The 52,828-nt window shown below is 67.2% G+C and carries 42 protein-coding genes, 1 tRNA gene and 2 pseudogenes; 38 read left to right on the top strand and 7 right to left on the bottom strand.

Features of this window, described 5'->3' with window-relative positions; all coding sequences use genetic code 11:
• Positions 1-119 precede the first annotated feature (119 nt).
• From ACPXCG_RS00225 to ACPXCG_RS00210, 4 genes are all read right to left on the bottom strand, one after another.
• Entirely contained in the window at positions 120-3,920 is a 3,801-nt protein-coding gene (locus ACPXCG_RS00225) for a multifunctional oxoglutarate decarboxylase/oxoglutarate dehydrogenase thiamine pyrophosphate-binding subunit/dihydrolipoyllysine-residue succinyltransferase subunit (protein WP_425787977.1), read from the bottom strand.
• Positions 3,921-4,108: 188 nt separating this feature from the next.
• The gene (locus ACPXCG_RS00220; RefSeq protein WP_425787975.1) at positions 4,109-7,960 is read right to left on the bottom strand and encodes an ABC transporter ATP-binding protein; all 3,852 of its coding nucleotides are present in this window, start codon (positions 7,958-7,960) and stop codon (positions 4,109-4,111) included.
• Positions 7,957-8,730 carry a hypothetical protein gene (locus ACPXCG_RS00215; protein WP_425787973.1) on the bottom strand — a complete coding sequence of 258 codons (774 nt, stop codon included), beginning with the start codon at positions 8,728-8,730 and terminating at the stop codon, positions 7,957-7,959. Before ACPXCG_RS00215 ends, ACPXCG_RS00220 begins: the two co-directional genes overlap by 4 nt.
• Entirely contained in the window at positions 8,723-9,769 is a 1,047-nt protein-coding gene (locus tag ACPXCG_RS00210) for a glutathione S-transferase family protein (protein WP_425787971.1), read from the bottom strand. The genes ACPXCG_RS00215 and ACPXCG_RS00210 overlap by 8 nt, the downstream gene beginning before the upstream one ends.
• A gap of 99 nt (positions 9,770-9,868) precedes the next feature.
• Here ACPXCG_RS00210 and ACPXCG_RS00205 point away from each other — a divergent pair, with 99 nt between their 5' ends.
• The 13 genes from ACPXCG_RS00205 to rho all read left to right on the top strand — a co-directional run bounded on the left by ACPXCG_RS00205 (position 9,869) and on the right by rho (position 26,930).
• Positions 9,869-10,513: a PadR family transcriptional regulator gene (locus ACPXCG_RS00205; protein WP_425787969.1), complete on the top strand. Its 645-nt coding sequence runs from the start codon at positions 9,869-9,871 to the stop codon at positions 10,511-10,513.
• The gene (locus ACPXCG_RS00200) at positions 10,510-12,030 is read left to right on the top strand and encodes an MFS transporter (RefSeq protein WP_425787967.1); all 1,521 of its coding nucleotides are present in this window, start codon (positions 10,510-10,512) and stop codon (positions 12,028-12,030) included. The genes ACPXCG_RS00205 and ACPXCG_RS00200 overlap by 4 nt, the downstream gene beginning before the upstream one ends.
• 114 nt (positions 12,031-12,144) lie before the next feature.
• Positions 12,145-13,344, top strand: a complete 1,200-nt coding sequence (locus ACPXCG_RS00195) for an exonuclease SbcCD subunit D (RefSeq protein ID WP_425787965.1) — start codon at positions 12,145-12,147, stop codon at positions 13,342-13,344.
• Positions 13,341-16,310 carry an AAA family ATPase gene (locus ACPXCG_RS00190; protein WP_425787963.1) on the top strand — a complete coding sequence of 990 codons (2,970 nt, stop codon included), beginning with the start codon at positions 13,341-13,343 and terminating at the stop codon, positions 16,308-16,310. The genes ACPXCG_RS00195 and ACPXCG_RS00190 overlap by 4 nt, the downstream gene beginning before the upstream one ends.
• A gap of 55 nt (positions 16,311-16,365) precedes the next feature.
• Positions 16,366-16,438: transfer RNA gene (locus ACPXCG_RS00185), tRNA-Arg, on the top strand.
• A 148-nt stretch (positions 16,439-16,586) separates the two neighbouring features.
• A complete protein-coding gene (locus tag ACPXCG_RS00180) occupies positions 16,587-17,570 on the top strand; it encodes a hypothetical protein (protein WP_425787961.1) in 984 nt (327 codons plus the stop codon).
• Complete coding sequence (locus tag ACPXCG_RS00175) at positions 17,555-17,995, top strand: hypothetical protein (protein ID WP_425787959.1); 441 nt, start codon at positions 17,555-17,557, stop codon at positions 17,993-17,995. The genes ACPXCG_RS00180 and ACPXCG_RS00175 overlap by 16 nt, the downstream gene beginning before the upstream one ends.
• A gap of 11 nt (positions 17,996-18,006) precedes the next feature.
• On the top strand, positions 18,007-19,659 hold the full coding sequence (gene argS, locus ACPXCG_RS00170; RefSeq protein ID WP_425787957.1) for an arginine--tRNA ligase: 1,653 nt from the start codon (positions 18,007-18,009) through the stop codon (positions 19,657-19,659).
• Positions 19,656-21,077 carry a diaminopimelate decarboxylase gene (gene lysA / locus ACPXCG_RS00165; protein WP_425787955.1) on the top strand — a complete coding sequence of 474 codons (1,422 nt, stop codon included), beginning with the start codon at positions 19,656-19,658 and terminating at the stop codon, positions 21,075-21,077. Before argS ends, lysA begins: the two co-directional genes overlap by 4 nt.
• Positions 21,074-22,408: a homoserine dehydrogenase gene (locus ACPXCG_RS00160; RefSeq protein ID WP_425787953.1), complete on the top strand. Its 1,335-nt coding sequence runs from the start codon at positions 21,074-21,076 to the stop codon at positions 22,406-22,408. The genes lysA and ACPXCG_RS00160 overlap by 4 nt, the downstream gene beginning before the upstream one ends.
• Positions 22,401-23,480, top strand: a complete 1,080-nt coding sequence (gene thrC / locus ACPXCG_RS00155; RefSeq protein ID WP_425787951.1) for a threonine synthase — start codon at positions 22,401-22,403, stop codon at positions 23,478-23,480. The genes ACPXCG_RS00160 and thrC overlap by 8 nt, the downstream gene beginning before the upstream one ends.
• The gene (gene thrB / locus ACPXCG_RS00150; RefSeq protein ID WP_425787949.1) at positions 23,461-24,492 is read left to right on the top strand and encodes a homoserine kinase; all 1,032 of its coding nucleotides are present in this window, start codon (positions 23,461-23,463) and stop codon (positions 24,490-24,492) included. The genes thrC and thrB overlap by 20 nt, the downstream gene beginning before the upstream one ends.
• A gap of 356 nt (positions 24,493-24,848) precedes the next feature.
• Positions 24,849-26,930, top strand: a complete 2,082-nt coding sequence (gene rho, locus ACPXCG_RS00145) for a transcription termination factor Rho (protein WP_425787947.1) — start codon at positions 24,849-24,851, stop codon at positions 26,928-26,930.
• 90 nt (positions 26,931-27,020) lie between these two features.
• On the opposite strand, the gene ACPXCG_RS00140 is transcribed toward rho, so the two are convergent.
• Positions 27,021-27,473 (bottom strand): class I SAM-dependent methyltransferase, encoded by a 453-nt coding sequence (locus ACPXCG_RS00140; protein WP_425787945.1) that lies wholly within the window; start codon positions 27,471-27,473, stop codon positions 27,021-27,023.
• A gap of 27 nt (positions 27,474-27,500) precedes the next feature.
• Between ACPXCG_RS00140 and ACPXCG_RS00135 the strand changes: the two genes are divergently transcribed.
• On the top strand, positions 27,501-27,794 hold the full coding sequence (locus ACPXCG_RS00135; RefSeq protein WP_425787943.1) for a hypothetical protein: 294 nt from the start codon (positions 27,501-27,503) through the stop codon (positions 27,792-27,794).
• 17 nt (positions 27,795-27,811) lie between these two features.
• Here ACPXCG_RS00135 and ACPXCG_RS00130 read toward each other — a convergent pair whose 3' ends face one another.
• Both ACPXCG_RS00130 and ACPXCG_RS00125 read right to left on the bottom strand, forming a co-directional pair.
• On the bottom strand, positions 27,812-28,840 hold the full coding sequence (locus ACPXCG_RS00130; RefSeq protein WP_425787941.1) for a heme transporter: 1,029 nt from the start codon (positions 28,838-28,840) through the stop codon (positions 27,812-27,814).
• A gap of 59 nt (positions 28,841-28,899) precedes the next feature.
• Positions 28,900-30,758, bottom strand: a pseudogene (locus ACPXCG_RS00125) (diflavin oxidoreductase).
• Between the two features lie 817 nt (positions 30,759-31,575).
• Between ACPXCG_RS00125 and rpmE the strand changes: the two are divergent.
• The 24 genes and pseudogenes from rpmE to ACPXCG_RS00005 all read left to right on the top strand — a co-directional run.
• A complete protein-coding gene (gene rpmE / locus ACPXCG_RS00120; protein ID WP_124707574.1) occupies positions 31,576-31,803 on the top strand; it encodes a 50S ribosomal protein L31 in 228 nt (75 codons plus the stop codon).
• A gap of 124 nt (positions 31,804-31,927) precedes the next feature.
• Entirely contained in the window at positions 31,928-33,004 is a 1,077-nt protein-coding gene (gene prfA, locus ACPXCG_RS00115) for a peptide chain release factor 1 (RefSeq protein ID WP_425787939.1), read from the top strand.
• 4 nt (positions 33,005-33,008) lie between these two features.
• Entirely contained in the window at positions 33,009-33,911 is a 903-nt protein-coding gene (gene prmC, locus ACPXCG_RS00110) for a peptide chain release factor N(5)-glutamine methyltransferase (protein ID WP_425787937.1), read from the top strand.
• A gap of 47 nt (positions 33,912-33,958) precedes the next feature.
• A complete protein-coding gene (locus ACPXCG_RS00105) occupies positions 33,959-34,615 on the top strand; it encodes an L-threonylcarbamoyladenylate synthase (RefSeq protein ID WP_425787935.1) in 657 nt (218 codons plus the stop codon).
• A 2-nt stretch (positions 34,616-34,617) separates the two neighbouring features.
• The gene (gene glyA / locus ACPXCG_RS00100; protein WP_425787933.1) at positions 34,618-35,835 is read left to right on the top strand and encodes a serine hydroxymethyltransferase; all 1,218 of its coding nucleotides are present in this window, start codon (positions 34,618-34,620) and stop codon (positions 35,833-35,835) included.
• Positions 35,836-35,893: 58 nt separating this feature from the next.
• Positions 35,894-37,141 (top strand): glycosyltransferase family 4 protein, encoded by a 1,248-nt coding sequence (locus tag ACPXCG_RS00095; RefSeq protein WP_425790398.1) that lies wholly within the window; start codon positions 35,894-35,896, stop codon positions 37,139-37,141.
• 305 nt (positions 37,142-37,446) lie between these two features.
• The gene (locus ACPXCG_RS00090) at positions 37,447-37,860 is read left to right on the top strand and encodes an ATP synthase subunit I (RefSeq protein ID WP_425787931.1); all 414 of its coding nucleotides are present in this window, start codon (positions 37,447-37,449) and stop codon (positions 37,858-37,860) included.
• On the top strand, positions 37,857-38,618 hold the full coding sequence (gene atpB, locus ACPXCG_RS00085) for a F0F1 ATP synthase subunit A (protein WP_425787929.1): 762 nt from the start codon (positions 37,857-37,859) through the stop codon (positions 38,616-38,618). The genes ACPXCG_RS00090 and atpB overlap by 4 nt, the downstream gene beginning before the upstream one ends.
• Before the next feature lie 85 nt (positions 38,619-38,703).
• A complete protein-coding gene (locus tag ACPXCG_RS00080; RefSeq protein WP_161059527.1) occupies positions 38,704-38,961 on the top strand; it encodes a F0F1 ATP synthase subunit C in 258 nt (85 codons plus the stop codon).
• 49 nt (positions 38,962-39,010) lie between these two features.
• Positions 39,011-39,484: a F0F1 ATP synthase subunit B gene (locus tag ACPXCG_RS00075; protein ID WP_425787927.1), complete on the top strand. Its 474-nt coding sequence runs from the start codon at positions 39,011-39,013 to the stop codon at positions 39,482-39,484.
• Entirely contained in the window at positions 39,485-40,834 is a 1,350-nt protein-coding gene (locus ACPXCG_RS00070; RefSeq protein WP_425787925.1) for a F0F1 ATP synthase subunit B/delta, read from the top strand.
• 70 nt (positions 40,835-40,904) lie between these two features.
• Positions 40,905-42,536, top strand: coding sequence for a F0F1 ATP synthase subunit alpha (atpA, locus tag ACPXCG_RS00065; RefSeq protein WP_425787923.1), 1,632 nt, complete (start codon positions 40,905-40,907; stop codon positions 42,534-42,536).
• Positions 42,537-42,578: 42 nt separating this feature from the next.
• Complete coding sequence (locus ACPXCG_RS00060; protein WP_425787921.1) at positions 42,579-43,511, top strand: F0F1 ATP synthase subunit gamma; 933 nt, start codon at positions 42,579-42,581, stop codon at positions 43,509-43,511.
• Positions 43,512-43,559: 48 nt separating this feature from the next.
• The gene (gene atpD / locus ACPXCG_RS00055; protein WP_425787919.1) at positions 43,560-45,008 is read left to right on the top strand and encodes a F0F1 ATP synthase subunit beta; all 1,449 of its coding nucleotides are present in this window, start codon (positions 43,560-43,562) and stop codon (positions 45,006-45,008) included.
• Positions 45,009-45,017: 9 nt separating this feature from the next.
• Positions 45,018-45,398, top strand: coding sequence for a F0F1 ATP synthase subunit epsilon (locus ACPXCG_RS00050; protein ID WP_425787917.1), 381 nt, complete (start codon positions 45,018-45,020; stop codon positions 45,396-45,398).
• Positions 45,399-45,654: 256 nt separating this feature from the next.
• Positions 45,655-46,098, top strand: a complete 444-nt coding sequence (locus tag ACPXCG_RS00045) for a DUF2550 domain-containing protein (protein WP_425787915.1) — start codon at positions 45,655-45,657, stop codon at positions 46,096-46,098.
• Positions 46,099-46,150: 52 nt separating this feature from the next.
• Positions 46,151-46,798, top strand: coding sequence for a cob(I)yrinic acid a,c-diamide adenosyltransferase (locus tag ACPXCG_RS00040; RefSeq protein WP_425787913.1), 648 nt, complete (start codon positions 46,151-46,153; stop codon positions 46,796-46,798).
• Between the two features lie 9 nt (positions 46,799-46,807).
• Positions 46,808-48,064: a UDP-N-acetylglucosamine 1-carboxyvinyltransferase gene (gene murA / locus ACPXCG_RS00035; RefSeq protein WP_425787911.1), complete on the top strand. Its 1,257-nt coding sequence runs from the start codon at positions 46,808-46,810 to the stop codon at positions 48,062-48,064.
• A gap of 6 nt (positions 48,065-48,070) precedes the next feature.
• On the top strand, positions 48,071-48,409 hold the full coding sequence (locus tag ACPXCG_RS00030; protein WP_425790396.1) for an ArsR/SmtB family transcription factor: 339 nt from the start codon (positions 48,071-48,073) through the stop codon (positions 48,407-48,409).
• A 91-nt stretch (positions 48,410-48,500) separates the two neighbouring features.
• Positions 48,501-49,235 (top strand): energy-coupling factor ABC transporter permease, encoded by a 735-nt coding sequence (locus ACPXCG_RS00025; protein WP_425787909.1) that lies wholly within the window; start codon positions 48,501-48,503, stop codon positions 49,233-49,235.
• Positions 49,232-49,630, top strand: a complete 399-nt coding sequence (locus ACPXCG_RS00020; protein ID WP_425787907.1) for a PDGLE domain-containing protein — start codon at positions 49,232-49,234, stop codon at positions 49,628-49,630. The genes ACPXCG_RS00025 and ACPXCG_RS00020 overlap by 4 nt, the downstream gene beginning before the upstream one ends.
• A gap of 5 nt (positions 49,631-49,635) precedes the next feature.
• Entirely contained in the window at positions 49,636-50,412 is a 777-nt protein-coding gene (cbiQ, locus tag ACPXCG_RS00015; RefSeq protein WP_425787905.1) for a cobalt ECF transporter T component CbiQ, read from the top strand.
• Positions 50,413-50,468: 56 nt separating this feature from the next.
• Positions 50,469-51,272, top strand: a complete 804-nt coding sequence (locus ACPXCG_RS00010) for an energy-coupling factor ABC transporter ATP-binding protein (protein WP_425787903.1) — start codon at positions 50,469-50,471, stop codon at positions 51,270-51,272.
• Positions 51,273-51,423: 151 nt separating this feature from the next.
• Positions 51,424-51,690: pseudogene (locus ACPXCG_RS00005) on the top strand (LuxR C-terminal-related transcriptional regulator); the annotation flags it as partial.
• Positions 51,691-52,828: the final 1,138 nt, after the last annotated feature.

Below are 52,828 nucleotides of genomic sequence, written 5' to 3'. Positions count from 1 at the left end.
CGGCGCCCAGGAGGTGGCGGAGGGCTCACCCGCCTGGGGTCTGGGGTTACTGGGGGGGCCGGCCCCACAAATAAATGGGGGGGGGGGGCCGGGCCCCCCCCCACACTCGAGATGTCAGATCAGCCGAACGCCTCGTCGAGGATCTCCTGCTGCTCGACGGCGTGCACCTTGCTCGACCCCGACGACGGCGCCGACATCGGGCGACGTGAGGCGCGGCGCAGACCTTTGAGCAGGTCGGGCAGCATCTCGGGCAGCCACAGACCGAGGAACGGCCACGGACCCTGGTTGGCCGGCTCCTCCTGCACCCACACGAAGTCGTCGGCATTGCCGTACTGCTCGAGAGTGTTGCGGAGACGACGATGCGGCACCGGGTAGAGCTGCTCGATGCGGACCACCGCGATGTCGTCACGCTCTTCCTTGTCGCGGCGTGCGGCGATCTCGTAGTAGAGCTTGCCGCTCACCAGCAGGACACGCTTGACCTTGTCGCGATCGCCGTCGCCCGAGATGAACTTCGGGTCGTCGATGACCGAGCGGAACTTGTCGTCGGTGAACTCCTCGATCGGGCTGACCGCTCGCTTGTTGCGCAGCATCGACTTCGGCGTGAACACCACCAGTGGGCGGCTGATGCCGTCGAGGACGTGTCGGCGCAGGAGGTGGAAGTAGCTCGCCGGGGTCGACGGCAGCGCAACGGTCATCGAACCTTCGGCGCACAGCTGCAGGAAGCGCTCGATACGACCGGAGGTGTGGTCGGGACCCTGGCCCTCGTGACCGTGGGGGAGCAGCAGCACGACGTCGGACAGCTGTCCCCACTTCGCCTCACCGGACGAGATGAACTCGTCGATGATGGACTGGGCGCCGTTGACGAAGTCGCCGAACTGCGCCTCCCACATCACCAGCGCGTCGGGGTTGCCGACCGAGTAGCCGTACTCGAAGCCGACCACCGCGAACTCCGACAGCGGAGAGTCGTACGCCATGAATCGGCCGCCGTTGTCCTCACTGTCCTCGCCGTTCACCGGTTTGAGGTGATTGAGCGGGGTGTACTCGGTGCCGCTGTCACGATCGATGAGCACCGAGTGGCGCTGGGTGAACGTGCCGCGGCGTGAGTCCTGCCCGGACAGGCGGACGGTGCGCCCCTCGAGGACGAGCGAGCCGAATGCCAGGAGCTCGGCGAAGGCCCAGTCGACACCGCCGTGGCGCGACATCTCATGGCGACGCTCGAGCACCGGCTTCACCCGCGGGTGCGGCGTGAAGCCTTCGGGCACATTGAGGAACGCGTCGCCGATGCTCGCGAGCACCTCCTTGTCGACCGCCGTCACCAGCTTGGTCGGCAGCGTCTGGTCGGCCAAGATCGACGGACTCGGCTCGGCGTGATACTTCTCGAGCTCCTTGACCTCGTTGAACACCCGCTCCAGCTGGCCCTGGTAGTCACGCAGCGCATCCTCGGCCTCCTTGGTCGAGATGTCACCACGACCGATCAGGGCCTCGGTGTAGCTCTTGCGGACGCCGCGCTTGGTGTCGATCACCTCGTACATGGCCGGCTGCGTCATCGACGGGTCGTCACCCTCGTTGTGGCCGCGACGACGGAAGCAGACGAGGTCGATCACGACGTCCTTGCCGAAGGCCTGCCGGTAGTCGACGGCCATCTTCCCGACCCACACGCACGCCTCGGGATCGTCGCCGTTGACGTGGAAGATCGGCGCGCCGATCATCTTCGCGACGTCGGTGCAGTACTCGGTCGATCGGGAATGCTCCGGGGCGGTGGTGAATCCGACCTGGTTGTTCACCACGATGTGGATGGTGCCGCCGGTGCGGTAGCCGGGGAGCATCGCCATGTTCAGCGTCTCGGCGACCACGCCCTGGCCGGCGAAGGCCGCGTCACCGTGCAGCATCAGCGGCAGAATCGGGAACGAGTCGTCGTCGCCGAGGAGGTCTTGCTTGGCGCGGACGAGGCCTTCCAGAACCGGGTCGACGGCCTCGAGGTGGCTCGGGTTGGCGGTCAGCGACACGTTGATCTCGTTGTCGCCGAACATCTGGTAGTACTTGCCCTCGGCGCCGAGGTGGTACTTCACGTCGCCGGAACCGTGTGCCTGCGACGGGTTCAGGTTGCCCTCGAACTCGGTGAAGATCTTGGAATAGGGCTTGCCGACGATGTTGGCGAGGACATTCAGGCGACCGCGGTGGGGCATGCCGACGACGACCTCTTCGAGGCTGTGCTCGGCGCCCTGATCGATCACCGCATCCATCATCGGGATGACCGCTTCGGCGCCTTCGAGCGAGAAGCGTTTCTGCCCGACGTACTTGGTCTGCAGGAAGGTCTCGAACGCCTCGGCCGCATTGAGCTTGGACAGAATGTATTTCTGCTCGGCGACCGGCGGCTTGACGTGCTTGACCTCGACGCGCTCCTGCACCCAGCGCTGCTGCTCGGGCTCGAGGATGTGGGTGTATTCGACGCCGACATGTCGGCAATACGCGTCGCGCAAGATCGACAACACGTCGCGCAGCTTCATCTTCTCCTGGCCGTGGAATCCGCCGACGGTGAAGGAGCGATCGAGATCCCAGAGGGTCAGGCCGTAGGTGAGCACGTTGAGGTCGGGATGGCTCGCTCGCGCGTCACTGTCGAGCATCAGCGGATCGATGTCGGCCATCAGATGCCCGCGACTGCGGTATGCGGCAATGATTTCCAGCACCCGGGTGCTCTTGTCGACGAGCCCCGCAGGGATGTCGCGACGCCACCGGACCGGCTCGTACGGGATGTGGAACGCGGTGAAGATCTCGTCGTAGAACGCATCGTCGAGGAGTAGTTCGTGGATGGTCCGCAGGAAGTCGCCCGACTCCGCACCCTGGATGATCCGGTGGTCGTAGGTCGACGTCAGCGTCATCAGCTTGCCGACACCGAGTTCGGCGATCTGCTCGTCGCTGGCGCCCTGGAACTCGGCGGGGTACTCCATCGCGCCTGCGCCGATGATCGCGCCCTGGCCCTTCATCAGGCGCGGCACCGAGTGGACCGTGCCGATCGTCCCGGGGTTGGTCAGCGAGACGGTCACGCCCGCGAAATCGTCGCCGGTGAGCTTGCCGTCACGCGCACGGCGCACGATATCCTGGTAGGCGCTGTAGAACTCGGCGAAACCCATTGTCTCGCAACCCTTGATGGCCGCGACCACCAGTGTGCGGTTACCGTCCTTGCCGACCAGATCGATGGCCAGACCGAGGTTGGTGTGGGCCGGGGTGACGACGTTGGGTTTGCCTTCGACCTCGGCGAAGTGGCGGTTCATGTTCGGGAACGCCTTGATCGCCTGGACGATCGCGTAGCCGAGGATGTGGGTGAAGCTGATCTTGCCGCCGCGGGTACGGGCGAGGTGGTTGTTGATGACGATGCGGTTGTCGATCATCAGCTTCGCCGGGATGGCGCGCACGCTCGTGGCGGTCGGCACGTTGAGCGAGGCGGCCATGTTCTTGGCGATCGCGGCCGCGGGGCCGCGCAGGACCTTGTTCTCGTCTTCCGGTGGCGTCGACGCGGACGCGCCCACCGGGCTCTTGGCCCGGTTGTGGGACCGGGATGAGCCGTCGCGGCTGGCGGTGCTCTGGCCGGACGCGGCCTTGGTCGCGGTCGATTCCCGTGCGGGTCCGGACTTACGGGCCGGAGTGCTGGCAGTAGGTTGCTGGTCGAGCGTCACCTGCTTGCTCTGCGAGCTCGAGGTCTTCGTGGTGGTCGCGGGCGCCGCGGCCTTCGGTGAGGTGGCCGCGGCGGGGGCACTGCCACCAGGCGTCGCAGTACCGCTGTCGCGGGCGGCGGAATCGCCGTTGCCGCCGGCGGTCGCGCTCGTCTCGGCGTCGCCGTTCACGCTCGGGTCGTAGTTGGCGAGGAACTCGTGCCAGCTCGGGTCAACTGACGTGGGGTCCTTCTTGTACTGCTGGTACATTTCCTCGACCAGCCACGTATTTTGTCCGAAATCTGAAATCGAACTGCTCACAGCGGTATCTCGCCTCAATTCCCTCTGGTGTCGGGTCGCTTGTCACCGAGAAAGTCCCTTGTGGAGACTATCGGCAAACCACCTGCCGATGGTACGCGTGCGCAATACACGACGTGCGGTGGACCTCACTGTCCGACTCACCTGAGCTGCTGGTCACCAGCGGTGGCGATACCGTCCGCGTCGGGAGCGACACCAGCATCCCAGAACGCGCGGTACCTCTGACCCAACGCAAGCAGCTCGGTATGAGTTCCCCGCTCGACGATCCGGCCCTGATCGACCACTGCGATCGTGTCGGCGCGGGCCGCCGTGGCGAGCCGGTGCGCGACGATCACCGACGTCCGGCGGTGCGTGAGTGCCTCGCCTGCGGCGAGCACGAGCGCCTCGGTGGCCTGGTCCAGTGTGGCGGTCGCCTCGTCGAGCAGCAGCAGATCGGGTTCCACGAGTTCGGCGCGGGCCAGCGCGATCAGCTGCCGCTGTCCCGACGACAGCCCCTGGCCTCGCTCGCCGATCGGGTGATTCATCCGACCGGGTAACCCCGCGATCATCGCGGCGGCACCGACGGAGTGGGCGGCCGCGGCGATCGCGCGACGATCCGCGTCCGGCCGGCCGTAGGCGATGTTCTCCGCGACCGTCCCGGTGAACAGGTGCGGTTCCTGGGGGACCACGCCGAGACGACCGCGGTAGTCGGCGAGAGCAAAATCCCGGATGTCGGTTCCGTCCATCCGGACCGCTCCCGAGGTCGGGTCGTAGTAGCGGGCGAGGAGCTTCACGATGGTCGACTTCCCGGCGCCGGTCTTCCCGACGAGGGCCAGCGATGTCCCGGGCGGGATGGTCAGGTCGATCTCCGAGAGCGCATCGTGGGCCGCGCCGGTGTAGCGGAAACTCACGTCGTCGAGAACGGCGTGACCGTCGAAGCCGCCGCTGGGGGTGGTCACGACGTCGTCGCGCCGGATCAGCGAACTCGGGGTGCCGAGCAGGTCGGAGATCCGCCGCAGACCGACCACCGCCTGCTGGTATCCGTCGAACACCTGGGAGAGCTGCTGAACGGGCCCGAACAGCATGGACAGGTAGAGGACGAAGGCCACCAGGGTGCCGGCCGACAGAGAGCCGGTGGTGATCTGGTGGGCACCGACGGCGATGGCGACGGCCGACGCGAGGTCCGACATCAGCGTGATGAACGGGAAGTAGGTCGCGATCGCCTTCTGCGACACCATCCGGGCGTGTACCCAGTCGAAGGTGCGCCGGGTGAATCGGGACGTCGCGGCGGAGGTGTGGCGGTAGGTCTGCGTGGTCTTGATGCCGGCGATGTTCTCCTGGAAGTCGGCATTCACGATGCTGACGAGTTCGCGGGACCGTGTGTAGGCAACCGAGGAGATGCGCCGGAAGATCACCGTGGCGACGATCAGGAACGGAAAGACGGGGAGCATCAATGCACCCAGGAGCGGATCGGTGATCACCAGCGCGACGGACACGCCGACGAGCGTGAAGGCCGCGACGACGGCCGTCGACAGGCCGGTCTGGAGAAATGTCGAGAGCGCGTCGACATCGGTGGTCATCCGCGTCATGATCCGGCCGGACAGTTCCCGCTCGTAGTAGTCGAGCCCGAGTCGCTGCAGGTGGGCGTAACTGCGCACACGGAGACCGAACAGGACGCGCTCGCCGGCACGCGTCGCGAAGACGATTTCCGCCGACGACCCGACCCAGCCCACGGCGACCAGCACCACGCCGATCGCCGTGGCCCGCCACAGCGTGGATTCGTCGGTGTGCGTGGCGGCGTCGATCACCGCTCGTGCGAGGGACGGGAATGCCAGTCCGACGAGGGTGTCCACCGCGATCGCGAGGATGGCCGCCGCGATCAGCCACTGCACCGGGCTCAGCAGCCCGCGCAGTGAGAACGAGCGGCTCTCGGCGCGGGCCGCGTCGACATCCACCCGGGGGCTCTCGTCGGCCGGCGGCAGGGCGTCGACCGCCGCGAGCACCTCGGGGGTCGCCGGCATCGAACCGAGGGCGCCGCCGATCCCGCCGCCACCGCGGGCACCACCGCCGCCGGGGCCCGTGGTCGTGACAGTCGGTCGTCGGATCGTCGGATCGTCGATTTCGGGAGCGTCGTCGGGCCACAGCTGATCGAGTCCCAGTGTTGGTGGCGGCCGGTGGACGGCGCGCCTGCCGGCCTGTTCCGGGTCGGCCGACGCCATCAGCGAGCGGAACAGATCGCACCGTTCGTCGAGTTCGGCAACAGTGCCGACGTCCACGATGCGACCGGACTCGAGGACGGCGACCCGGTCGGCGAGGGCCAGGGTGGACCGGCGATGTGCCAACAGGAGCATCGTGCGACGTTCGCCGCGCAACCCGCGCAGGATCTGTGACTCGGTGGTCGCGTCCACTGCGGACGTGGCGTCGTCGAGGACGAGAATCCGGGAGTCGGCGTACAGCGCGCGGGCCAACGCCACGCGCTGACGCTGCCCGCCGGACAGGGTGAGTCCCCGCTCGCCGACCACGGTCTCGAAGCCGTCCGGTAATCCTTCGACGAACTCATATGCGTCGGCCCGTCGGGCGGCCGAGAGAAGACGACGGCTGGGCGTGCCGTCGTCCGTTGCCGCCTCGCCCGGGCCGAGCGCGATGTTGGCGGTGATCGTGTCCGAGTAGAGGAAGGGCTCGTCGAACACCACCGACACCGCGCCGTGCAGGGCGTCGGGTGCGAGATCGTCGACGGGATGGGCGCCGTCGGCCGACAACAGTTCGACGACGCCGGAGTCGGGCCGGTAATACCGGCCGGCGAGATCGGCGAGCGTCGACTTCCCCGAACCCGGCCCGCCCACCACCGCGACGCACTCACCCGGCGCGACGGTGAGGTCCACGTCGGAGAGGACGGGCCGGTCGCCGAAGGAGAACCCGACCCCGCGCAGCCGGAGTCCGAGTGGACCGTCAGGGAGGGTCTCGGTGTTCGACTCGGCAGGATCGTGCGGATGCTCGATCACGTCGTACACGCGGTCGACGGCGGCCCGGGCCAACTGGGCGCTGACCACAAGGTTGGTCAGCAGGCGGGCGAGCGCGGTCATCGAGGCGACATAGGTCGCGAAGGCCAGGAACGTGCCCGCGGTGATGTGGCCGTGCATCGTCAGGTACCCGCCGACGGCGATCACCGCGACCATCCCGAGCTGGGGGATGGCCGACATCGTCGGGGTGAAGCGCGCGTTGATCTTCCCGGCCCGCAGGCGCAGGGAATACAGCCGTGCGCCGAGGCCGGCGAGCTCGTCGACCGCCCGCTCCTCCTGGCCGAATCCCTTCACCACCCGCACGCCGGTCACGGTCTCCTCGACGTGTTGCGCCACATCGGCGGCAGCCTGCTGTGCCGACCATGTTGCCGCGAAAAGCCTACGGCGCGTGCGGAACACGACGAATCCGACCAGCGGGAAGATCAATAGCGCGACGCACGTGAGCAGGGGCGACAGATACGCCATGATTCCGATCGCGAGGACCACCTGCACCGCCGCGCCTGCCGACAACGGTGCCATCGCGAGCAGTCCCTGCACGATCTGCAGATCAGAGATCGACCGCGAGACGATCTGGCCGGTGCGGATCTGGTTCTGCGCGTTGCCGTCCAGGTGGAGCAGTGTGTCGAGAAGCCGGAGCCGCAGCGCGTTCTGCACGGAGATCGACAGTCGGCCTGCGGTCAGCCGGCGGCCGAACTGGCATGCGTAGCGGACGACGGCGATGGTCAGCAACGCCGCGACGATGGCCTGGATGGAGAGACCGTCGTGCACGGCCCCGGTGGCATGGTCTATGGCGGCCTTGGCGAGGAGCGGCGCCACCAGGTCGACGGCGACCGCGACGACGGTCACCACCAAGGTGATGATCACCAGGGTCCGGAACCGCCAGCTCTCGGAGGCCAGTCGGCGGATCCATGGACGCGGTGTCGAGGGGTCGGGTGACGAGGACTCCGGTCCCGGCCGGGTCGATCGCGATTCGGTCTGAAGCGTCGGAGTCACCGATCCAGGTCGGGCCGGTCACCGGCGCCCGGGAGGCCCGTGTCCCCGACGATCAAGCCGTCGATGACCCAGGTTGTCGGTGGCGGACCGAACGCCTCCCGGGAGTTGGTGACGACGCGCTTGCCCAGGGCGCGGTTGCCGATACCGCCGATCATCGCGCCGATGCCGGCAGGCATCAGCTTGCCGAACACCAGGGGAGCCCGTTTGATGGCGTACTTCTTGGTCAGCTTGTTGACGAGCGTCTTGTTGAGCTTGCCCAGACCCCCGCCGGGGATCGCTGCGCCGCCGAGGCGGCGCAGCGCGCCACCCTGCGTGCCGACGAGCCGTCCCAGCGCGACCACACCTTCTTCGCCCAGTGCCACCGCGAGTACCAGCGTCTTCCGGCGCTCCGAATCGTGCACCGGGATTCCGTGGACCTCGGCGATCGAGAGGGCGAGCAATGCCGAGGCCTCGAGGAAGAACGCGGTCTCGCCGGTCATCGCACCGAGCGCAGTCATCGTGCCCACGCCGGGTACGGCCGCGGTGGCGCCGACGGCCCCACCGGAGCCGGTGACCGCGGTGAGGTAGATCTTCTCGAGTCTCGTGATGATCTGCGCAGGCGATTCCTCGGGATGCGCGGCACGGAGGTTGCGTACGTACTTCGCGACCGCCGGGCCCTGCAGTCGCTGCGCGCGGTCGAGCAGACCGCCGGTGACCTCGACGGCCTTGCCCGGTGGCCGCTGACCGGGGCGGGGGCCTGCGGTTCCGGTGGAGCGTCTGATGTCAGCCATGTGTGGGTACCCGACCTTCCGGAGGGACGATTTCGGCGGGCTTCGGCGGACCGGGCGGCGTGCCGTCGCCGAATGGACGGCCGCCGAGCTCGTCCCGATGATGGGGGGTCAGCCAATTGGAGAGATCCGGCCCGTCGGGGACGACGCCGGTCGGGTTGATGTCGCGATGCACCACGTAGTAGTGACGCTTGATCTGTGCGAAGTCGGTGGTGTCACCGAAGCCGGGTGTCTGGAACAGATCCCGGGCGTAGGCCCAGAGCACCGGCATCTCGGACAACTTGCTCCGGTTGCACTTGAAGTGGCCGTGATAGACGGGATCGAATCGGGCCAGGGTGGTGAACAGTCGGACGTCCGCCTCGGTGATGGTGTCGCCCACCAGGTATCGCCGGGTGCGTAGGCGGTCGGACAGTTCGTCGAGCTTGGTGAACAAGCGGTCGTAGGCCTTGTCGTAGGCGTCCTGGTTGCCGGCGAACCCGCATCGGTAGACCCCGTTGTTGACCTCGGTGTAGACGCCGCGGTTCACCTGGTCGATCTCGTCGCGGAGATGTTCGGGGTACAGCTCCGGCGCACCCGCGCGATGGTGCTCGGCCCATTCGAGCTCGAAGTCGATGGTCATCTGCGGGAAGTCGTTGGTGACCACCGCGCCGCTGTGGGTGTCCACGACCGCCGGCACGGTGATGCCCTTGGGATAGCCGGGAAACCTCTTCTCGTAGGCGTCCTTGAGTCGTGGGATGGCGAGCACCGGGTCCACGCCGCCGGGATCGAGGTCGAAGGTCCAGGAGTCGGCGTCGTGCGTGGGGCCGCAGAGGCCCAGCGAGATCGCGTCCTCCAGTCCGAGAAGGCGTCGGACGATGAGTGTCCGGTTCGCCCAGGGGCATGCGCGGGCCGCCACGAGCCGATAACGCCCGGGCTCGACGGGGTGGCCGTCCCGCCCATCTCGGGTGATCCGCGTCTCGATGTATTCGGTGTCGCGGACGAACTCCTGGCCGGTGGTCACGTAGACGCCCTGCTCCTGCTCGCCACCGCTCTCAGTGCTCATGGTGACCACAGTAGTGATCGACACCGACGCTTGGCATGCGATGTCCGGCACGGTATATTCCACACGGAATATTTGCAGTGGATCAATTCGGGAGGTGTGGTGGGAGCCAAGGCATGCGGACCCCTGCCGCCACTGGCGGTGCTGGTACTGGGACTCGTCGCGGAACGGCCGATGCACCCGTACGAGATGTTCCAGACGACGGTCGAACGACGAGAAGATCGTCTGGCGAAGTTCCGGCCCGGCACGATGTACCACACGGTCGATCGGCTGCTCTCCCAGGAACTCATCGAGGTCCACGACGTCCAGCGTGCGGGGAACCGTCCCGAACGCACTGTTTATGCCATCACCGATCTCGGTCGGCGCGTGTTGTTCGAGAGCCTCGAAGAGATCGTCTCCCGCCATCCCGTCGAATACCCCGAGCTCTATCTCGCCCTCTCCGAAGCGCACGGGCTCCCCCGTGCGCGGGTGGTCGAACTGCTGACCACCCGACTCGAGGCGATGCGTACGGCGCTGACCGAGTTGGACGGCGGTGTCGCCGCCGTCCGGGAGCGGGGGACACCCGAGATGTTCCATCTCGACATCGGTTGCCGCATCGCGACTTTGCGCGCTCAGATCGACTGGGTCGAGGACCTTGTCGACCGTCTCGAGAACTCCAGCATCGAATGGCTCGACGATCCGGGTTCCCCCTATCAGGGCAGCTCGGTCATCGCGGGCGTCCTCCATCAGAAAGCGAACGACGAATGACCTCCACCCCGACCCCTGCCGCGCAGGTGACCACACGGCCCTGGGCCGCGCTGCTGGCGCTGTGCGTCGGCTTCTTCATGATCCTGGTCGACATGACCATTGTGGCAGTGGCCCAGCCGCAGATCCAGACCGCGCTGGACACCGATGTGAACGGCATCGTCTGGGTGACGAGCGCCTACCTGCTGACCTACGCGGTGCCCCTGCTGATCACCGGACGCCTCGGCGACAAATTCGGCCCCAAACGCGTTTACCAGCTCGGTCTGCTCGTCTTCACCATCGCCAGCGTGTGGTGCGGGCTGTCCGGGTCGATCGGCGAACTGATCGCCGCCCGCGCCCTGCAGGGTGTCGGCGCCGCGTTGATCACACCGCAGACGATGGCCCTGATCACCCGCATCTTCCCGCCTGAGAAGCGCGGCGCCGCAATGGGTGTCTGGGGCACCGTGGCCGGCGTGGCCACGCTCGTCGGACCGTTGCTGGGCGGAGTGCTCACCGACAGCCTCGGGTGGGAGTGGATCTTCTTCGTCAACATCCCGGTCGGCATCGTCGGCCTGGTGCTGGCGTACGTGCTCGTCCCCGATGTCGAGACCCACGACCACCAATTCGACTGGATCGGCGTTGCCTTGTCGGCGATCGGTCTGTCGGCGTTGGTGTTCGGCATCCAGGACGGCGAGAAGTACAACTGGAACGGCTGGATCTGGACGCTCATCGTCGGTGGCGTGCTGGTGATGGCGCTCTTCGTCTACTGGCAGTCGCGGATCAAGGGTGAACCCCTGGTGCCGCTCTCGTTGTTCCGGGACCGCAACTTCTCCCTGGCCAACATCGGTATCGCGTCGATGGGATTCGCGATCTCCGGACTGATGATCCCGACGATGTTCTTCCTGCAGCTCGTCGGCGGCATGTCACCGACCCGCTCGGCGGTGATGATGGTCCCGATGGCAGTGCTCACCGGCGTCCTGGCGCCGATCGTCGGCCGTGTCCTCGACCGCGTCCATCCCCGTACCATCATCGCGACCTCGTTGCTGCTGAACGCCATCGCCGTCGGTTGGGTCGGCATGATCGCCCGGCCGGCGACCCCGGTGTGGCAGTTGGTCATCCCGATGTGCCTGATGGGGATCGCGTCGGCGGGCATCTGGGCGCCGTTGGCCGCCACCGCGACCCGCAACCTGCCGTGGCATCAGGCCGGCGCCGGCGCCGGCGTCTACAACACCACCCGGATGATCGGATCGGTGCTGGGCAGTGCGGCCGTGGGCGCACTGATGCAGACCCGGCTCGCCGCGCTGCTGCCGGGCGTCGACACCGAGCACCACAGTGCCGGCGGCCAGCTCCCGGAGATGGTGCGCGAGGGATTTGCCACCGCGATGGGCCAGTCGCTCTACCTGCCGGCCGTGGTGCTCCTGTTCGGCGTCGTCGCCGCGCTGTTCTTCGTGAAGCCGAAGCATCAGACCCCGCCCGGCGTGCCGCCGGTGCCGTCGGATCAGGCCGGCGAGGGCGCCGCGACGGGGGTGCCGACCGCCTGACCCGCGCATCGACGATCACCGTGGGCGCCGACCTCGCCCGAGTGGCGAGGTCGGTGCCCACGGGTGCGGCTTTGCCTCCCACAGTCTGTCGGGAGGCGCTCGTAGGGTGAGCGCATGCGCATCATCCACACCTCCGACTGGCACCTGGGTCGGACCTTTCACGGCGTCGAGCTGCTCGACGACCAGATGGCTGCGCTGTCGCACCTCGCCGGAATCGTGGCCGAGGAGTCGGCCGATGCCGTGGTGGTCGCCGGAGACGTGTACGACCGGTCCGTTCCGTCGGCGGACGCGGTACGGGTGTACGACCGCGGGCTCGCCGAGATCGCGGCGGCGGGCGCTCAGATCGTCATCACCTCGGGCAATCATGATTCGCCGACCCGTCTCGGGGCCGGGTCCGGATTCGCGGCGGCGGGCGGGCTGCACCTGCGGACCTCGATCGAGGAGATCGGCGAACCGGTCGTCCTGGGCGACGAGTTCGGTGAGGTGGCGATCTACGGCATCCCATATCTCGAACCGGAAACCGCGCGGCGGCACCTCGGTGTCGACGACGCCCGCACCCATGCCGAGGTGCTCCGAGCGGCGATGGACCGGGTTCGTGCAGATCTGGCCGGCCGGTCCGCCCGGTCGGTGGTGGCCGCGCACGCCTTCGTGGTCGGCGCCCTGGCCTCCGGATCCGAACGATCCATCAGTGTCGGTGGTGTGGAAACCGTTGGCGCCGAGAACTTCTCCGGGGTCGACTATGTGGCACTCGGGCATCTGCACTCGCCGCAGCAACTCGGCGAGGCAGTCCGGTACAGCGGATCACTGCTGCCGTACTCGTTCGGCGAGCGTTCCGAGCACAAGTCGGTGTGGGTCGTCGACCTCGACGCGAACGGCGTCGCCGGGGTGGGCGCCCGAGAACTCCCGACCGTCCGCGGGCTGAGTTCCTTGGTGGGCACTCTCGACGAGCTCCTCACCGACGGCTCGCTGAGCGATGCGGAGGACCACTATGTCGAAGCGGCCCTGACCGATGCGGTCCGCCCGGTCGATGCGATGCGTCGACTGCGGGAACGATTTCCGCATGCCGTGCATGTGCAGTGGGATCGCCCCCACCTCGGCGACGGGCTCGACTATCGATCGCGGGTACACGGTCGCACCGACGCCGAGATCATCGCCGCCTTCGTCGCCGACGTGCGCGACACCCCCACCGCGCGGGAATGTGCCCTCGTCGATCGGGCGGTGCGTGCGGTCGTCGGCGAGCCTGACTCCGATGGCGGATCGGACGGGGAGCTGACCCTCTTCGACGTCGAGCCGGGTGTGGCGGAGTCAGCATGAGATTGCACCACTTACGGATGCGGGCATTCGGTCCGTTCGCCGACGAGGTCGTGGTCGACTTCGAATCGCTCGCCGGGGACGGACTGTTCCTGTTGCACGGGCAGACCGGCGCGGGCAAGACGACGGTGCTCGACGGAGTCGCGTTCGCGCTCTTCGGCCGGGTGCCCGGCGCCCGGGACACCAACCGCCGCTTGCATTCCGATCACTCGTCGGCCGATCAGGTACCCGAGGTCGAGCTCGAGGCGACGATCGGGGGCCGCCGGCTGCGCATCACCCGGTCACCCGATCATCTCCGGCCCAAGAAACGCGGTACCGGCACCACCAAGGTCAATGCGCGGGGCACGTTGGTGTGGCTGGACGATTCGGGCCCGGACCTGACCCGCCTGCCGGAGATCGGCGAGGTGGTGACGCGGCTGTTGGGGATGAGCGCCGACCAGTTCTTTCAGGTGGTGCTGCTGCCGCAGGGCGAGTTCGCGAGGTTTCTGCGAGCGACTTCCGAGGATCGAGAAGGCCTGCTGGAGAGGCTGTTCGACACCGAGCGATTCGGCGACCTCGAGGAGTGGCTGCGTGAGCGGGCGCGGCAGAGTGCGAGTGCAGTGGCGGAGCGGACGGCGGCTGCGGATCGTATCGCAGGCCAGATCGTCGCTCTCGGCGGTGCCGACGTCGCCGATCCCGACATGGAGTGGGCGCAGAACTGCCTGGCGGCCGCGCGTACGGATGCGACCGGGTGTGTCGACGCGCTGACCGGGGCGCAGGCCGAACTCGATCGTGTACAGGCCGCCCATGATCACGGTGCACGGCTGGTGGATGCTCGACGGCGGGGTGACGAGGCCACGACGCGATTGGTCCAGCTCGCCGACGGGGGAGCGGAATTGGCCGCGATCACCGCGGCACTCGAGTCCGGGCGGCGAGCCGCACCGATTGCGTCGGTGGTCGAGGACCGGGACCGCGCCGCAGCCGCGCTGGCAACCGCCGAATCGGAGTGTGCCCGCCTCGATGCCGAGCTGGCCGCGCTCGACGAGGGAGCTCCGCTGTGTCGGAGCAGTGCGGAGGGCTCGCTCGACGCCGCGATCGAGCGTTGGACCGCCGAGTCCGGCCGCTGGGAGCCGTTGGCCGCCCGCCTCGCCCGGCGGCCGGAGCTCATTGCCGACATCGATCGGATCCGGGACGAGATGGACGCGACCGAGCGTCGCCTCGCCGAGATGGACTCGCTTCTCGAGCAGGCGCCGGAGCGCCGAGAGAAGGCTGCCGCCGAGCTTGCCGGTGCGGTCGCGGCACGAGCACAGCTGCCGCACCTGCACGCCGAACGGGATCGCCTGGCCACCATCGCCCGGGCCGTCGCCGATCGCGAGGCGCTCGAGCCGGAGATCGCTCGCGCCGAACAGCAGCTCCTCGATGCGCGTGAGCAATACACGACTGCGCGCGAGCGCCTCCTGGATGTCCGGGAACGGAGGCTGACAGGGATGGCGGCCGAGCTCGCGGGCCAGCTGGTGGACGGAACGCCGTGTGCGGTCTGCGGATCGGTCGAGCATCCGCTGCCCGCAGTGAGCGATTCGGCGACGTCGATCGGTGAGGCGCAGGAAGCCGACGCCGTCGAGGCCGCCCAACGCGCCGCGGACACCCGATCGGCCGCGGAGTCGGATCGTGCGGCACTCGTCGAACGGCGTACCCACCTCGATGCCACCATCGACGGGGCCATGCGGGATCAGATCGACGCCCACCGGGCACAGAACACCGCCGACCTCGAGGACGCGGAACGTTCCGCGGAACGCACTTCCTCCCTGGCGGCGGCACTCAAGGCCATCGAGGCCGACATCGAGTCGGTACGTGTCGAACGCAGCGATGCCGACACCGCGCAGGCCGGGCGTCGCGAACGGCTCACCGCGCTCCGCGACACACTCGGGGCACTCGATGCCGACGTCGCGGAAGCGACCGGCGGGCGCACCGGTGTGGCCGAGCGACGTGCCGAACTGGCGGAACTGTGTCGTCGTGCGGCGCGGCTGCGCGACGCACGGAATGAACTGGTCCGAGTCCGGCAGCGACGTGCAGACGCCCTGGACCGGCTCGCCGAGAAGTGTGCCGCCGCAGGCTTCGCGGACCCGTCGGAGGCCACCGCGGCGCTGACCTCGGAGGCTCGCCTGTCCGAGTGGGAGGCGATGGTGCTGCAGGCGTCGCGAATCCGGGCGGCAGCCGAATCGACCCTCGCCGACACGGAGGTGCGTGCGGCGATGGCCGCCGAACCGGTCGACACCGATGCCCTCGCCGCGAACCTGGCATCTGCCCGGCAGGTGCGTGACGAGGCCACGAGTCGTCGTGCAGTGGCGGTTCGGCGTCTGCGGGATCTGGACGACTACGTCAGCCAGTTCTGGGCGGCCGCCGACGTGCTCGCTCCGATGCGGGCGCGTCACGATGAGCTCCAAGGCCTCGCCGAGTTGGTGAGCGGGCGGGGACAGAACTCCCGGCGGATGTCGTTGCGGTCCTACGTGCTGGCCGCGCGGCTGACGGAGGTGCTCGTGGCCGCGTCCGCTCGACTGCACCAGATGTCCTCGGGCCGATATGAATTCGTGCATACCGATGCCGTTGGGCCGCGTGGGCGACGCGGTGGGCTCGGCATCGAGGTCCGCGACGAGTACACCGGAGCGGTCAGGGCGACCACCACCTTGTCGGGCGGTGAGACGTTCTTCGCCTCACTGGCCCTCGCACTCGGCCTCGCCGACGTGGTCGCCGCGGAATCCGGCGGTCACGTGCTCGACACGATCTTCATCGACGAAGGGTTCGGTGCCCTCGATCCTGAAGCGCTCGACCTGGTGATGGGCGTTCTCGACGACCTCCGCTCGGGCGGACGTGTCGTGGGTGTCGTGAGCCACGTCGACGAACTCCGGGCGCGTATTCCAGCCCAACTGCACGTCGTACGCGGAGAGAGCGGTTCGCACATCCGCATGTCGGGAGCGCTCGGTGTGTCGTGACGACCCGATTGGGTTCGGGTGGCGCGCGTGCGTTACGCTAACCCTCGCCCGTTGAGCCCCCGTAGCTCAGGGGATAGAGCGTCTGCCTCCGGAGCAGAAGGCCGCAGGTTCGAATCCTGCCGGGGGCACCGTGACATCCTTGTCGCAGTGCGAGCGTCAGCCGCGAAGAACTCATTTCCCGTATGACCTGAAAACCGTTGGGCATCTGGCGAAGGTGCGAGTTCAGTCCGCTCTGGGCGCCAGAGTGCGCGCGAACGCCCGCCACCGACGTTCGTGGTGCCGGAAGATCCCACGGGCGACCATGCCGGCGACCCCGGTGATACGTCCGGTATCGATCTCGATGGTGCCTCGGTAGCGGCTGCGGACACCTTCGGGCACTCATCGCCGGGACGCCGAACAGACCTGACACACATGCAGGAAGGTCGACTGCAACAGCATCCCCGAGCAGACGGCGCCGGCGTCGAGGTCGGTTTCGAGCGTGACGGTCTGCCTCGGGGCGCTCCAGGTGTCGGGGTGCTCGTGATGTCGGTGTGCTCGTGCTGTCCGCCGACGATCCTGCCGCAACGTGCGTCATCGGCGCGCCGAATCCACCAGAATGCAGGGGTGAACGGTGATGTCGTAGCAGCGAACGGCCCGACCCGGTTTCTGTCGGCGACGCTCGAGAAGCAATGTTGGGGGTTCATGATCGGGTCGGCGCTCTTCGCACTGGGCGCCGCGCCCGGATTCATGGCGTGGGTAGGTGCGTCGGTGGCGAATCTGAGTTTCTTCGTCGGCGCCTGGTTCTTCACCGGTGCGGCACTGATCCAATATGCGCTCAGCGGTGCGGCGACCACCTCGACCCCCGACGACGGCAAACAGTTTCGCGCCGAGTGGCTCTCCGCGGCAACACAATTCGGCGGGGCCCTGCTGTTCAATGCGAGTACTGCGGCAGCTCTCCATGCCGCCACGGTCACCGAAGATCGCCGTCGGGTGTGGTCCCCGGACGCAGCCGGTTCGGTCGCATTCCTGGTGAGCGGCATCCTCGCGGTGATCGTGTTCGCCCACACCGTCCGCGTCTGGGCGCCGCGGCGCCGCGACTGGTGGGCGCCGCAGGTCAACCTGCTGGGCTGCATCGCCTTCGGGGCGTCGGCGGTGGGTGCCTACGTGACGTCCGCAGGGCAGACGGTCAGCGACGAGGTGGCGAGCGCCGGCACGTTCGTCGGCGCGCTTTGTTTCCTGGTGTCCGCAGGGTTGAGCCTGCCCCGGTGGTCCCGGACGTGACGGTGGAGACCGTCAGTTCGTCGGCAGCGGCGCGGCGCCACGTTCCGGCAGAGGTCGACGGCGCCGGGGTGCCTGCGGCCATCTCAGTGCCCACCCACCCCATCAGCGGATTCGGGTTGATCGGTGGGTGGCCCCATCGGGTCAGCCACAACGGCATCTGCCCGATCTCGTTGCTCTGCGTGGTGAGGATGTCGGACCATGTCCTGCGCAAAGCCGACCGCCGCGGAGTCCGCCGACGGCGTCTCCTCGGCCCGCACGTCGTCGCTGTGCAGTATCGCGGCGATCAGCAGTCCCAGCGCCATCCCGATCAGCAACGCCGCGACCACCCCGAGGGCGGTGAGCAATGTGCGTGGGGAGCCGGTGGGGTCGCTCGCCAGGTGACGGCCGGCGTAGGCGATTATCCCCTGTTGGGCTCGGGCCAATAGGATGGTGAGCCGTGACTCCTGCCGACCTCGCCGCGCTGCTCGCCGCCGCGACGCTGACCGTTGTCCGTGACCACGGGCTCGACGACACGATCGTGCCCGACACCGTTGTCGTCGAGCGTCCCCGGCACGCGGATCATGGCGATTACGCCACGAACATCGCGCTCCAGCTCGGCAAGAAGCTGGGCGTCGCCCCACGTGAGCTGGCCGGCTGGCTGGCCGATGCCTTCACGGCCACCGACGGCATCGCGAAGGCCGAGGTAGCGGGTCCGGGCTTCGTCAACGTCTGGCTGGCGGCCGCCGCGCAGAACTCGGTGGTCGCGACCGTGCTGGCGGCTGCCGCCGACTACGGCCGTGGCGCCGAGCTCGATGATCGCACGATCAACCTCGAGTTCGTCTCGGCGAATCCGACCGGGCCGATTCACCTCGGCGGTACGCGCTGGGCCGCCGTCGGTGACGCCCTCGGTCGGGTACTCGCCGCGCGCGGTGCTGCGGTGACCCGCGAGTACTACTTCAACGACCACGGCACGCAGATCGACCGATTCGCGCAGTCACTGAGGGCCGCGGCCACCGGCGAACCGACCCCCGAGGACGGCTACGCCGGCGACTACATCGGCGAGATCGCGGCGCAGGTCGTGGCAAAGGTGCCCGACGTGCTCGACCGGCCCGACGACGAAACTCTGGAGACCTTCCGCGCGGTCGGGGTGGACCTGATGTTCGATCACATCAAGGAAAGCCTGCACGAGTTCGGCACCGACTTCGACGTCTTCACGCACGAGAACAAGATGTTCACCTCGGGTCTTGTCGACGAATGCATCGCCGAACTCAAGGCCAACGGCAACCTCTACGAGAACGACGGCGCCTGGTGGCTACGGACGACGAACTTCGGCGACGACAAAGATCGCGTCGTGATCAAGAGCGACGGTAACGCCGCCTACATCGCCGGCGACATCGCCTACTACCGCGACAAGCGCAACCGCGGGTTCAACCTCTGCATCTACATGCTGGGTGCCGATCACCACGGCTACATCACCCGGTTGAAGGCATCGGCCGCCGCGCTCGGCGATGACCCGCAGACCGTCGAGGTGCTGATCGGCCAGATGGTCAACCTCGTCCGCGAGGGCGTGCCGGTCCGGATGAGCAAGCGGGCGGGCACCGTGATCACCCTCGACGACCTCGTCGACGCCGTCGGGGTGGATGCCGCCCGGTACGCCCTGATCAGGTCGTCGGTCGACGTGAACATCGACATCGACCTCGACCTGTTGCGCAGGCAGTCGAACGACAATCCGGTCTACTACGTGCAGTACGCGCACGCGCGGCTGTCGGCGCTGTCGCGCAACGCCGCCGAGCTCCGCCTCGAGCCGTCGCAGGATCATCTCGATCTCCTCGACGATCCGGCCGAGGGTGAACTCATCCGTACCATCGGGGATTTCGACGAGGTGGTGGCCACGGCCGCCGAACTCCGCGAGCCGCATCGGATCTGCCGATATCTGGAGACGCTGGCCGGCGCCTACCACCGCTTCTACGCACGCTGCCGAATCCTTCCGCAGGGTGACGAACCCGCCGGTGACATCCATGCGGCGCGTCTCGCGCTGTGTGGGGCGACCCGGCAGGTCCTGGCGAACGGCCTCGAGCTGGTCGGCGTGAGCGCACCGGAGCGGATGTGAACGCGCACCCGGCCGGACCCCGGCACGCCGAACTGCTCGCTGCCCCGCACCTCGCGGAGCGGCCGAACGATCCGGTCCAGCTCGCTGCGATCCCGGCAAACGTATGGCCCCGCAACGCCGTTCGAGATTCCTCGGGCGAGGTCCACCTCGCCGGGGTCGGTGTGGAGGAACTCGCCGAGACCTATGGGACCCCGCTGTTCGTGATGGACGAGGCGGATTTCCGATCGCGATGTGCCGACATGGTCGCGGCATTCGGGCCCTATGGTCGCGTGCACTATGCGTCGAAGGCCTTTCTGAGTTCCGAGATCGCGCGCTGGGTCGACCAGGAGGGTCTGTCCCTCGACGTGTGCTCGGGGGGCGAACTGACCGTCGCGCTGCGCGCGGGTTTCCCGCCGGAGCGGATCGCGTTGCACGGCAACAACAAGAGTGTCGACGAATTGGCAATGGCGCTCGATGCCGGCGTGGGTCACATCGTGCTCGACTCGATGGTCGAGATCGAGCGTCTCGACCGGCTGGCCGGTGAACGAGGTCTGGTCGCCGATGTTCTCGTTCGCGTCACCGTGGGCGTCGAGGCGCACACCCACGAGTTCATCTCGACCGCCCACGAGGACCAGAAGTTCGGATTCGCGCTCGCCGGCGGCGTCGCAATGGATGCGGTCCGCCGGGTGTTCGCGACCGACAACCTGCGACTGGTCGGTCTGCACAGCCACATCGGTTCCCAGATCTTCGACATGGACGGGTTCGAGCTCGCCGCACATCGTGTCCTCGGTCTGCTCAAGGATGTGGTGGCCGAATTCGGCGTCGACAAGACCGCCCAGCTCTCCATCGTGGACCTCGGTGGCGGACTGGGCATCTCGTACCTGCCCGAAGACGACCCGCTGCCCATCGGCGATGTCGCCGAGCGGCTGGCGGAGATCCTCCGCCACGAGTCCGCGGCCGTCGGGCTCCCGATGCCGACCCTGGCGGTGGAGCCCGGCCGCGCGATCGCCGGCCCCGGCACGGTCACCCTGTACCGGGTGGGCACCGTGAAAGACGTGACGATCGGCAAGAACCTGTCCCGGCGGTACGTGTCTGTCGATGGTGGCATGAGCGACAACATCCGGACCGTGCTGTATCAGGCCGAGTACGACATTCGGCTGGTCTCACGCGTGTCCGAGGCGCCCGCAGTGGTCAGCCGAGTGGTCGGGAAGCACTGCGAGAGCGGCGACATCGTGATCAAGGACTGCTGGCTGCCCGAAGATCTGGCGCCCGGCGACCTGGTCGCGGTCGCGGCCACCGGCGCGTACTGCTATTCGATGTCGAGTCGATACAACATGGCCATGCGGCCGGCGGTGGTGACGGTGCAGGATTCGTCCGCACGACTGATGCTGCGACGCGAGACGATCGACGACATCTTGAGCCTGGAGGTTTCCGAATGAACCAGACCCCGAGCGACCCGACATCCGTCACCGGTGCCCGCGCCATCGGCGTGGCTGTGCTCGGCATGGGAAATGTCGGCGCCGAGGTGGTGCGGATCCTCGCGGAGAATGCCGCCGACCTCCGGGCCCGTGTCGGTGCGCCCGTCGAATTGCGGGGCGTCGCGGTCCGTGACCTCACCCGGCCGCGCAAGATCAGCCAGGAGTTGCTCACCGACGATCCGGCCGCGCTCGTGGCCCGCGCCGACGTCGACATCGTGGTGGAACTGATGGGCGGCATCGATCCCGCGCGCGAGCTGATCCGCGCGGCGCTCGAGAGTGGTAAGTCGGTGGTCACCGCGAACAAGGCGTTGCTCGCCGAGTACACCGGTGAGCTCGCCACCGCAGCCGCCGAGGCCAAGGTCGATCTCTACTTCGAGGCCGCTGTTGCCGGTGCCATCCCGGTGGTCCGGCCGCTGATGCAGTCGCTCGCCGGCGACACCGTGGAGCGGGTGGCCGGAATCGTCAACGGCACCACCAACTTCATCCTCTCGGCGATGGACGAGACCGGCGCCGCCTACGCCGACACTCTGGCCGAGGCAGGGCGACTGGGTTACGCGGAAGCAGACCCGACGGCCGACGTGGAGGGATATGACGCCGCCGCCAAGGCCGCCATCCTCGCGTCGATCGCATTCCACACCCGGGTGACCGCGGCGGACGTCTTCCGGGAGGGGATCTCCACGGTCACCGCCGCCGACCTGGTGGCCGCCAAGAAGTTCGACTGCACCGTCAAGTTGTTGTCCATCTGTGAGCGGGTGCACGATGCCGACGGGCGCCAGAGGGTGTCGGCGCGTGTCTACCCGGCGCTGATCCCGCTGAGCCATCCGTTGGCGACGGTGAACGGCGCCTTCAATGCGGTGGTGGTCGAAGCGGAGAACGCCGGGCGGTTGATGTTCTACGGGCAGGGCGCCGGTGGATCACCCACGGCGTCGGCGGTGTTGGGGGACATGGTGATGGCGGCGCGGAACAAGGTGCACGGGGGACGCGGCCCGTTGGAGTCGACATACGCGTCGCTGCCGGTCGCGCCGATCGACGACGTGCCGACCCGCTACTACATCTCGATGAAGGTCGCCGACCGTCCGGGCGTGCTCGCCCAGGTCGCCGGCGAGTTCACCAAGCGCGCGGTCAGCATCGCCGCGGTGCGCCAGGAGGGCGCGGGCGAGGACGCCCGGCTCATCGTGGTGACCCACCGCGCGCCCGACCGCGCGCAATCGGAATGCGTTGCGGCACTGGAAGACATGGATGCCGTGATCAAGGTGTCGAGCGTCCTGCGATTGGAAGGAACCGATGACTAACGCAACCCCGGTGCATCAGCGCTGGCCCGGATTGATCGAGGCGTATCGCGATCGCCTGCCTGTCGGCGACGACTGGCAGGTCGTCACCCTCCTCGAGGGTGGCACGCCGCTGATCGCCGCGCCGCACCTCTCGGAGGTCACCGGCTGCGAGGTCTATCTCAAGGTCGAGGGCCTCAACCCGACGGGTTCGTTCAAGGACCGGGGCATGACGATGGCGGTCAGCACCGCTGTCAACAACGGCAAGACCGCGGTGCTGTGCGCGTCGACCGGGAACACCTCGGCGTCGGCTGCCGCGTATGCGACCCGGGCAGGGATCACCTGCGCGGTCCTGATCCCCGAGGGGAAGATCGCGATGGGCAAGCTGGCCCAGGCGGTCATGCACGGCGCCAAGATCATCCAGGTGCAGGGTAATTTCGACGACTGCCTGGAACTCGCGCGGAAGGCAACCGCGGAGTTCACCGAGATCGAGCTGGTGAACTCGGTGAACCCGTCGCGGATCGAGGGTCAGAAGACCGCCGCGTTCGAGATCGTCGACGTCCTCGGCCGGGCGCCCGATGTGCATGCTCTGCCGGTGGGGAACGCCGGGAACATCACCGCGTACTGGAAGGGCTACACCGAGTACCACCGGGACGGGATCAGTTCGTCGGTACCGCGGATGCTCGGCGTCCAGGCGGCGGGTGCCGCGCCCCTCGTCAACGGAGCGCCGGTGAAGGACCCGGAGACCATCGCCACCGCGATCCGTATCGGCTCCCCGGCGAGCTGGAATCAGGCCGTCGCGGCGAAAGAGGAGTCCGACGGTCAGTTCCGGGCAGCCACCGACGAGAAACTGCTCGAAGCATATCGGCTCATCGCCGGTCGGGAAGGTGTCTTCGTCGAACCGGCATCGGCGGCCAGCGTCGCCGGTCTGCTCGCGGCCCGGGCAGACGGGTGGATCGCCGCCGGCTCGACTGTCGTGTGTACGGTGACCGGTAACGGTCTGAAGGATCCGGACACCGCACTGTCCGGAATGCCCGAGGTCGAGGCGATTCCGGTGGATCCGGTCGCGGTGGCGGATGCTCTCGGCGTCCGCTGAATCGACGGGTGTGGCCACCGCGATGACCGACGACGCATTGGTGGGAGATGCGAAGGTGATGCTGCCGGAGGGTATTTCGGCTCGAGTCCGGGTTCCGGCGTCCAGCGCCAACCTCGGACCCGGTTTCGACTGCCTGGGTATCGCCCTCGGGATCTACGACGAACTGATCGTGGAGACCACGTCTGCGGGTGTCGAGGTGGAGGTCAGTGGCGAGGGGGCCGAGGACGTCCCCCGCGACGAGAATCATCTGGTGGCCCGTGCGATCTCGCGGGGACTCGCGGTTGCCGGCGTGACCGCCGCGGGCCTGAAGTTGCGATGCGTCAATGCGATACCGCATTCCCGTGGACTCGGTTCGTCCGCCGCGGCGGCAGTGTCCGGCCTGGCCGCGGCATCGGGGCTGCTCGTCGAGGCCGGTATCCGTGACACTTTCGACGTTGCCGAACTCGTCCAATTGTCCTCGGAGTTCGAGGGCCATCCCGACAATGCGGCAGCGAGCGTGCTCGGGTCGGCGGTGGTGACCTGGATGGAGTCGGACCGGGTCGGGGGAGTGGCGGCGACCGACGCGGCCCGCGTCCGCTACCTTGGGCGGCGTCTGGCCGTGCATCCCGACATCACCGCGACGGTCTTCGTCCCGGCCACCGAGTCGTCGACGTCGTACACGCGCGGTCTGCTGCCCGATGCGGTGCCACGCCGGGACGCGGTCTTCAATGTCAGCCGCTCGGCACTCGCCGTGGTCGCATTGACCGACGATCCCGCGGCCCTGTGCGCGGCAACCGAGGACCGGCTCCACCAGGGCTACCGTGCCGAAGCCATGCCGCCGACCGCGGAATTGGTGGCTGCCCTGCGTAAACGCGGTCACGCGGCGACGGTCTCCGGTGCCGGGCCCACCGTCCTCGTACTCGGTGTCGGGCCGGTACCGGCGGAGGATCGCGATGTCGCGATCGGATTGGGCTTCGTGCCGTCGAGCGTCGCGATCGCCGGTGGCGTCGAGGTCACCCACGGGCGTTCCTGATCCGTGTGACGGTGGTGGCTCTCGTCGGTTCGCACACGGAATGGCGGGAAGGGCGTGTTGCCCCTATCATGCGAACGAGATACCATATACTGGTCTAGCCGCGCAGATATGTCTTGCCGTGCTTCTCTCCCGATCTCTATCTTGCCCTCCGGTCGGTTCCGGTCGCACGATTTCCTGTCAGGAGTTGTCGAGCAGCACCAGCGGACACACGCAGCAGACCATATTTCTTCTGACCGTCCACGGAGGAGAATCCCGAGCGGACACGCTCCGATGAGGACGAAGTCCCGCCTGAAGTGAGGCGGGGTGGCAATGACCCCTTTCGCAGCTTCGGTCTGCGGGGGAACGAAAGGATATCCGTGACGGATACGGACCTGATCACTGAACCGACCCCAACGTCGAGCACGGAAGCCCCGGCCTCCGGCGCCCAGTCGTCGGCGCGATCGGCGAGTGGCTCCACGACCCGCGCCCGCACCGGGCTCTCCGCGATGGTGCTGACCGAGCTCCGCGCACTAGCGGGTGAGCTGGGAATCAAGGGGACGTCGGGAATGCGTAAGGGCGACCTGATCGCCGCGATCAAGGAACGCCAGGCGGGCTCGGCCCCGGCCGCCAAGAGCGCCGACGGCCAGATGGCTCTGTCGGACGGTGCCTCCGGTGACGGCGCCCCGAAGAATGATGCCCCGAAGAATGATGCCCCGAAGAATGATGCGCCGAAGAAAGATGCGCCGAAGAACGACTCCGCGAAGGATGCGGAGCCGCCGACCCGCACACGGCGGCGTTCGCGCGCCGAGTCGTCGGAGAACGAACAGGTGGAGGCCACCAACGGTGCCGCCTCGGCGGCATCTGACGTCGGCGCCAAGACTGCCGACAGCAACACAAAAGCCGCCGACAGCAACACCAAGACCGCCGACAGCAACACGGCCGACGCGAAGACGGTCGGCAACGACCGGCAGGGCGACTCCACCGGCGGCGGCGACCAGCGCAATCGCAACCAGAACCGCAATCGCAACCAGAACCGCGACGGTGGGCAGGGCCGCGACGGTGGTCAGAACCGCGACAACCAGAACCGCGACAACCAGAATCGCGACAACCAGAATCGCGATGGTGGCCAGAACAACCAGGGCAACAACCAGAACCAGGGTGGCGGCCAGAACCGCGACGGTCGCCAGAACAACCGCGACGATGACGACGACGGCAGCGGTCGCGGCCGGCGAGGTCGTCGCTTCCGCGAACGCCGCCGTGGACGTGACCGCGACTCGTCGGGCTCGGGTGAACCCCAGGTCTCCGACGACGACGTGTTGCAGCCCGTGGCCGGCATCCTCGACGTCCTCGACAATTACGCATTCGTCCGGACCTCCGGGTATCTGGCGGGACCGAACGACGTGTACGTGTCGATGAACATGGTGCGCAAGAACGGGTTGCGCCGCGGTGACGCGATCACCGGTGCCGTCAAGGTGGCCCGCGAGGGTGAGCAGGCCAACCAGCGCCAGAAGTTCAACCCGTTGGTCCGGCTCGACACGGTCAACGGAACCGACATCGAGACCGCCAAGAAGCGCCCCGAGTTCGGCAAGCTGACCCCGCTCTACCCGAATCAGCGGCTTCGCCTGGAGACGACCCCGGAACGGCTCGACACCCGCGTGATCGACCTGATCATGCCGATCGGCAAGGGCCAGCGCGCACTGATCGTGTCGCCGCCCAAGGCCGGTAAGACAACGATCCTGCAGGACATCGCGAATGCGATCACCATCAACAACCCGGAATGTCACCTGATGGTCGTCCTGGTCGATGAGCGTCCGGAAGAGGTCACCGACATGACGCGTTCGGTGAACGGTGAGGTCATCGCCTCGACCTTCGACCGTCCGCCGTCAGATCACACGTCGGTTGCCGAGCTGGCGATCGAGCGGGCAAAGCGCCTGGTCGAGAACGGCCGGGACGTCATCGTGCTCCTGGACTCGATCACCCGGCTGGGTCGCGCGTACAACAACGCGTCGCCTGCCTCGGGTCGAATCCTGTCCGGTGGTGTCGATTCCACCGCTCTCTACCCGCCGAAGCGCTTCCTGGGCGCGGCGCGCAACATCGAGAACGGCGGTTCGCTGACCATCATCGCCACGGCGATGGTGGAGACCGGTTCGACCGGTGACACTGTCATCTTCGAGGAGTTCAAGGGCACCGGCAACGCCGAGCTCAAGCTCGATCGCAAGATCTCGGAGCGGCGGGTGTTCCCGGCGGTCGACGTGAATCCGTCAGGTACCCGCAAGGACGAATTGCTGTTGTCGCCCGAGGAATTCGCGATCGTGCACAAGTTGCGCCGGGTGCTGTCCGGGCTCGATTCACAGCAGGCGATCGATCTGCTCATCAGTCAGCTCAAGAAGTCGAAGACCAACATCGAGTTCTTGATGCAGGTGCAGAAGACCGCGCCCGGAGCGATGAACGACGACTGATCCGCCGAGCGGGCACGGTTTCACGCCGAGCGTGCACAGATCTCCATCCAGCGAGCCCATCACCCTTCGGGGGATGGGCTCGCTCGGTCTCTACGGCAGGTGAGACGGAGCGGTCGTGTCGTTCGATCGAGCGCGTGCCATCAGATAGATCTCCGGAAACCGGTGATCCGAGTCCGGCCGTCGGATCATCCGGAAGACCTCCTCGAACCCGGTGTCGGCGAGCGTGTTCGACAAGGTGTCCGGGTGCCAGTGCCACGCCCGCGCGACGAGGTGATCGAATTCGTGGATGCCGGTTTCGTCCGAGCCCTGCATCGCGATCAGGACAATGGTGCCCGGGCCGCCGCGTCGGTGCCACGACGCCAGGATGCCCGGTAGGAGTCGGGGCTCGACGTGGATGAGACTGAACTGCGCGATCAGGGCGGCGCACTGTTCCACCGGCGCGGACGCGCAGCGGGCGTCGTCGTCGAGAAAGCGGATACCCGGGTACTGACGTCGGGCGAACTTCAGCATCTCCGCACTCGGATCGACTCCGAGAACAGACATCCCCCGGGAGTGGAGGTGGGCAGCGGTATGACCCTGCCCACAACCGATATCGATCACGAACGGCGTGTCTCCGGTATCGGATATCACCATGTCGGCGAAGCAGTCGACGGCGTGGCGTTCCGTCTCGGACCGGAATGCCGACGGGAAGGTGGCTGCGTATTCAGTCGCGAGGGCGTCATAGCCGGGCTGCGTCATGAAGTGATGGTGGCCGTGCTCGTCGAGTTCATCAACTCTGACACGGGTTCTCGTGGGAACCTCGCCCACGCCGCGAGTCCGGATGGAATCCTGCGCCTGCTCGACGATCCTGCGCCCGGGCGGTGAGGCGTGGGAGGGCGGGGTCACCAGGCGACGTCGGCCACCAGTTGGTTCCAGGCGTCGAAGGTCTCCGCCGACACGGAACCCGTCTGCGTCGCGATGAGACTGCAGCGGGCGTGCCGATCGTAAAGTTCGATGGAGCCGGTCCGACCCCACACGCCGTCGGTCCAGGTCACCCAGCACTCGGTGACGAGATCGAAGTTGATCATCGCGCGGCAGGTGCCCGATGCGATCACCATGGATCCCCGATGTTCCCGCGCACTGTCCAGCCGATCGTGACGCATTTGGAGGCAGCCCGGTGCGGCGGTGGCGATGGTCATCGGCATCCCTAGCAGTGCGGCGTGTTCGAACGCGGCGACGACGCGGCGCGACTCCACCCGGGCGAAACCTTCCCCGCGGCGCCCCGGCATGGACCGGAGACGCAGCGTGCCACCGTCTTCGAGCACTGCGTCGAACTGGGCGATCTGATCGTCGGCGGGCGGCGTGTCGCGGTCCCCAGCCAGCTGCTCGTGCCATGCGGTGGCCTCGGCGGTGCCGCCGATGACACGAGGTGCGGCAGGCGTGCTGTCGAAACCACCGGCGTTCAGCGACAGCGACTCGAACGCGAGCCGATCCGAGGTCTCGGTGAGATAGGTCGCGTGCGCCGTGTTTCCGGCCGCGTCGAAGAGGCGAAGGGTCGGCGGCACGTGTGCCGCCGGATCGGTGACCAGTGCGGAGCCGAGTCGAACAGGGTTGAGACGCAGTGAGATCCGCGACGGTCGGCACCGGATCGGTCCGCCGATACCCACCGGCAGCTCATGGATTCCGACGTCGTTCATGAGGACGGGGCCGGCCACCGTGACCCCGACGACCTGTTCGAGCGACGGCAACTGCGCTGCAACCCCAGCGACGTCGGAGCCGAGTAGGGAGCCCGAGAAGCCGGGAGTCGCCAGCAACGTGTCGAGGTCGTTGGATGCCCCATTCGCACGCGGACAGCTGCACTGCTCACCACAGGCCGGACGCGACGGGCGTCCGGTTCCCTCGGAGTCCTCTGGTCGGGGTGATTCGGGCATCGTTGCCGTTCCTTTCCGTGTCCTGAGCCAGGCTCGGTGTGGGGTCGAGTCGGAAGTGGTCAGTACACGTCGCGCAGATATCGTTTGGCTCGCTTGAGGTCGTCGACGTAGTCCTGTGCCGCCTCGGCGGACATGCCGCCGTGTTCGGCGACGATCTCGTGCAGGGCGGCGTCGACATCGTGGGCCATGCGTGTCGCGTCACCGCACACATAAAGATGTGCCCCGTCGGACAGCCAGGCGAACAGGTCAGCACCTTGTTCGCGCATGCGGTCCTGCACATAGACCTTGTGTTCCTGATCGCGCGAGAACGCGAGGTCGAGCCGATCGAGCAGGCCGTCGGTCACGAACTGCTCGACTTCGTCGGCGTAGAGGTGGTCGCGGACCCGGTTCCGGTCACCGAAGAACAGCCAATTCGCGCCCCGCGCACCACGAGCGGACCGCTCGTGCAGGAATGATCGGAACGGGGCGATTCCGGTACCGGGCCCGATCATGATCGTCCTGGTGTCGTCGGCGGGCAGTCGGAACGATTTGTTGGCGGAGATGAACACCTCGACACGGGGCCCTCGGGTCGCCGGTCGGCGAGGTAGGTCGAGCACACTCCGCCCCGCTGCCGTTCCCCGGACCGGTAACGCACCGTGGCCATGGTGATGTGCACGGTGCCGACATGGGCCACCGGGCTCGAGGAGATCGAGTACACGCGGTGCTGCAGCGGACGTAGTTCGGCGAGTAGTTCCTCGGGGCTGATGGTCAACGTCGGGTCCACGTCCAGGAGGTCCAGCACATCCTTGCCGCCGAGCCATGCGTCGAGCGCCTCGCGATCACCGGTGGACGTGAGGTGGGTGAGCTCGGGATCTCGGCTGCGCTGGGCGACGTAGTCGACGAGGTACTTGGAGGGCGTCGAGATCTCGTACTGACGGGTCAGCGCATCCTGCAGCGTTCGTTCGGCCCTGCGGTCGGTGATCATCGTGTCCGGTGACACCCCGAGCCGGGCGATGATCAGGTCGACCAGATCGGCGTCGTTGACCGGTGCGATGCTGATCCCGTCGCCGGGCTGGTACTCGATTCCGCTGTCGCCCAGGGATATGACCAGATGCCGGACCTCTTTGTCCGACGTCGGACCGGACAACAGCGTGTTGGCGACGATGGTCGCGGGATAGGGGTTCTTGCGATTCCACGGGGATTTCGTGCGTGTGCCGCGCGCTTTTGCCGCAGGTGGCCGGGGTCGATCGTCGGATGCCCGCGGAGCTTCTGATGCTTCGGGCTCGGCACTGGCAGAGGTGGTGAGCGTGGTGGACGCCGGGGCATCATCGATGTCCACGGATGCAAGCGCCGGCACGGCGTGGGTGACCCAGGCGTCGGACAGTGCCTCGAAATCGACGCCGCAGTCGGTGCGGTCGACGACCCGGGTGGCGCCGAGCTCGGCCGGCCGTGCATCGATGTTCTTGCCTGCCTGGCAGAAACCGTCGTAGATCGAGTCGCCGAGGGCGAGAACGCCGTAGTAGATACCCTCGAGGCGAGGTGCATCGGGCGCGGCGAGCGCGCGCCAGAACAACTCGGCGTTGTCGGGCATGTCACCTACGCCATAGGTGGAGGCGATCACCAGAAGACGGCGTACCGCAGACAACGCGGTGATGTCGAGGGCGTCGAGATCGCGTCGGACCGGGTCGACAGCATGCGAACGGGCCACGGACTCGACCTGTTCGGAGATCCACTCGGCGGTGCCGGTCTGGCTTCCGTAGACGATCTGCGAGGGAACACCGCCGTCCGACGATGCGGGCTGCTCCGCGACGGCCGAGGTGGGCGCGGTACCTGTGCTCGGCATCGCGAGACGGGTGTTGAGACCGCCGAGGAAGCCCGCGAGCCAGGCCTTCTGGTCGCCGGTGAACGGGACATCTGCGGGGATGTACGGGAGTTGCATGTCAGCCCACCTTCGCGGTGTCGGTGTGTACGGAACCAGAGCGCAGGCCGTCCGCGACACCAACTCGAAATCCTCGGTGAGCACCAGATTTCGGGCCACGGTGGCGATCGCCCGATCGCTCGAGGCCGCCTGCTCCCGTGTGTGGTTGCCGCCGACCAGGGGCAGTCGTGTGCGCGACACCTGTCGTGCCATCGCGAACACGGTGAACGCGTTGAGCAACCGGTACATGTCGGCGCTGCCGGTCTGGCCGTACTCGGGTACGGCGCCGTCCTGGTAGCCACCAACGCCCGGGGCATCGCGTACGCGACGTGGTGACGTTCGGTCTCCCAGTTCTCCAGGAGCCGCGTTCCCAACGCCGACCGGGCGCCGAGACGTGCATCCGAGCAACTCCCGGACGGCGAGATGGTGGAGCGGGGCCAGCGGGTCGTCGACCCCCGTACTCGTCGCTCGGGTCCCACAGGAGGGTCCGCGGGTGGTGATCAGGCCGCATTCGGTCCTCAGGTCTTGGGCCGTCCGCTCGTGGACGGCGCCGGCGGAAGGGTCGGGGCTCGCTGTGACGATGAAGCGATGCTGACGGAAACGTCAGCCTACAACTTAGCTAAGCCTTACTATTGTAAGGCACGCCTAACAGGGGAATGGAAACCAGTGAAGTGCTGTTCAATCAGGTGGATCGTTCGTCAGCGAGCCGATCGGCCTCGGAAGTCCGCGGATTTCCAGGTCGAACGCGCCGCGTGGCATACTGAGCGGTCGAGTCCGGTTCCGGTTCACACCGTCGATCCCCGACGGTGACCCGGCGACCACAGAAAGGGACAACCAGATGAAGCAGGGCATTCACCCCGAGTACGCGACGACCACGGTCGTCTGCGGCTGCGGCAACACCTTCGAGACCCGCAGCACGGCGGACAACGGACGTATCAACGTCGAGGTCTGCTCGCAGTGCCACCCGTTCTACACAGGCAAGCAGAAGATTCTCGACACCGGCGGCCGCGTGGCCCGGTTCGAGAAGCGCTACGGCAAGCGTGCCAAGAAGGCCGACGCACAGTAGCTCGACCGACGACGCCCTGCCGGCGCGCTCAGCGCGTCCGGTGGGGCGTCGTTTTTCGTTCTCCGAATCCTCTCGGCCGTGAGCGATGCCGGACACGAGAGATGTCCTGAGAGGTGAGCACCAGGTGACCACGCAGAGCCCGTCGGCGATCGACGACATCCTCGCCGAACATGCCGGCCTCGAGGCCCAGCTGGCCGACCCGTCGTTGCACGACGATCCCGGTGCCGCCCGTCGGGTCGGCAAGCGGTTCGCCGAACTCGCTCCCATCATGGCGACCCATCGTCGTCTGGAGGCCGCGCGGGACGATCTCGCCGCCGCACGCGAACTGGCGGCCGACGACCCGGCATTTGCCGACGAGATCCCGGCACTCGAGGCCACGGTGGTCGAACTCGACGCGACATTGACCGATCTTCTGGCGCCCCGCGACGCGCACGACGGCGACGACGTCGTCCTCGAGATCAAATCCGGTGCCGGTGGTGAGGAATCGGCCTTGTTCGCCGCCGATCTCGCCCGCATGTATCTCAAATACTGCGAACGATGCGGTTTCAAGGCGCAGATCCTCGGCGTCACCGAATCCGACCTCGGCGGGTACAAAGAGGCCACTCTCTCGATCAAGTCGAGAGAGCAACTGCGCGAAGGTGTCTGGGCTCGCCTCAAGTTCGAGGGTGGCGTCCATCGAGTGCAGCGGGTGCCGGTCACCGAATCGCAGGGGAGAATCCACACCTCGGCCGCCGGTGTGCTGATCTATCCGGAACCGGAGGAGGTCGCCCAGGTCGAGATCGACGAGTCGGATCTGCGGATCGACGTCTATCGGTCGTCCGGAAAGGGCGGTCAGGGCGTCAACACGACGGACTCCGCGGTCCGGTTGACCCACCTGCCCACCGGGATCGTCGTGACCTGTCAGAACGAACGTTCGCAGCTGCAGAACAAGGCGAGGGCCATGCAGGTACTCGCGGCGCGCCTGCAGTCGGCCGCCGAAGAGGAGGCCGACGCCGCGGCCGCCGAAGGGCGGGCCGCGCAGATCCGCACCGTCGATCGCTCCGAGCGCATCCGGACCTACAATTTCCCGGAGAATCGGATCACCGATCACCGAATCGGCTACAAGGCGAACAATCTCGACGCCGTGCTCGACGGTGACATGGATGCGCTCCTCGATGCACTCGTGGCCGCCGATCGGCAAGCCCGCCTCGAAGCGCAATGACGCGATGACCAGGGACCCGTCGGACACGGCGCGCACCGCGCCGCTCGCTCGGGTGGACTCCGAGTTGGCCACGGCGGAGCGGATCCTGGGCGACGCCGGGATCGACAGCGCGCGTGGCGATGCCGAGTGGTTGCTCGCCGCAGTCCTGGGGATCGATCGTGGTCGGCTGATCGTCGTCGATGGACTCGATCAGGACACCCGCGATCGGTTCCGCGGTCTGGTGACCCGTCGCGCGATGCGCATCCCGTTGCAGCACATCGTCGGGGCCGCCGCGTTCGGTCCGGCCGAGCTCGCCGTCGGCCCCGGCGTCTTCGTCCCCCGTCCGGAGACGGAGTTCCTCGCTGAATGGGCGGTCGGGATCGCGGGCCGGGCCGGCCGAACCGTGACGGTCGTCGACCTGTGCAGCGGCAGCGGTGCCCTGGCGATCGCGATCGCGACGATGCTGCCGGGCGCTCGGGTGTGGGCGGTCGAGCGGTCGCCGAACGCACTGGAGTGGTTGCGGCGCAACGTCGCGAGCGCATCCCCGGAGGTGCGTGATCGGATCACGGTGGTGGCGGCTGACGTGACCGATGCGGCGCAGATACGCGCCGCACTGCCGTCGAGGTCGGTCGACGTCGTGGTGGCAAACCCGCCCTATGTCCCGCAGGCGGCCCAGGTCGCACCCGAGGTGGCCCACGATCCGGCCGACGCGGTGTTCGGTGGGGCCGACGGGATGTCGGTGATCCGACCGATGATGCCGATCGTCGCCGGACTGTTGCGGCCCGGTGGTGTGGTGGGTGTCGAGCACGACGACACGACCTCGGCCGCGGTTGTCGACGTCGTCGATGCGGTGGGCGCCTTCGACGATGTGCGTGCCCGCGACGACCTGGCGGGACGCCCGAGATTCGTCACCGCACGTCGAGTGTGAGCGGACCGCTGCGACCGTCCGGACGCCGGGCGTGGGAGGATGGCCGGGTGAGCACGGTATTCGACTGCAGTGACCCGCAAGGCCGGGCGGCGGGTATCCGCGCAGCTGTCGGAGCAGCGAAGGCGGGCAGGCTCGTGGTGCTGCCGACCGACACGCTCTACGGCATCGGTTGCGAGGCGTTCGACAGCGAGGCGGTGGCCGCCCTGCTGGCCGCCAAGGGGCGAGGGCGCGACATGCCTGTCCCGGTGCTGGTGGGTTCGTGGCACACGATCGACGGCCTGGTGTTGTCGGTGTCGACCGCCGCGCGTGACCTGGTCGAGGCGTTCTGGCCCGGCGGGCTGAGCCTCGTGGTCGAGCAGGCGCCGTCGCTGGCCTGGGACCTGGGAGACACCAACGGCTCCGTGATGCTGCGCATGCCTTTGCATCCGGTGGCGATCGAGCTCCTGCGCGAGGTCGGGCCGATGGCGGTGTCGAGTGCCAACGTGTCGGGACGGCCACCCGCGACCACCGTCGACGAGGCCCGTGACCAGCTCGGCGAGTCGGTGTCGGTCTACCTCGACGGTGGTACCGCCGCGGAGGCCCAGCCGTCCACGATCGTCGATCTGACAGGCCCGACGCCACGAATCCTGCGTGAAGGGGCGGTGTCGATCGACGCCATCGCCGAGGTCCTCGATCTCGACGTCGACGTGCTGGCCGCGCGCTGACGATGCCGTTCGCCCACTCCGACCCGCAGATCGCCGACCTCGTCGAGCGTGAGAGTCGTCGTCGCGCAACCACTGTGCAGTTGATCGCGTCGGAGACGCCCGCGAGTCCGGCGGTTCGCGAGGCGCTGGCGTCGGAATTCGGCGCGAAATATGCCGAGGGGTATCCGGGGGCGCGCTTCCACGGCGGATGCGAGGTCGTCGACGAACTCGAGCAACTCGCCATCGACCGCGCAGCCGAACTGTTCGGCGCCGAGTACGTCAACGTCCAGCCGCTGTCGGGGAGCGCCGCGAATCTCGCCGTCTACGCCGCGTTTGCGCAGCCGGGCGACCCGGTCCTGGCGTTGCGCCTCGACCAGGGCGGGCACCAGAGCCACGGATCCCGGGCGAACTTCTCCGGTCGCTGGTTCTCGTCGATCCACTACGGCGTACGTCCATCCGACGAACGCATCGATTACGACGAACTCCGCGATCTGGCGTTGCTCCATCGGCCGCGGATCATCGTCGCCGGCGGTGCGGCATATTCGCGCTCGATCGACTTCGCCGCCCTGCGAACCATCGCCGACGAGACCGAGTCGATCCTCTGGATCGACGCCGCGCATCTCGCCGGCCTGGTCGCCGGGGGAGTGCTGGCGTCTCCGGTGCCGCATGCCGACGTGGTCACGTTGTCCACGCACAAGGTGCTGCAGGGGCCGCGCGGCGGGATGGTCCTGGCCCGCGGCGCCCATGCCACGGTGCTGCAGAAGGCGGTGCACCCGTTCGTCCAGGGCGGACCGTCGATGGGATCGATCGCCGGCAAGGCGGTCTGCATGCGGGAGTCGGCGACCGACGAGTTCGCCTCGTATGCGGCGGAGGCCGTCGCGGCGGCGCAGCGCCTGAGCGACGAACTGTCCGCCAACGGTCTCCGGATCGTGAGTGGCGGCACCGACATCCACCTCGCGGTGGCCGATGTCTCCGCGATCGGACTCACCGGGGCCGAGGCGCAGCGGCGTCTGGCCTCGGCCGGGATCGTGGTGGACCGGGCCGTGTTGCCGTTCGATCGTGAACCGGTCACCTCTGGCTCGGCGATTCGTGTCGGCACGCCGACGGCGGTGCTCGGCGGTCTCGGTGTCGAGGCGATGTCGATGATCGCCGGCTGGATCATCCGCGGGTTGCGGGATCCGGTGGGCAGCGACCAACACGCCGGTATCCGCGCCGAAATCGAACGAGAGCTCGGCGGGTAGCGTTGTGCGGGTGTTCGATCCCCAGGCCGGCAAGGACCTCGCTGACGGGGTCACCGGCCTGGCCTTCGGTGCCGGTGATCCCGGTGTCCACCTGACCGCGCTGTCGGTGGTCGGCAACGGCGGGGCGGGTGTCCCGCTTCGGGAGTTGGCGCTGGTCGGCCTGACCGCGGCGGCCGTCACCTATCTGCTGACCTCGCTCGTTCGTGTCTTCGCCATTCGGATCGGGGCGGTCGCGGTGCCCCGGGTACGCGACGTCCACGTGATCCCGACGCCCCGTCTCGGCGGTCTCGGCATGTTCGCCGGCATGGTGGCGGCGATCGCGCTGGCGGCCAACCTACCGGCGCTCACCCGAGGTTTCGCCTACACCAGCGACATGAGCGCGGTGATCGTCGCGGGACTGGTGATCGTGCTGGTCGGCGTCATCGACGACCGGTGGGGGCTCGACGCGCTCACCAAATTCGTCGGACAGCTGACCGCGGCGGGGGTCCTGGTGATCATGGGGGTCAGCTGGTATCTGCTCTACGTCCCGTTCGCCGACATCGGCACCGTGGTCCTCGATCCGTTGCAGGCCGGCCTCCTGACGGTGGCGATCACGGTCGCGACGATCAACGCGGTCAACTTCGTCGACGGATTGGACGGGCTGGCCGCCGGCCTCGGTCTGATCGCGGCGTCGGCGATCTGCATGTTCTCCCTCGGCCTGCTCCACGACCAGGGCGGCGATGTCAGCTATTACCCGCCGGCACTCATCTCCACCGCGCTCGCCGGCGCCTGCCTGGGATTCCTGCCCCACAACTTCTCGCCCGCGCGGATCTTCATGGGCGACTCCGGCGCCATGCTCATCGGCCTGATGCTGTCCGCGGCGTCGACGAGCGCGTCCGGACGTATCGCGATCAACGCATATGGGCCCGCCGACGTCTTTACATTGCTGTCGCCCCTGATCCTCGTGGCGGCGGTCGTCTTCGTGCCGATGCTGGACATGCTGATGGCCGTGGTGCGACGGACGCGCGCCGGCGTGGGCTTCTACACCCCCGACAAGATGCACCTGCACCACCGCTTGCTGGAACTCGGGCATTCGCAGCGACGGGTCGCGCTGATCATCTACTTGTGGGTGGGTGTGCTCGCATTCTCCGCGGCGGCCAGTACGCTCTTCCCGATGTCGGTGGTCGCACCGATGTTCGGTGCAGGCCTCATCATCGCCCTGCTGGTCACGATGGCGCCCCGCCTGCAGAGGCGCTACGCAGAGATCCGTACCAGGGGTCACGCCGACCACTCCGATCGGCGCGATTCCGTTCCGGGCGGGACCTGATCCCAGGCGTCTGTCCGCCAGGGGAGCATCCTTACCCCTTGGTAAGGCAATGGTAAAACTCAGTGTACTATCCTCTGTAGTAGCACGACCTCGGCGCGAGCGCGGCGCCTCCGGGAACCGGAGGCCGCGCCACGCACCGCATCGACGGCCGCTGGACTCCCAAAGGGCGCATACCCCCCGGTGGGTGCAGGAACGGGTGTTGGTAGGGTCACAGAAAACCGCGAGCTTACGCCCGGTGACACGAGTCGCCGATCGCACGCTCGATGCTTCGTGTCGACGCACGGGAATGAGCAGAGGAGAGGCACATGACGACGTCTGCCCCGGACTCCGCCCCCGTCTATCCGGTGGCGCCCACCGGCATCCGCCGCCCGGCGATCATCGCGGGGGTGGTCACCGTCGTCGTCGCGGTACTGGCGATCATCCTCGGGCATCCGTGGTTCGCCGCCTTCTTCCTCGCCGGCGTGGTGCTGGTCTTCGTCAACACGAAACTGGTCATCCGTGCGGTCGAGAACGTCGCCGCCGCAGAGGATCCCCGGAAGAAGCTGCTCGCCCTCAATTCCGCATTCCGCCTCGGGGTCATCACGGTCCTCGCATTGGTGGCGGCCATTCTGGTCCGGCCCGACGGGCTGGGCGCGATGTTCGGACTCGCCGTCGGCCAGGTGATCCTGGTGCTCAACACGGTGATTCCGGTGATGAAAGGACTTCGTAAGCAGATATGACCGCAATGACTTACCTGGCCGAGTCAGAGTCGGCGATCGAGGTCGGCCACCACACCGAGGTGGATGTGCTCGGTATGACCGTCAACCTCGACACGGTCATCGGCAGTGCGGTGGCCGCGGTCATCGTGATCGCGCTTGCCTTCGTCGTCCGGTTCAAGATGACGTCGAACAAGCCGAACAACGTGCAGCTGTACTTCGAGACGATCACCGTCCAGATGCGTGGCCAGATCGAGGGCGCGATCGGCATGAAGATCGCCGGCTTCGTGCTGCCGCTGGCGGTGACCCTGTTCACCTACATCCTGATCGCCAACTGGCTCTCGATCATCCCGGCGCAGTACGGAACGGCTGGGGGTTCCACGAGCGAGTGGCTCAAGCCACCGGCCAGCGACGTCAACTTCGTGTACGCCTTGGCGCTGTTCGTGTTCGTCTGGTACCACGCTGCGGGTGTCAAGCGTCGTGGCATCATCGGCCACCCGGTCCGGCTCGTGAAGGGTCACTCGGTCGCCATCGCGCCGGTCAACATCATCGAGGAGATCGCCAAGCCGATCTCGCTCTCCCTCCGTCTTTTCGGCAACATGTTCGCGGGCGGCATCATGGTGGCGCTCATCGCGCTGATGCCGATCTACGTGATGTGGGCGCCGAACGCCCTCTGGAAGTCCTTCGACCTGTTCGTCGGACTCATCCAGGCTTTCATCTTCGCCCTCCTGACGGTCTTGTACTTCAGCCAGGCGATGGAGATGGACGAAGACCACCACTAGCCAGTACGACCCTGGCCGGCACCGCCGGCCGGGCCCAAAGACCTGGCAACCCGATTGCCAGTTTCACCCGAAAGGAAAGTTCTAAATGGATCCCAATCTGATTGGTCTGGGTGCGTTGATCGGTGGCGGCCTCATCATGGGCGGCGGCGCGATCGGTGCCGGTATCGGCGACGGTCTGGCAGGTGCCCAGTTGATCGCGGGTATCGCGCGTCAGCCGGAGGCCCAGGGGCGACTCTTCACCCCGTTCTTCATCACCGTGGGTCTGGTCGAGGCTGCGTACTTCATCAACCTGGCGTTCATGGCGCTCTTCGTCTTCGCCACCCCGATCTCCGGCCAGTCCTGATCTCGGTCATCGACCGGGTCGCCCTAGGATTTAAGGGAACTACCCAACCATGAATCTCGCCGCAGAGAACTTCCTGCTCCCCAACGGCACATTTTTCGTGTGCCTGCTTATCTTCGTGATCGTGTTCCTGGTCATCAGGACGATGGTCGTGCCACCGATCCTCAAGGTGCTCGACGATCGCGACGCCATGATCGCCAAGACTGCAGAGGACAACCGGGCCGCCGCGGCGAGCTACGAGGATGCGGACACCGAGTACCGGGCAGCGCTCAAGGACGCCCGGGGGGACGCCACCGGTATTCGGGACGAGGCTCGTGCCAAGGGCAACGAGCAGTTGGCAGAGGCGAAGCGGCGGGCCACCGAGGAAGCGGACGCCGTTCTCGCCGACACCACGAGACAACTGAAGGCCGAGGGGGACCAGGCGGCTTCGACCGCCCGTGACGATGTCGATGCACTGTCGTCGACGTTGGCCGGCCGCGTACTCGGCGTCGACGTGTCGGCCAAGTCGACGGAGAAGGTGAACTAAGTGGATATCGTCATCGGTAACCTCATCGGTTTCGCGATCATCATCTTCCTGTTCTGGAAGTACCTGCGGCCGGTGCTGTCGAAGGCGGTCAACGCCCAGAAGGACACGATCGCGCAACACGTCTCCGAGAGCGAGGCCGCCAAGACTCGCGTCGCCGACGCGAAGGCTGCGCACGACCGCGCCGTCGCCGAGGCCAAGGCCGAGGCCGAGGAACTGCACAAGGGTGCTGTCCGGGATGGCGAGGCGATCTCGGGTGACCTCAAGGCGCAGGCCGACTCCGAGGTCAAGCGGATCACCGAACACGGGAAGGCCCAGGTGGCCCTGAATCGCGCCAGCCTCGTCCGGGACCTGCGCATCGACCTCGGGCTCACCGCGGTCGACGGCGCCGGAAAGCTCGTGCGTTCGCATCTGTCGGATCCGCAGGCGCAGTCCGACAGCGTCGACCGGGTCATCGACGAACTCGAATCGATGTCGGCGGGCGGACCAGGGGATCTGGTCGCACACAGCTCGGAACTGATCGGGCTCCACTCCATGCGGGCGAGCAGTCGCGAGGCAGCACGGTCGGTGGCCAAGGAGTTCGATTCCGCGTCCGAGTCACTCGACAGCAAGGCCCTGGTCAAGGCGTCGGTGGAACTGACCGACGTCATCGGCCTGATCGACGCGAATCCGGTGCTGCGCAAGCGGTTGACGGAGGACGAGGACAACACCGAAGGACAGGTGCAGCTCGCACAGGCACTGTTCGGCGGCAAGGTCTCGCCGATCGTCGTCGACATCGTGTCGGCCGCGGTCCGGCAGCGGTGGTCCTCCACATCAGACTTCACCGCGGCGCTGCGGCGCCAGAACGCGCTGGTGGTGCTCACTGCCGCAGAGCGCGACGGATCGATCGAGAAGGTCGAGAACGAGCTCTTCGGCGTGGCGCGGCTGCTGGAACAGAACCCACGGCTGGCATCGCTGCTGTCCGACCACACACACGACGCCGACAAGCGCGTGGATCTGCTGCGGTCGCTGGTGGGCGAGAAGGTCGGGGCGCACACGTGGTATCTGCTGTCACACACCATCACCTTGCTGCACGGGCAGCCGGCCGACGTCGCCGTCGACCACCTCGCCGAGCTCGCGGCCGCACGCCGGGGCGAGTCGGTGGCACATGTGGTGTCGGCAGCCGAACTCTCCGATGCACAGAAGGCGAGACTCTCGTCGGTGCTCGGCAGCATCTACGGCCGGACGATCTCGGTGCAGACCGAGATCGATCCCGAACTGCTCGGCGGCCTGCGCATCGGTGTGGGCGACGAGGTGATCGAGGCCGACGTCGCCACCCGTTTGGCGAAGGCGGCCGAGAGTCTGCCGCGCTGATCTGACCAGACCAACACATCCAGCGAACTACCAAACCACCAGCCGGACTGAGTAAGAAAGACGAGTACCCATGGCGGAGTTGACGATCTCACCAGACGAGATTAAGGGAGCGATCGAGCAGTATGTCTCGTCGTTCGAAGCCGATGCCTCCCGTGACGAGGTGGGCATCGTCACCGACACATCGGACGGTATCGCGCACGTCAGCGGTCTGCCCGGCGCGATGGCCAACGAGCTGCTCCAGTTCGACGGCGGCGTGCTCGGCGTGGCCCTGAACCTGGACGAGGACGAGATCGGTTGCGTCATCCTCGGTGACTACGAGTCACTGGAGGAGGGCCAGCAGGTCAGCCGGACCGGTGAGGTGCTCTCGGTCCCGGTCGGTGACAAGTTCCTCGGACGCGTCGTCGATCCGCTCGGAAAGCCGATCGACGGCCTGGGCGACATCGAGTCGGAGGCCGAGCGCGTCCTGGAACTGCAGGCGGCCTCGGTGCTCGAGCGTCAGCCCGTCGAGGAGTCACTCGCGACCGGCATCAAGGCCATCGATGCCATGACCGCCATCGGCCGCGGCCAGCGTCAGCTGGTGATCGGCGACCGCAAGACCGGCAAGACCGCGGTCTGCATCGACGCCATCCTGAACCAGAAGGCCAACTGGGAGTCGGGCGACGAGACCAAGCAGGTCCGCTGCATCTACGTAGCGATCGGTCAGAAGGGTTCGACCATCGCCGGCGTCAAGACCGCTCTCGAAGAGGCCGGCGCGATGGAGTACACCACCATCGTCGCGGCTCCCGCGTCCGACTCGGCCGGCTTCAAGTGGCTGGCCCCGTACACCGGCTCGGCCATCGGTCAGCATTGGATGTACGAGGGCAAGCACGTCCTCATCGTTTTCGACGACCTGACCAAGCAGGCCGAGGCCTACCGCGCCATCTCGTTGCTGCTTCGTCGCCCGCCGGGCCGCGAGGCATACCCCGGTGACGTCTTCTACTTGCACTCCCGTCTCCTGGAGCGTTGTGCCAAGCTGTCCGACGAGCTGGGCGGTGGCTCGATGACCGGCCTGCCGATCATCGAGACCAAGGCCAACGACGTGTCGGCGTTCATCCCGACCAACGTCATCTCGATCACCGACGGCCAGGTGTTCCTCGAGTCGGACCTCTTCAACAAGGGCGTCCGGCCGGCGATCAACGTCGGTACCTCGGTGTCGCGTGTCGGTGGTGCCGCACAGACCAAGGGCCTGAAGAAGGTCTCCGGTTCGCTGCGTCTGGAGCTCGCTCAGTTCCGTGAGCTCGAGGCGTTCTCCGCCTTCGCCTCCGACCTCGACGACGCGTCCAAGGCGCAGCTCGAGCGCGGTGCACGCTGGGTCGAGATGCTGAAGCAGGGTCAGTACAGCCCGTTCTCCGTGGAGGACGAGATCGTCTCGATCTACCTCTGCGGTGAGGGCCACTACGACTCCGTTCCGGTCGACGATGTCCGTAACTTCGAGACGCAGTTGCTGAGTCATCTGCACCACGAGGCGAAGGGCGTCTACGACTCGATCGCCGGTGGCAAGGTGCTGTCCGACGACCAGGCCGAGGCTCTGGTCGACGAGACCAACAAGTTCAAGAACAGCTACCTGACGCACGACGGCAAGCGCGTGGTGAACGAGGCCGAGGCCAAGGCCATGGACTCCGAGGACGTCGCGCACGAGCAGATCACGGTTCGCAAGTCGTGATCGCGTCGTCCGACAGTCGTGCCGAGGAAGGGGTGAGGGCTCATGGCCAGCATTCGTGAGCTGCGCTCACGCATCCGGTCGGTCAATTCGACCAGGAAGATCACCAAGGCGCAGGAGCTGATCGCGACTTCGCGCATCACCAAGGCCCAGGCTCGTGTCGCGGCGGCCAAGCCGTACGCGCATGAGATGACCGAGGTGTTGTCGGAGCTGGCGAGCAACGCCGGCTCACTGGATCACCCACTGCTCGTCGAGCGCGAGAACCCGCGGCGCGCCGGGATCCTGGTGGTCACCAGCGACCGCGGTATGTGCGGCGGCTACAACTCCAACGTCCTGCGGGCCACCCGCGAGCTCATTGCGCTGGTACGCGACGAGGGCAAGGAGCCTGTGCTGTTCGTCATGGGGCAGAAGGGCGTCGGCTACTTCACCTTCCGCGGTACCGAGGTGACCGACTCATGGACCGGGTTCTCTCAGGCTCCGGACTACAGCGACGCGAGCACGGCGACCGACTTCTTGGTCGAGCTGTTCGAGGCCGGTTCCGGTGAACAGGTCGAGCGTCCCGACGGTGAGGGGACGCTGGAGGGCATCGACGAGCTGCATCTCGTGTACACGCGGTTCGTCTCGATGCTGACCCAGGCACCTGAAGTGCGCCGGGTGGCTCCGCTCGTCGTGTCCGAAGAGGACGACGAGATGGAAGCCGAGATCCACAAGTCGTCGCGCAACTACTCGTTCGAACCGGCGCCCGAGGCGTTGCTCGAAGCGCTGCTGCCGAAGTACGTCGCCACCCGCGTGTACGCGGCGCTGCTGGATTCCGCCGCATCGGAGTCGGCGGCACGCCGGACGGCGATGAAGGCGGCCACCGACAACGCCGACGAACTGGCGACCTCGCTCTCCCGCGAGGCCAACCAGCTCCGGCAGGCGCAGATCACGCAGGAGATCAGCGAGATCGTCGGCGGCTCGAGCGCCCTGGCCACCTGATCGAACCCTGGCGACCCATAGACCCAAAGAGGAAGTGACCCAACAACAATGACTGCAGCAGTATCCACACCCTCGGATGCCTCGACGGGTTCGGCCGAAGGCCGGGTCGTCCGCATCATCGGCCCCGTCGTCGACGTCGAGTTCCCCCGGGGCTCGATCCCAGAATTGTTCAATGCGCTGCACGCCGAGATCGCCCTCGAAGCTGTGGCCAAGACCCTGACCCTCGAGGTCGCGCAGCACCTCGGCGACAACTTGGTGCGCACGATCTCCATGCAGCCGACCGACGGTCTGGTGCGTGGTGCAACCGTGTCGGACACCGGCAAGTCCATCGTGGTGCCGGTCGGCGACGACGTGAAGGGTCACGTCTTCAACGCCCTCGGTGACTGCCTCGACACCCCGGGACTCGGCCGTGACGGCGAGCAGTGGAGCATCCACCGCAAGCCCCCGGCCTTCGACGAGCTCGAGGGCAAGACCGAGATCCTCGAGACCGGCATCAAGGTCATCGACCTGCTGACCCCGTACGTGAAGGGCGGCAAGATCGGCCTGTTCGGCGGCGCGGGCGTGGGCAAGACCGTGCTCATCCAGGAGATGATCACCCGTATCGCGCGTGAGTTCTCCGGCACGTCGGTGTTCGCCGGCGTCGGCGAGCGCACCCGTGAGGGCACCGACCTCCACCTCGAGATGGAGGAGATGGGCGTTCTCCAGGACACCGCGTTGGTGTTCGGTCAGATGGACGAGCCGCCGGGCACGCGTATGCGCGTGGCACTCTCGGCGCTGACCATGGCGGAGTACTTCCGCGATGTGAAGCACCAGGACGTGCTGCTGTTCATCGACAACATCTTCCGGTTCACGCAGGCCGGTTCGGAGGTCTCGACCCTCCTCGGCCGGATGCCGTCCGCGGTGGGCTACCAGCCGACCCTGGCCGACGAGATGGGCGTTCTCCAGGAGCGGATCACCTCGACCAAGGGACGATCGATCACCTCGCTACAGGCGATCTACGTCCCTGCCGACGACTACACCGACCCGGCGCCGGCGACCACGTTCGCGCACCTCGATGCGACCACCGAGCTCTCGCGTCCGATCTCGCAGCTCGGTATCTACCCGGCGGTGGACCCGCTGACGTCGACCTCGCGCATCCTGGAGGCATCGATCGTCGGTGACGAGCACTTCCGCGTCGCCAACGAGGTCAAGCGAATCCTGCAGAAGTACAAGGAGCTCCAGGACATCATCGCCATCCTCGGTATGGACGAGCTGTCCGAAGAGGACAAGGTGACCGTGCAGCGGGCGCGTCGTATCCAGAAGTTCCTGGGTCAGAACTTCCTCGTCGCCGAGAAGTTCACCGGCCAGAAGGGCTCGGTCGTGCCGCTCGCCGACACCATCGAGGCGTTCGACCGGGTCGCAAAGGGTGAGTTCGATCACCTGCCCGAGCAGGCGTTCAACAGTTGCGGTGGACTCGACGACGTGGAGGCCGCCGCCGCCAAGATCGCCGGAAAGTAGCGGGTCGCCATGGCTGACAAGTCCTTCCACGTCGAGGTCGTCGCGGCCGACGAGAAGCTGTACTCGGGTGAGGCCACCTTCGTCATCGCCCAGACCACCTCGGGTGAGCTCGGTGTGCTGGCGAATCACGAACCCCTGCTGGGGCAGCTGGTCCCGGGCGGCTTCGTGGTGATCGCCGAGGAGAGTGGCAAGCGCCTGTCGGCGGCCGTTCAGGGCGGATTTCTCTCGGTGACCGGTGAATCGGTGACCATTCTCGCCGAGTCGGCGCAGTGGGCCGACGACATCGACGCGGCGGCCGAGCGCTCGGCGCTGGAGTCCGCGGAGCCCGGTACCGACGAGTACAACCGTGCGCATTCCCGCCTCGCGGCGGCGGAGCGGGCGGCCAAGTAAGTTCGCAGATCGACGGCCGGTCATCGCTTTTCGGGCGATGACCGGCCATCGTCGTGTCGGGGCACGCGACCGCGGTCCGTCGATCGCGGCAGGCATTGCCGGCGCGGGTGGAACTGCCGTGACAAGACGCCGGATCCGGTCTGGCATGCTGGACACAGAACGGTCGTGCACCGGAGTCCCTCGACTCATCCCGGTACGTGAATTCGGCGCACCGTGATCAGCCCCCGCGCGACCGTTGGCGGGAGGTGTGCGCCTGGTGTCGTGGATCGCGTTGGTACTGGGCGTGCTGTTGGCGCTCGCCGTGGTGGTCTGCGGCCTGCTCGCGTATCGGCTCGGGCAGTTGCGCAGGACCGGAACCCCGGTTCTGTTCAGAGAACTGCCCGCAGACGTCGACGAGGGCTGGCGCCACGGCACGGTCCATTACAGCGACGAGAATCTCCGCTATTTCCGGCTCAGTTCGTTGCGCCCCGGTCCGACCCGCACGCTCGGCCGGCAGTCCATCGAGATCATCCGCAGACGGCGGCCCGAGGGCACCGAGTCCGAGATCCTGCACGGCATGGTGATCCTGGAACTCGAACCCGGGGCGGATGAGGCGGGTCGTGCCTACGAGCTCGCGATGGCGCCGGGTGCCGATACCGCGTTCCAGTCATGGCTGGAGTCACGACAGTCGAACCGGTCACAGCGGCGCCGTAGCGCCTGATCGGGGTCAGGCCGACGACCGCAGGCCTGGTACTGGGCAGTAGATTCAGGTCATGGCGGTACATCTGACGCGGATCTACACACGCACCGGCGACGACGGCACCACCGGACTCAGCGACTTCTCCCGGGTGTCCAAGAACGATGTCCGGGTGGCGGCCTACGCCGACTGCGACGAGGCCAACGCGGTCATCGGGACGGCGTTGGCGCTCGGTGGCGACGTGCCGGCCGACATCGTCGAGGTACTGCGTACCGTCCAGAACGATCTCTTCGACGCCGGTGCGGATCTGTCCACCCCGGTGGTGGCAGATCCCGAGTACCCACCGCTGCGCATCGAGCAGGATTACATCGACGCGCTGGAGTCGTGGTGCGACGGCTACGCCGACGGACTGCCGACCCTCGACTCGTTCATCCTGCCGGGCGGCACCCGACTGAGTGCGCTGCTGCACCACGCACGCACGGTGACCAGGCGTGCCGAACGATCGGCCTGGGCCGCGGTCGAGGCGGACCCGGACGCCACCAGCGTGTTGCCGGCGAGATACCTCAACCGGCTGTCGGACCTGTTGTTCATCCTCTCGCGGGTCGCCAATCGGGCACCGCACGGGGAAGGTGATGTGAAATGGTCGCCCGGCGGCGAGCGGCAGCGGCCGCCTGCGCGCGGTGGCCGTCCCGGGCCGGATGGGGGCGGCGCGCGTGACAGCTAAGGTGGCAGCGTGAGTGATCGTTTTCTGGTCTCCGGGGGAGGCCGCCTGTCCGGTGAGGTCGCGGTGGGTGGCGCCAAGAACAGTGTGCTGAAGCTGATGGCGGCTGCGCTGCTCGCGGAGGGCACCACCACATTGACGAACTCACCCGAGATCGCCGACGTCCCGCTGATGGCCGATGTCTTGCGCGGCCTCGGTGCCGTAGTGACCATCGACGGAGACACGGTGCGAATCGATGCACCGGCCGAACCCAAGTACCACGCGGATTTCGATGCGGTGAAACAATTCCGCGCATCGGTCTGTGTGCTCGGACCTCTCATGGCGCGCTGCCGTCGTGCGGTCGTGGCACTTCCGGGCGGTGACGCCATCGGCTCCCGCCCGCTCGACATGCATCAGGCCGGCCTGCGCGCGCTCGGTGCGCACAGCTCGATCGAGCACGGATGTGTGGTGGCCGAGGCCGACGCTCTGATCGGTGCCCCGGTGGCTCTGGAGTTCCCGTCGGTCGGCGCGACCGAAAACATCCTGATGGCCGCGGTCCTGGCCGACGGCGTGACCACCATCGACAACGCCGCACGAGAACCCGAGATCGTCGACCTCTGCGTGATGCTCCAGCAGATGGGCGCGCTCATCGAGGGCGCGGGAACGTCGACGTTGACCGTGACCGGCGTCGACCGGCTGCATCCGACCACTCACCGCGTGGTCGGGGATCGCATCGTCGGTGCGACGTGGGGGATCGCGGCCGCGATGACGCGCGGTGACGTGACCGTGCGTGGTGTCTCGCCCGAGCATCTGCAGCTGGTCCTGAACAAGCTCGGCGACACCGGCGCGCACGTCGACCGGTTCGCCGACGGCTTCCGGGTCCGCCAGGACCGCCGCCCGATCGCGGTCAACGTGTCCACGCTGCCGTTTCCGGGGTTCCCCACCGACCTGCAACCGATGGCAATCGGGATGGCTGCGATCGCCGAGGGGATGTCGGTGATCACCGAGAACGTCTTCGAGGCGCGATTCCGTTTCGTCGAGGAGATGGTCCGGTTGGGGGCCGATGCACGGACCGACGGGCACCACGCGGTGCTCCGTGGGATCGAACGGTTGTCGAGCGCGCCGGTGTGGTGTTCGGATATCCGCGCGGGCGCCGGCCTCGTGCTGGCCGGTCTGGTCGCCGACGGGGTGACCGAGGTCCATGACGTCGAGCACATCGATCGCGGTTACCCGCGGTTCGTCGAGAATCTTCGCAGTCTCGGCGGCGACATCGAGCGGGTCGGGGACTGAGACGTGGTGGTCGAGAGCTCGGAGAGCCCGGTATCGGGCGGCGGTGGGCACGGGGAGAACTCCGACGTCGACATCGCGGAGTGGTCAACGCGGTTCGATCTGCTCTCGGATCCGCACCGCCTCGAGATTCTGATCGTGCTGCACCGCCGCCCGGGGATCATCGTCGGCGACCTCGCAATTGCCGTGGGCCGCACCGAAACTGCGGTCTCCCAGGCGCTTCGGGTATTGCGCCACCAGGGCTGGGTGAGTTCGACCCGCCTGGGCCGATCGGTCAGCTACCGGCTCGACGACGACACCGTCCACGAACTGCTGCATTGGATGGGTGCAGGCCACGGCCACACGTGAAGGTGGGTCGACACCTGACCCATCGGTTGGTCTGTTCACTTAAACATCTGAATGAGTGGACAGGTGACCGTGGCAGTTCTACGGTTCGTGCATGTCCACGTTGACACCTTCGCCGGTCACGTCGACCGTCGCCATGCACATGAGCGACGGCATCATCAACGCACCTGTCTCGGCGCTCTTCGGAGTCATCGCCTTCGCGGGACTCGCGTTCTGTGTGTGGCGCGCCCAGACCGATCTCGACGAGAAGACCGTCCCGATGGCCGGACTCGTCGCGGCGTTCATCTTCGCGGTGCAGATGATCAACTTCCCGATCTTGCCGGGGGTCAGCGGTCACCTGCTCGGCGGGGCCCTGGCCGCGATCCTGGTCGGCCCTTACACCGGAGCATTGTGTATCGCGATCGTCTTGGTGGTGCAGGCTTTGCTCTTCGCCGACGGCGGCGTCACCGCGCTGGGTGCCAACATCACGAACATGGCGTTGATCTCCACTTTCGTGGGCTATCTGGTCGCGGTGGCAGGCTATCGCCTGATCGGGCGGCGCGTGCCGTCGCCAGGCCGGCTGGGAGTGATCGCATTCATGGCGGCACTGTGCGGGACAGTGGCCGCCGCAACCGGTTTCGTCGTCGAATACGCGCTGGGTGGTGCTGCGACCGAATCACTGGGAACGGTCGCGGCGTACATGTGGGGCACGCACGCGCTCATCGGTATCGGTGAGGGACTCATCACCGCTGTCACGGTGATGGCGGTGGCCCGAGCGCGGCCCGATCTGGTCTACCTGCTCCGAACGCGGACGCCGAACGGTTCCGCATCGGTCGGAGTGCCGGCATGAGCACCACCGACAGCAATCGACGACATGTCAGCCGACGTACCTTCCTCGCGATGTTCGCCTGTGCGGCACTGATCATCGCCGGCATCGTGTCGTATGCGGCGAGCTCCGCACCCGACGGACTGGACTCGGCCACGCTCCGTGGATGCGAGACGGTCATGGTCGGTGGTAGCGAGCAACTCACCGGCGACTGCATCGCGCAGCACGCGACAGATCATGCGATGTCCTCGTCACCCCTGGCCGACTACTCCCTGCACGGAATCGGTGCCACCAACGGTGTCGCCGGTGTCATCGGGGTGGTGGTCACTCTCGCGATCGCGACCGGGCTGTTCTGGCTCCTGGCCGTCCGACGACGGGCTCGCGCCGACCACGCGGGCGCCGACGGCGGCGGACGCTGATCGCGATGGGCGCCGGTCATGCCCATCCGCTGTATCGAGGCGGCAACTCACCGGTCCATCGGGCGCCCACCGAGGTCAAGCTGGTCTGCCTGATCGTCTTCGTCTTCGCCGTGGTCGCGACTCCCCGCGAGATGTTCTGGCCATATCTGGCATTCGCCGCGATCCTGGTCGTCGTGTGGCGGATCGCTCATGTCCCGGTCGGATGGATCCTGCCGCGCATGGTGATCGAGGCACCGTTCGTCGTCCTGGCGGTGCTGTTGCCGTTCGCCGAAGGGGGAGAACGGATCGAGGTCGCCGGGCTGTCGCTGTCGGTCCCGGGCCTGTTCGCGGCGTGGGGGATCGTCGTCAAGGGCTCGCTCGGGGTCGCCGCGTCGCTGACCTTCGCCGCGACCACTCAGGCGAGAGAGTTGCCACTGGCGCTGACGCGCCTGGGTATGCCGGCCACGCTCACCCCGGTGATCGTGATGATGCTCCGCTACACCGATCTGCTGTCGGCGGAGGTCCGTCGCATGCACGTCGCCCGGCTGGCCCGTGGGGATTCCCCGCGGATGTTGCATCAGGCAGGGTCGATGGCGAAGGGTGTCGGATCACTGTTCCTGAGGTCTTACGAACGCGGCGAACGTGTACATCTCGCGATGATGTCGCGAGGGTTCACGGGTTCGGTTCCCGAGATGCCCGGAGTCGCCACGGCCCCGCGGGCGACGCGCGTTCAATGGGCAGTCGTGACGGTGCCGGCGATCGCAGCGGTACTGATCGCGATGATCTCCTGGGCGACAAGGTGATCGATGAACGTCACAGCATGGCGCAGGCGCGGGGTGACGACGAGGTGACGGGTTCTATGAGAGAACAGAACGGACCGGAAGACCGCCTCGCGATCGAGGCCCGCGGCGTCCGGTACACGTATCCGGATGGACAACCTGCCCTCGACGGGGTGGATCTGACCATCCGCCGTGGCGAGCGGGTGGCGGTGCTCGGGCCCAACGGCGCGGGCAAGACCACTCTGATGCTGCATCTGAACGGCGTGCTGCTGCCGACCGGGGGAGAGGTCCGGATCAACGGCGTCCCGGTCGGCAAGAAGACGATGCGTGAGGTCAGACGACAGGTGGGACTGGTCTTCCAGGATCCCGACGATCAGCTGTTCATGCCCACCCTGGCCGAAGACGTGGCGTTCGGGCCGGCCAACTTCGGTGTCGTCAGCCCAGAACTCGGTGCACGCGTGACGGAGGCGCTCGCCGCAGTCGGGATGACCGAGCACGCGGAGCGCAGCCCGCACCATCTGTCCGGTGGACAGCGGCGTCGCGGCGCGCTGGCCACCGTACTCGCTTGTCGCCCAGACGTTTTGGTACTCGACGAGCCGTCGGCGAATCTCGATCCGGTGGCCCGACGGGAGCTCGCCGAAACCCTACTCGGACTCGACACCACGATGCTCGTGGTCACCCACGACCTGCCCTACGCGGCGCAACTGTGCGATCGTGCCGTCATCATCGACGACGGGCGGGTGGTCGCCGACGGCCCGATCCGTGACATCCTCGCCGATGCCGACACCCTGGCCCGGCACCGGCTCGAATTGCCGTGGGGTTTCGACGTCGGGCTGATGGGTCACCTGTCCTATCGGACGGGCCCCGGCCTGCCAACCGGGTGACGGTGCGGTCGTAACGGACGGTTCGGCCGTCGAGACCTGTCCATCGGCACTATGACCTGCGTAACGTCGCCGATGACCCACTACGGACGTTGAAGACGCTCGAACTCGGCTTCACGCGCGCGCTGTGATGACCACCGGCATCGACAACGATCTGGTCGTCCGTGCGATCCGGGCCGTCTCCGGTGGCGGCAGCGCATTCGCCCCACGGCGTGCTCCCATCGTGCTGCGAACCGTGTCAGGCGACGGCGGGGTACCGGAGGCCCTCGCGGAAAGGGAACGCGAGGTGCTGCGGCTGCTCGCCGACGGCCTGTCGAACAAGCGCATGGGGCACATGCGCTACATCTCCGAATCGACCGTGAAGTTCCATATCCGCAACCTCATCCGGAAGCTCAGTGTCTCCAAGCGCGGATTGATCTGAGGTGAGCGGGACCCGGAGCTGTTGCGAAAAGCCTTCGAACACAGAATCTTTCGTCGATGTCGGGCCAGAGTTCACCGCGGTGTGAGAGTCGGCGAGCCGCCGTTGTCCTCGGAGTGCCGTGCGCTGGCACGATCCGGCCCAAACGTCGCATAGCCGCAGGTCGAGCTCGGTGAGCCGAACGAGGTGTCCGAAATGTTCGCCGGGGACTGTCCTCGTACGGGACCGCGACCATGACCCGACGCCGGGCGACTCTCAACGCCTCGGACAGAGCGGCCACTACGGCAGATTCGCCGAGGTGTTCGAGCAGGTGGATGAGGGTGATCGCGCCGACCGACGAGTCGTCGAAGGCGAGACGGTGGCAGCGCCCACCGTGGCGCCGAGCACAGTGTGTGACGGCGCCGGGCCGCCATGGTGAGTGAGCAGCCCGACTGTGTCGACCTCGAGACCACTTGTCGCCGGCGACAAGGGAGCGCGCCCCAGGCCCGTGCCTCGGTGGCGGTCGTGCGGTGAACGGCCGGCGGGCGATCGGTGCGTTGATGCCGCAGATGGTCACACCTCACGACGCTGCGAACCTCTTGCCGCCGCCAGAACTGACCAACAGGGATCAACGACTGTCCGACGGACGGCACGATGGCGCAGATCACACTTGGGTACGAACGTCCCAAACCGGCGATCGGCGTGGAATGGTCCCAGTCGAAAGTGCCGCTACCAGCGGATATTCCGTGACGGCAAACAGCTGAGCAGGCGATTTGACCCTGGCCGCGCAGTTGCGTAACTTTCTTCAAGTCAGAGCGACACGGCGCCGCCCCGGACAGCCCCGAGAGGGGAAATACGGGGAAGGGAAACCGGTTTCTGCTCCGACCGCCCCGAGAAATCGAACAGGGTAGCTTCGTGCGCCCCGGACGAAATATCGGACTGCCAGACACTCCTGATCGAACTTCGACCAAGAGTTGCGGGACGCCGAGAGGGTCTGGTAGGCTGGAAGAGTTGCGCCGGAGACGGACAACAATTCCAAACAGAACGTCAAGCTCGCAGGTGAGCGCCCCGCAAGGGGTAGTGCCGGTGGGTGTGTGTTCTTTGAGAACTCGATAGTGTGTTGATGAATTGTCTGATGCCATTTGTTTGGCATCGTGTGTCC

It is taken from the genome of Gordonia sp. DT218 (assembly GCF_049847105.1).
GTDB lineage: Bacteria > Actinomycetota > Actinomycetes > Mycobacteriales > Mycobacteriaceae > Gordonia.
Note: the sequence above shows the minus strand (reverse complement) of the source record. Positions and strands in the feature narration are given on the sequence as shown.

Bases quoted from the DNA above. Each gene is read 5' to 3' on its own strand.
- ACPXCG_RS00195 (WP_425787965.1), top strand. From the start codon at position 12,145: ATGCGCATCATCCACACCTCCGACTGGCACCTGGGTCGGACCTTTCAC.
- cbiQ (WP_425787905.1), top strand. From the start codon at position 49,636: ATGGGCGCCGGTCATGCCCATCCGCTGTATCGAGGCGGCAACTCACCG.
- ACPXCG_RS00060 (WP_425787921.1), top strand. From the start codon at position 42,579: ATGGCCAGCATTCGTGAGCTGCGCTCACGCATCCGGTCGGTCAATTCG.
- ACPXCG_RS00090 (WP_425787931.1), top strand. From the start codon at position 37,447: ATGACGACGTCTGCCCCGGACTCCGCCCCCGTCTATCCGGTGGCGCCC.
- atpB (WP_425787929.1), top strand. From the start codon at position 37,857: ATGACCGCAATGACTTACCTGGCCGAGTCAGAGTCGGCGATCGAGGTC.
- ACPXCG_RS00020 (WP_425787907.1), top strand. From the start codon at position 49,232: ATGAGCACCACCGACAGCAATCGACGACATGTCAGCCGACGTACCTTC.
- ACPXCG_RS00075 (WP_425787927.1), top strand. From the start codon at position 39,011: ATGAATCTCGCCGCAGAGAACTTCCTGCTCCCCAACGGCACATTTTTC.
- ACPXCG_RS00160 (WP_425787953.1), top strand. From the start codon at position 21,074: ATGAACCAGACCCCGAGCGACCCGACATCCGTCACCGGTGCCCGCGCC.
- ACPXCG_RS00130 (WP_425787941.1), bottom strand. From the start codon at position 28,840: ATGCCCGAATCACCCCGACCAGAGGACTCCGAGGGAACCGGACGCCCG.
- ACPXCG_RS00040 (WP_425787913.1), top strand. From the start codon at position 46,151: ATGGCGGTACATCTGACGCGGATCTACACACGCACCGGCGACGACGGC.
- glyA (WP_425787933.1), top strand. From the start codon at position 34,618: ATGCCGTTCGCCCACTCCGACCCGCAGATCGCCGACCTCGTCGAGCGT.
- ACPXCG_RS00190 (WP_425787963.1), top strand. From the start codon at position 13,341: ATGAGATTGCACCACTTACGGATGCGGGCATTCGGTCCGTTCGCCGAC.
- ACPXCG_RS00140 (WP_425787945.1), bottom strand. From the start codon at position 27,473: ATGTCTGTTCTCGGAGTCGATCCGAGTGCGGAGATGCTGAAGTTCGCC.
- ACPXCG_RS00210 (WP_425787971.1), bottom strand. From the start codon at position 9,769: ATGAGCACTGAGAGCGGTGGCGAGCAGGAGCAGGGCGTCTACGTGACC.
- ACPXCG_RS00050 (WP_425787917.1), top strand. From the start codon at position 45,018: ATGGCTGACAAGTCCTTCCACGTCGAGGTCGTCGCGGCCGACGAGAAG.
- prmC (WP_425787937.1), top strand. From the start codon at position 33,009: ATGACCAGGGACCCGTCGGACACGGCGCGCACCGCGCCGCTCGCTCGG.
- atpA (WP_425787923.1), top strand. From the start codon at position 40,905: ATGGCGGAGTTGACGATCTCACCAGACGAGATTAAGGGAGCGATCGAG.
- ACPXCG_RS00080 (WP_161059527.1), top strand. From the start codon at position 38,704: ATGGATCCCAATCTGATTGGTCTGGGTGCGTTGATCGGTGGCGGCCTC.
- rpmE (WP_124707574.1), top strand. From the start codon at position 31,576: ATGAAGCAGGGCATTCACCCCGAGTACGCGACGACCACGGTCGTCTGC.
- atpD (WP_425787919.1), top strand. From the start codon at position 43,560: ATGACTGCAGCAGTATCCACACCCTCGGATGCCTCGACGGGTTCGGCC.
- thrB (WP_425787949.1), top strand. From the start codon at position 23,461: ATGCTCTCGGCGTCCGCTGAATCGACGGGTGTGGCCACCGCGATGACC.
- ACPXCG_RS00225 (WP_425787977.1), bottom strand. From the start codon at position 3,920: ATGTACCAGCAGTACAAGAAGGACCCCACGTCAGTTGACCCGAGCTGG.
- ACPXCG_RS00025 (WP_425787909.1), top strand. From the start codon at position 48,501: ATGTCCACGTTGACACCTTCGCCGGTCACGTCGACCGTCGCCATGCAC.
- ACPXCG_RS00010 (WP_425787903.1), top strand. From the start codon at position 50,469: ATGAGAGAACAGAACGGACCGGAAGACCGCCTCGCGATCGAGGCCCGC.
- ACPXCG_RS00215 (WP_425787973.1), bottom strand. From the start codon at position 8,730: ATGGCTGACATCAGACGCTCCACCGGAACCGCAGGCCCCCGCCCCGGT.
- thrC (WP_425787951.1), top strand. From the start codon at position 22,401: ATGACTAACGCAACCCCGGTGCATCAGCGCTGGCCCGGATTGATCGAG.
- ACPXCG_RS00200 (WP_425787967.1), top strand. From the start codon at position 10,510: ATGACCTCCACCCCGACCCCTGCCGCGCAGGTGACCACACGGCCCTGG.
- ACPXCG_RS00135 (WP_425787943.1), top strand. From the start codon at position 27,501: ATGACCCTGCCCACAACCGATATCGATCACGAACGGCGTGTCTCCGGT.